This window comes from Prevotella marseillensis (genome assembly GCF_900625065.1).
GTDB lineage: Bacteria > Bacteroidota > Bacteroidia > Bacteroidales > Bacteroidaceae > Prevotella > Prevotella rara.
Genome location: NZ_UYXY01000002.1, coordinates 1 through 57,671, shown reverse-complemented (window position 1 = coordinate 57,671; position 57,671 = coordinate 1). Strand labels below are relative to the sequence as shown.

35 protein-coding genes and 1 pseudogene (1 of these 36 running past the window's edge) are annotated in these 57,671 nt (G+C 50.7%); 22 read left to right on the top strand and 14 right to left on the bottom strand.

From position 1 onward, the window contains the following. Positions 1-1,606 carry the 5' end (the start) of a pectinesterase family protein gene (locus EJL04_RS13630; RefSeq protein WP_125105402.1) on the bottom strand. The gene continues 2,075 nt to the left of window position 1, outside the view, so 1,606 of the gene's 3,681 nt are visible here — the first part of the coding sequence; it begins with the start codon at positions 1,604-1,606; its stop codon lies beyond the left edge, outside the window. 293 nt (positions 1,607-1,899) lie between these two features. Further along, a complete protein-coding gene (locus tag EJL04_RS13625; protein ID WP_125105401.1) occupies positions 1,900-2,847 on the bottom strand; it encodes a hypothetical protein in 948 nt (315 codons plus the stop codon). A gap of 223 nt (positions 2,848-3,070) precedes the next feature. Here EJL04_RS13625 and EJL04_RS13620 point away from each other — a divergent pair, with 223 nt between their 5' ends. The 3 genes from EJL04_RS13620 to phnW all read left to right on the top strand — a co-directional run bounded on the left by EJL04_RS13620 (position 3,071) and on the right by phnW (position 6,426). Beyond that, the gene (locus EJL04_RS13620; protein WP_241210017.1) at positions 3,071-4,417 is read left to right on the top strand and encodes a DUF5690 family protein; all 1,347 of its coding nucleotides are present in this window, start codon (positions 3,071-3,073) and stop codon (positions 4,415-4,417) included. Positions 4,418-4,465: 48 nt separating this feature from the next. Continuing rightward, positions 4,466-5,257 carry a phosphonoacetaldehyde hydrolase gene (gene phnX / locus EJL04_RS13615; protein ID WP_021855969.1) on the top strand — a complete coding sequence of 264 codons (792 nt, stop codon included), beginning with the start codon at positions 4,466-4,468 and terminating at the stop codon, positions 5,255-5,257. An 80-nt stretch (positions 5,258-5,337) separates the two neighbouring features. After that, positions 5,338-6,426 (top strand): 2-aminoethylphosphonate--pyruvate transaminase, encoded by a 1,089-nt coding sequence (gene phnW, locus EJL04_RS13610; protein ID WP_021855968.1) that lies wholly within the window; start codon positions 5,338-5,340, stop codon positions 6,424-6,426. Between the two features lie 321 nt (positions 6,427-6,747). Here the strand turns inward: phnW and EJL04_RS13605 are convergent, their stop codons facing one another. Together EJL04_RS13605 and EJL04_RS13600 are read right to left on the bottom strand one after the other, a co-directional pair. Continuing rightward, complete coding sequence (locus tag EJL04_RS13605) at positions 6,748-8,481, bottom strand: helix-turn-helix domain-containing protein (RefSeq protein WP_164511785.1); 1,734 nt, start codon at positions 8,479-8,481, stop codon at positions 6,748-6,750. A 634-nt stretch (positions 8,482-9,115) separates the two neighbouring features. After that, positions 9,116-10,063 (bottom strand): helix-turn-helix domain-containing protein, encoded by a 948-nt coding sequence (locus EJL04_RS13600; RefSeq protein WP_125105399.1) that lies wholly within the window; start codon positions 10,061-10,063, stop codon positions 9,116-9,118. Between the two features lie 172 nt (positions 10,064-10,235). Here EJL04_RS13600 and EJL04_RS13595 point away from each other — a divergent pair, with 172 nt between their 5' ends. Beyond that, on the top strand, positions 10,236-11,363 hold the full coding sequence (locus tag EJL04_RS13595) for an aldo/keto reductase (RefSeq protein WP_125105398.1): 1,128 nt from the start codon (positions 10,236-10,238) through the stop codon (positions 11,361-11,363). 221 nt (positions 11,364-11,584) lie between these two features. Here the strand turns inward: EJL04_RS13595 and EJL04_RS13590 are convergent, their stop codons facing one another. The 4 genes from EJL04_RS13590 to EJL04_RS13575 form a co-directional block, all read right to left on the bottom strand. Further along, on the bottom strand, positions 11,585-15,484 hold the full coding sequence (locus EJL04_RS13590) for a pectinesterase family protein (RefSeq protein WP_125105397.1): 3,900 nt from the start codon (positions 15,482-15,484) through the stop codon (positions 11,585-11,587). Between the two features lie 141 nt (positions 15,485-15,625). Then, positions 15,626-16,501: a hypothetical protein gene (locus EJL04_RS13585; RefSeq protein WP_125105396.1), complete on the bottom strand. Its 876-nt coding sequence runs from the start codon at positions 16,499-16,501 to the stop codon at positions 15,626-15,628. 77 nt (positions 16,502-16,578) lie between these two features. Next, complete coding sequence (locus EJL04_RS13580) at positions 16,579-18,444, bottom strand: RagB/SusD family nutrient uptake outer membrane protein (protein WP_125105395.1); 1,866 nt, start codon at positions 18,442-18,444, stop codon at positions 16,579-16,581. 12 nt (positions 18,445-18,456) lie between these two features. After that, positions 18,457-21,600: a SusC/RagA family TonB-linked outer membrane protein gene (locus EJL04_RS13575; RefSeq protein ID WP_125105394.1), complete on the bottom strand. Its 3,144-nt coding sequence runs from the start codon at positions 21,598-21,600 to the stop codon at positions 18,457-18,459. A 634-nt stretch (positions 21,601-22,234) separates the two neighbouring features. On the opposite strand from EJL04_RS13575, the gene EJL04_RS13570 reads away from it, so the two are divergent. The 8 genes from EJL04_RS13570 to EJL04_RS13535 all read left to right on the top strand — a co-directional run bounded on the left by EJL04_RS13570 (position 22,235) and on the right by EJL04_RS13535 (position 35,039). Then, positions 22,235-24,337, top strand: coding sequence for a pectate lyase family protein (locus EJL04_RS13570; RefSeq protein WP_125105393.1), 2,103 nt, complete (start codon positions 22,235-22,237; stop codon positions 24,335-24,337). Between the two features lie 878 nt (positions 24,338-25,215). After that, positions 25,216-25,683 carry a ribosome assembly cofactor RimP gene (gene rimP, locus EJL04_RS13565; RefSeq protein WP_021855958.1) on the top strand — a complete coding sequence of 156 codons (468 nt, stop codon included), beginning with the start codon at positions 25,216-25,218 and terminating at the stop codon, positions 25,681-25,683. A 98-nt stretch (positions 25,684-25,781) separates the two neighbouring features. Further along, positions 25,782-27,050: a transcription termination factor NusA gene (nusA, locus tag EJL04_RS13560; protein WP_021855957.1), complete on the top strand. Its 1,269-nt coding sequence runs from the start codon at positions 25,782-25,784 to the stop codon at positions 27,048-27,050. Positions 27,051-27,252: 202 nt separating this feature from the next. Continuing rightward, positions 27,253-30,132 (top strand): translation initiation factor IF-2, encoded by a 2,880-nt coding sequence (infB, locus tag EJL04_RS13555; protein ID WP_021855956.1) that lies wholly within the window; start codon positions 27,253-27,255, stop codon positions 30,130-30,132. Between the two features lie 183 nt (positions 30,133-30,315). Next, complete coding sequence (locus tag EJL04_RS13550; protein ID WP_021855955.1) at positions 30,316-31,341, top strand: porin; 1,026 nt, start codon at positions 30,316-30,318, stop codon at positions 31,339-31,341. Positions 31,342-31,451: 110 nt separating this feature from the next. Further along, positions 31,452-32,594 (top strand): CD0519/CD1768 family membrane protein, encoded by a 1,143-nt coding sequence (locus EJL04_RS13545; protein WP_206429392.1) that lies wholly within the window; start codon positions 31,452-31,454, stop codon positions 32,592-32,594. Between the two features lie 727 nt (positions 32,595-33,321). Continuing rightward, positions 33,322-33,792, top strand: a complete 471-nt coding sequence (locus EJL04_RS13540) for a hypothetical protein (protein ID WP_021855953.1) — start codon at positions 33,322-33,324, stop codon at positions 33,790-33,792. 5 nt (positions 33,793-33,797) lie between these two features. Beyond that, positions 33,798-35,039 carry a leucine-rich repeat domain-containing protein gene (locus tag EJL04_RS13535; protein WP_125105391.1) on the top strand — a complete coding sequence of 414 codons (1,242 nt, stop codon included), beginning with the start codon at positions 33,798-33,800 and terminating at the stop codon, positions 35,037-35,039. A gap of 155 nt (positions 35,040-35,194) precedes the next feature. On the opposite strand, the gene EJL04_RS13530 is transcribed toward EJL04_RS13535, so the two are convergent. From EJL04_RS13530 to EJL04_RS13520, 3 genes are all read right to left on the bottom strand, one after another. Further along, entirely contained in the window at positions 35,195-35,959 is a 765-nt protein-coding gene (locus EJL04_RS13530) for a LytR/AlgR family response regulator transcription factor (protein WP_021855951.1), read from the bottom strand. Positions 35,960-35,993: 34 nt separating this feature from the next. Continuing rightward, the gene (locus EJL04_RS13525) at positions 35,994-37,022 is read right to left on the bottom strand and encodes a sensor histidine kinase (RefSeq protein ID WP_125105390.1); all 1,029 of its coding nucleotides are present in this window, start codon (positions 37,020-37,022) and stop codon (positions 35,994-35,996) included. A gap of 175 nt (positions 37,023-37,197) precedes the next feature. After that, a complete protein-coding gene (locus EJL04_RS13520; protein WP_125105389.1) occupies positions 37,198-38,514 on the bottom strand; it encodes a hypothetical protein in 1,317 nt (438 codons plus the stop codon). Positions 38,515-38,881: 367 nt separating this feature from the next. On the opposite strand from EJL04_RS13520, the pseudogene EJL04_RS13515 reads away from it, so the two are divergent. The 10 genes and pseudogenes from EJL04_RS13515 to EJL04_RS13470 all read left to right on the top strand — a co-directional run. Next, positions 38,882-39,322: pseudogene (locus tag EJL04_RS13515) on the top strand (lipocalin family protein); the annotation flags it as partial. A gap of 329 nt (positions 39,323-39,651) precedes the next feature. Further along, the gene (locus tag EJL04_RS13510; RefSeq protein ID WP_053398513.1) at positions 39,652-40,101 is read left to right on the top strand and encodes a MarR family winged helix-turn-helix transcriptional regulator; all 450 of its coding nucleotides are present in this window, start codon (positions 39,652-39,654) and stop codon (positions 40,099-40,101) included. Next, positions 40,082-41,404: a TolC family protein gene (locus tag EJL04_RS13505; RefSeq protein WP_125105387.1), complete on the top strand. Its 1,323-nt coding sequence runs from the start codon at positions 40,082-40,084 to the stop codon at positions 41,402-41,404. Before EJL04_RS13510 ends, EJL04_RS13505 begins: the two co-directional genes overlap by 20 nt. 39 nt (positions 41,405-41,443) lie before the next feature. Continuing rightward, entirely contained in the window at positions 41,444-42,514 is a 1,071-nt protein-coding gene (locus EJL04_RS13500; protein ID WP_021855945.1) for an HlyD family secretion protein, read from the top strand. Continuing rightward, positions 42,511-44,115 carry an MFS transporter gene (locus tag EJL04_RS13495; RefSeq protein WP_125105386.1) on the top strand — a complete coding sequence of 535 codons (1,605 nt, stop codon included), beginning with the start codon at positions 42,511-42,513 and terminating at the stop codon, positions 44,113-44,115. The genes EJL04_RS13500 and EJL04_RS13495 overlap by 4 nt, the downstream gene beginning before the upstream one ends. A 683-nt stretch (positions 44,116-44,798) precedes the next feature. Continuing rightward, a complete protein-coding gene (gene sufB / locus EJL04_RS13490) occupies positions 44,799-46,262 on the top strand; it encodes a Fe-S cluster assembly protein SufB (RefSeq protein WP_125105385.1) in 1,464 nt (487 codons plus the stop codon). Between the two features lie 98 nt (positions 46,263-46,360). Beyond that, entirely contained in the window at positions 46,361-47,101 is a 741-nt protein-coding gene (locus EJL04_RS13485) for a hypothetical protein (RefSeq protein ID WP_125105384.1), read from the top strand. 53 nt (positions 47,102-47,154) lie between these two features. Beyond that, positions 47,155-47,904, top strand: a complete 750-nt coding sequence (sufC, locus tag EJL04_RS13480; protein WP_053398524.1) for a Fe-S cluster assembly ATPase SufC — start codon at positions 47,155-47,157, stop codon at positions 47,902-47,904. Between the two features lie 94 nt (positions 47,905-47,998). Continuing rightward, the gene (gene sufD / locus EJL04_RS13475) at positions 47,999-49,345 is read left to right on the top strand and encodes a Fe-S cluster assembly protein SufD (RefSeq protein ID WP_125105383.1); all 1,347 of its coding nucleotides are present in this window, start codon (positions 47,999-48,001) and stop codon (positions 49,343-49,345) included. A 316-nt stretch (positions 49,346-49,661) separates the two neighbouring features. Continuing rightward, a complete protein-coding gene (locus EJL04_RS13470) occupies positions 49,662-50,876 on the top strand; it encodes an aminotransferase class V-fold PLP-dependent enzyme (protein WP_125105382.1) in 1,215 nt (404 codons plus the stop codon). A gap of 224 nt (positions 50,877-51,100) precedes the next feature. Here the strand turns inward: EJL04_RS13470 and EJL04_RS13465 are convergent, their stop codons facing one another. From EJL04_RS13465 to EJL04_RS13455, 3 genes are all read right to left on the bottom strand, one after another. Next, complete coding sequence (locus EJL04_RS13465) at positions 51,101-52,966, bottom strand: hypothetical protein (RefSeq protein ID WP_125105381.1); 1,866 nt, start codon at positions 52,964-52,966, stop codon at positions 51,101-51,103. 24 nt (positions 52,967-52,990) lie between these two features. Further along, positions 52,991-54,601, bottom strand: a complete 1,611-nt coding sequence (locus EJL04_RS13460; protein ID WP_125105380.1) for a RagB/SusD family nutrient uptake outer membrane protein — start codon at positions 54,599-54,601, stop codon at positions 52,991-52,993. Positions 54,602-54,627: 26 nt separating this feature from the next. Then, a partial coding sequence (locus tag EJL04_RS13455) for a SusC/RagA family TonB-linked outer membrane protein (RefSeq protein ID WP_164511784.1) occupies positions 54,628-57,671 on the bottom strand: 3,044 nt, incomplete at its 5' end.

The following is a 57,671-nucleotide window of genomic DNA, read 5'->3' as shown; positions in this document are numbered from 1 at the left end:
CGGCAGCCGTGATGTATCCCTTGCCCCTGACGCAGCGTATCTCGCAGTTGTCAAACCACTCGAGGCCCGCGTCATAAATAAAGTCGGTGGCACCCTCTATGGTGCAGCGGCTGAAGTATCCGCGCGCTCCGCCGTTGGCCTTGTATGTGTCCTGATATCCGCTCAGTGTGCAGTTGCTGAACACGTGTGCGTCTCCGGCCGTAAACAGTGCCTCGGCCTGTCCCACGTTGCCGCTGGTGTTGCGTATGGTGATGTTCTCGGCATAGAAGCGGTCGGCGTAGACATTGAGCGCGGCGCAGTCGTAGTAGCGCTTGCCCTTGCTCTTCGGTCCGCGGTCAACAGATGATGTCAGTATCGTGGTGTTGCGGTCTTCGCCTATTATGCTTATAAACTTGTTCTTGTCGTTGCGTCTGCCGGCATACACGTTCTCGTCGTATACGCCCGGACGAACGTATATTATGCCGCGTGCCCCGTTGCTGACGGCGTCGATGGCCTGCTGTATGCTTGTGTACTGCGCGCTGCCGTCCTGCGCCACCAACTTCAGTTCTACGGGTGCCTTTGCGTCGGGCGCGCTTATGTGCGGCTCCTTATGTCCCCTTATGGCTGTCAGCTCGCCCACGCTGCCCACGGGGTTCTGCCTTGCATAGAGAGCCTGTTCGGCCGTAATCTTCTTTCCGTATATCATTATCTTGTGCACACGGGCCGGCTGCTGGCGTGCCAGCGGGTCGGTCTCAGCCTGAAATACGGCCTTGCCGTCGGCTGTAAGCTGCACGGGATTGTCCTGGTCTTCGCCGTCCCACACGCGCCAGCGCAGCGACACGTCGCTGGCGTTAATCACGTTCTCCATCATGTAGCCCTGGTCGCTGAAGGCCGAGTAGCCGTAGGCGGCCATGCCCGAGCCCATCCATACCAGCGGCTTCCACTGACCGTTGCCAATCTTTATGTCGCACTTTATGCCGCGGCCCCATGATGTAGACGACCACGACCACTGCACGCGCTCAACGTATGGTATGTGGTCTATCTCCACCCAGCCGTGCTGCGACTCGCCCTTTGTAGCGTTGTCATGTCCTGCCGTGGCCGGAGCGCTGCACATCTGCACGAATCCTGCCTCGCCGTAGACGATGTTTCCGTCCTTGTCGCGCTTTATGTTGTCCTCCAGATAGGCCGTGTGCCCCTTTGCCGTCCAGTCGTTGGCATAGCGGTTGCCCTTGCCTGTGGCGCTCTGTCCGAGGTAATACTGCCGGCTGAAGGCCGCCGTTGCACCCGCAAAGCCGTTGTAGCTCTTTTTGTTGGCAAAGGTGCAGTTGTGGAACATCACGGGATATGTAACCTCGCTGCCGCCGTTGGCAGGCACGTCTATTATCGTGTTGACATATCCGCCGTCGGCCAGTTCCGGACTGTCGGCTCCGGTCTTGCCGCCCCATGTCTGTCCGGGCCACATGGCATCGCTGAAGTTTATGTCGATAATCTTCTGATAATCCTTCGGCGTGCTCCATGCCGCAACCACGGCTGGCGGGTCTACGCCGTCGTTAATAGCCTTTCCGCCGGCACATACGGTCTGTGCGACGGCTACTGATACAATTGTAAGTTTCAGGGAAAAGTTCATAGTAACAATATTGCTTTTACGTTATTTCCGTTTTTATACCCCTTAAATCAGGGCGTTGATATAAAAACGCATTTGTGCCCTTTTTGTTACTATGGTTTAGTGTTAAAAGTTCATATACGTTGCCTCATGCCTTGTTTTCAGCGGTTTCTGCCGTGTTGCCGTAATCATTCCGCCCTGTAGCCGTGAGGCTCTATGCTGCTACATGTCGGGCAGTCTGTTGCCGTCTGTGCTGCCGCCGTAAGACGATGTCATGCGCAAAGTGCATTCATACCATGTTTTAAGCCATACGGCTGTCAGCCTTCATCATGCCTGCTGCCGTCATGCAGCTGCATGGGTTTTCTTTCTGTGGCGGTGTTCATTGCCAGAATGCGCTTCTCCGTTATCAGGTCGTCCTCGTGCATGGTGGGCGAGGGAATGTTGCACATACGCACCACATCCTCCTGTCCGCACGTATATTCATAATATTTGCGCTCCTGCTCGCTCAGTTCCTCGCGTGTTTTGAGACATCCCTTTAGCTTCGCGAAGTCTTCGCGCGAGGTGCTGTCTGACAGCTTCACGAAGAGAATGCGCCTTGCAATGGGATTGTAGTTGTAGTCGAAGCAAGTGTAGACGCCCCTCAGAAACGGCGGTCTGTCGTACATCGGAATCTTCAGGCAGATGTTGAACAGGGCAAGCTGAGGCTCCTTGTTCTCGTTGAACATCAGGTAGATGTGGTTTATGCCGTTCATCATCGCAATACCCCAGTGTGTAGTTCCGTAGGCGTTGTTGTGTCCAACGAGCACGTAGTTGCCGTTGGCCGCCGGCGTTATGATATAAGGTTCGAGCTTCATTGCGAGCGAGCCTGACGACACGCTGTAGCTCATGTATATGCCGCTGTAGTTGGCTATCTGTCCGGCAGTGCGCTTCATGTTGCGCTCAAGTTCGGATATGAAGGGATTGGCGGTCTCGCTTTCAGGCACAACAGGTATTATGTCGTCAGAGAAGAGTACCTTCTTCATGGCCGGAATAGAGCCCAGCAGCTTCTTCTTTGAAACATTGTTGACCCATATCAGGGCGTTGTCGAGCGCAGCCTCATGGCTCTCGCCCTTCTCTATGTTCTTGAAGAAGGCCGGCAGCACGGTGGTGTAAAGGGCCGAAAGCACGCTCGGCGCAAAGTCGATGCATCCTGCTATGTCCTTCATTTTCATGCCTTTCTGTCTCAGATAGGTTATGCGGTCGTATATCTCTCTAAGCTCTTTCATAATTTCACTGAATGGTAATTGCACTGCAAAGATAGGCCTTTTCGTATTAAAACATATTACATCCGTGTTACATTCGGGTTTCTTTCCGGCAACAGAAAAATTATTATCCGGTTACAATCATTTTACTGAATTGTTACGGCCTATTATTCATGATTTATTCATTTTTGCGCTGCCTGCACGATGCTAATTTTGCACCCGAAACCGAATGACTGCAAATATTGAAATGGAAAAGATTCTAAACATAATACAGCGCCTGAGAGGCAACGGCAAGGCAATGCCCGACTGGCTTTTCGTATTCTGGGCAGGAGGCACGGCCCTGCTTTCATATTCGCTCGTGTATGCCCTGCGCAAGCCGTTCACGGCAGCCGAGTTCGACGGCATGCAGATAGCCGGCATGGACTACAAGATTGTGGTCAGCATGATTCAGCTCATAGGCTATGTGTGCGCCAAGATGCTCGGCATAAAGTTTATATCAGAGCTTAAGCCGCAGAACCGCCTGAAGTTTATCGTCGGTTCGGCAGCCCTGTCGGAGGTGTCGCTGCTGACGTTTGCCCTCGTGCCTGCGCCGCTCAACATCTTCGCACTCTTCTTCAACGGCCTGTCGCTGGGCTGTATGTGGGGCGTGATATTCAGTTTTCTTGAAGGACGCCGCACCACCGACATACTGGCAAGCATCATGGGAGTGAGCATGGCCCTGAGCTCGGGCGTGGCAAAGTCGCTCGGACTCTATGCGCTCCACACGCTCCACGTCAGCGAGTTCTGGATGCCGGCCCTGATAGGGGCAGTGGCCTTCCCGCTGTTATGCCTCGCAGGATGGGTGATGACCAAGCTGCCGCACCCCACGGCTGCCGACATAGCGTCGCGTTCGGAGCGCGTGACTCTCAACGCCAGAGAGCGCATGCAGCTGTTCCGCAGGTTTATGCCCGTGCTGCTTATGCTCTTCATAGCCAACCTTCTGCTCACAGTGCAGCGCGACATAAAGGAAGACTTCATTGTCTGCATCATCGACGTTCACAGCGTTTCGTCGTGGGCCTTCGCCTATATCGACGGCATTGCCACGCTCGTCCTGCTGGGAGTGTTCGCCGTGATGTCAACAGTGAAGAGCCATCTGAAGACACTCTGCATCCTGCTGGGCGTGTCTGCCGCCGGAATGGCAGCCCTGGCGTTTGTCGGAGCAAGGCATGCTGCGCTGTCGATGCCCGCCACGGCATGGCTGTTCATGCAGACCTTCTGCATCGACATAGCATATCTGAGCTTCCAGACAATATTCTTCGAGCGCTTCATTGCATGCTTCAAGATTCGCGGCAACGTGGGATTCTTCATTATAACCATCGACTTCATCGGCTATGTGGGCACGCTCGCCCTGCTGATGTTCAAGGAGCTTGGAGCGTCGAATGTCGACTGGGCCGTGTTCTACAACCAGATGAGCATATTTATCGGAGTTGCGTGCTGCGTGATGTTTATCGGAGCATTGGTGTATATGTTGCAGGCAGAAAGGCCGAAGCGCAGCACCGACGAGGCCGGAGCCGGCGACGCACAACTCTACGGCACGGTGAGCATGGCTAAATAAGAGCAAACGGAATAATACAAACAAAGAACATTAAACAGTAATAAGAATATGAACAAGATTGAATGTGTGATTATGGACTGGGCCGGAACGGCCGTTGACTACGGATGCTTCGCTCCGGTGGCAGCCTTCGTTGAGTGTTTCAAGAACATGGGACTTACCGTTACGGCGGAAGAAACCCGCGCCCACATGGGTCTGACAAAGATAGAGGAGATACGCGCTCTGTTCGCCATAGACCATGTTAGGGAAGAGTTTGCCGAAAAATACGGACGCGACTACAACGAGGACGACGTGCAGGCATGCTACAAGGGCTTTCAGGACAAGCTGATGGCTACGCTCGCCGACTATTCGGAGCCTATCGACGGAGTGGTTGAAACGGTGGCTGCGCTAAAGGCACAGGGCATAAAGCTGGGATCGACCACGGGCTACACCAAGACCATGATGGACATTGTGATAAAGGCTGCGGCAGAGAAAGGCTATACCGTTGACAACTGTGTTACGTCTGACAACATGCCCGGCGGACGTCCGAAGCCATACATGATATACAAGAACATGTGCGACCTGGATGTGGCATCGCGCCATTCGGTTGTGAAATTCGGCGACACCATTGCCGACATCAAGGAGGGAGCTAACGCCGGAGTGTGGAGCGTGGGCGTGATACTGGGCAGCAACGAGCTGGCTCTGACGCGCGACGAGGTGGCTGCCATGCCTGCCGACGAACTGAAAAGACGCATGGCCTGCGTGCGCAACCGCATGTATGCAGCAGGCGCCGACTTTGTGGTGGACGACATAACTGAGCTGCCCGGACTGATAGACAGCATTAACGCACGAATGAACAGATAAGCAGACACAAGCATGACGGCCGCCGCACGGCGGCCGGAACTTGAAGAGCATAGATAATAACGATAAAAAACAGTAACGACATGAGACCATACTTATTACTTACACCCGGACCACTGACAACCACAGACACCGTTAAGGAAGCCATGATGAGCGACTGGTGCACATGGGACGAAGACTATAATATAGGCATTGTTGAGGTTATACGCAAAGAGCTTGTGGAGCTGGCGTCGAGCCGCCCCGAAGAATATACGGCAGTGCTGATGCAGGGCAGCGGCAGCTTCTGTGTTGAGGCTACGCTCGGCTCGGTGATAAAGGCCGACGACCATCTGCTCGTGGCTGCCAACGGAGCCTACGGAAAGCGTATGGGCGTGATAGCTGACTATTATCATCTGAACTGCCACGTGATGCGCTTTGAGGAGACTCAGCCCGTTGACCCGAAGCAGATAGACGAATATCTGACCTGTCATCCCGAGACGACACACGTGTCGGTGGTTCACTGCGAGACCACTACCGGAGTGCTCAATCCGCTGGCCGACATTGCAGCCGTTGTAAAGAAGCACGGCAAGACGCTGATAGTGGACGCGATGAGCAGCTTTGGCGGAGTGCCCGTAGACATGGCGGCGCTGGGCATCGACTTCATGATAAGCAGTGCCAACAAGTGCATACAGGGCGTGCCGGGCTTCGGCTTCATCATTGCGCGCCGCTCGCTGCTCGAAGGATGCAAGGGCGTTGCACGCTCGCTGTCGCTCGACCTGTATGACCAGTGGCAGACTATGGAGAGCGGACATGGCAAGTGGCGCTTCACATCTCCCACTCACGTGGTGCGCGCCTTCATGCAGGCACTGAAGGAACTGAAGGCCGAAGGCGGTGTGGAGGCACGCCATGCACGTTACGCCGAGAACCACCGCACGCTGGTGGAGGGCATGCGCAGCCTCGGCTACAAGACGCTGCTGCCCGACGAGGAGCAGTCGCCCGTGATAACGTCGTTCTATTATCCGTCGGCCGACTTCAACTTCAAGGACTTCTACACAAAGCTCAAGGCCAAGGGCTTCGTGATATATCCGGGCAAGATTTCGCAGGCCGACACGTTCCGCATAGGCAACATAGGCGACGTGCATCCTGCCGACTTCAAGCGCCTGATAGAGGCCATAAGAGAGATTAGTCTGTAAGATTAAGCATCAGTAAAGTAGAATATCGATAATTTTCAGCCCGGGCTGGTCGTGAGACTGGCTCGGGCTTGCTTGTTATGCCGCCTGCATAAGCTAAGACAGACCACTGGCATGCGCATGGCCTTACGCTGTAATAAGATTCTTGTTTTCAGCCGTCTGGTCGTTTCCCGGCATAGTCCTGCCGGCTGTATTTTATCGAACTGCATGCCATGCATGCTGAAAATACGACTGCAAAAAGCCCCATACGGCAACGGCGATGAGCCCAGATGCTTACGGCATACAGGGCGTTTATGCCCCTTGACGGCGCAGGCGTAAGGCTGGCTACTCTTTAGAATTGTTGTCGAGGGCTATCTTCTGATAAATAGAAGGCGTGATGCCCGTAATCTTCTTGAATGCATTGACAAATGCGGTGTACGACTTGAAGCCCACGCTTTCGGCTATAGCCTTCATCGTGAAGTTGCCGTAGTTGACCCTGTCGGTGAGCCGCTTGCAGGCAAGGTGTATTCTGTAAGGCGTCACGTAGTCGTTGAATGTCTTCTGGAACGAGTCGTTAATAACCTGCGACACATACGACCTGTTAGACCCCACAAGGTCGGCAAGCCTGCTGAGAGAGAAGTTGCAGTCGCAAAACTCCGTGGTGTTCTCCATCACGTTGCCTATGGCGTCGGCTATGGTCTGCATCTGTCCGTCGGTCAGGTTGCTCGTCTGATATTTCATTCCCTCCTCGGCAGTGCTCTCTTCCGTGTCCTTCGCGTTGCCGAGTTCCTGCCTCAGGCTGTCTATTATGTCGTTTTTCTCGCTTATTTCTGTACGGCATTTGCGCAGTCGGCTCGTCAGCAGCTCCTGCGTCTCTATGAAGTCGTGGTTGATTTTATACAGGTTGATATAGCCCTTGTGTATTCTCTTCTTCTGCTTCCATACGATGAAGAGAAACAATATTGTGGTGAGCGCCACAACAGCCACGGCACACATTATTACCCATTGCATCCTGATGGTCTGCATCCTCTCGTGCTGGCTTGTGCGCAGGTCTTCTATCTCCTTTGTCGTCTTGTATATCTCGTAGTTGAGCAGCGAGTTTTTTACCATGTCGAACTTTCTCATGTCATAAATCGAGTCCATGATGTCGAGATAGCGCGACTTGTAGAGATTAGACATGGCTATGTCGCCCTTCTCCTGAAAGAAGTCAGAAAGGCTCTTGGTCGTAGAGTTAAACGTATGTTGGAGGTTGTATTTCTGTGCCGTCCGGTCGCACAGATACATGTATTTAAGCGTAGAGTCTTTTACCCCCAGCTGTTGGTATGCGCTGTAAATCTCCTGATAGGCAAAGCAGCGGAACCTCGGCTCCAGCTTCTCCTTTGCGGCATATCCGGCGAGCCATTTCAGCCTTGATATGGCAGGCTTGATGTTGCCCTCGCTTATCTGTATCAGGCTTAGCGTGTAGAGACTCATGAACGTGTCGGTCTTGTTGTTCTTGTCTCTCGTGCTTTCAGACAGCTGATAATACTTCTTGGCCTTCGGGATGTCCTTGATGTAATAGCTGTACATGCCGGTCAGGTTAACGAGTACGCTGTGCTGCATCTTCCTGTCGGGATACTTCTTGCTCAGGTCATACGCCTTGAGATAGTAGCGTATGCCCTTCTCGTAGTCGAGAAAGATGCAGTAGATGTTGCCTATGTAGTTATACAGACTTGCCGCATACGTGGGTTTGGAGCACGCCTCGCTGATCTTTACGCCGTTGATAAACTCGTCGAGGGCGTTTATGTAGTTGCCTTTGTCATAGTATAGCGTGCCGGCCTTCTTCCTTGCCAGCGCGCACATGTCCTTTTCCTTGTCGGCAGCATTGGGGTCAAACCTGTTATATACTATGGCATACAGCACGAGGGCTTCGCCGTCTTTGCCCTTTGCCGCATATCTGTCAGCAATATTCATTATGTTAGCCGTCGGTTTGACCGAAACCTTCTTCACGAGCTTAGTATATTTCGTGTCACCGGAACCAAATGCCGCGCATGTGGTGAGCAGCGCGCAGATAATAATGAATATCTTGTATTTTTTCATAGTAGCGACTCTGTTTGCCGGTTTGTATCTAAACCAAATAACGCACAAAAGTAATAAATTTAATTTTAAATGTGGCATAATATTTTGAAAAAGACATATTGACGTTGCGTTTCCTCCATGAGTATTATATAGCCTTGCCGGCATATAATAAATCCAAACGGAGGTGCAAATCATGCATGAGACAAGGTAAAAAGTCAGGACAAAATATTTTTCCGTTACAGAAAATCAATGTATAACAGATGTTAATGTCCTGCCGTCCGAATATGCTTTTGTTTAACTTTTGTTAGCTGTAGAGCGTCAGAAACAGCCCGAAACTCATTGTTTTTCGGTCTGTAAGGCATCCTTTTGATGCATAAAACACAGCCTTTCGCCCTTCAAAAGGTGCCCTTTTAGAGTCTGAAAGGGCATCTTTCATAGCATGAGCCGTGTCCGTTTGATTCGCGTTTGTGCGTAAGTTGTTGTGCATCAGTATCTTATCTTTTCTGCCGTTTTTCGCCATATTTCCCGTCATTCCGCCCTTTCGCTCCCGCCGTTGCCGTTCTGAGGGCGTCAAACGGACGGAAAATGTCATTTTTGTTTACAAACGGCTGATGGATTCAGCAGCCGTGATGCCCGTTCAGATATGCTGAATATATCAGTCGGCCGTTGCACCGGTGTTGGCGTTGTCAGCGCGATGGTCAGGCCGCCTGTTTCTCGATGCTATATATTCAGACGGTGTGCATCCCTCCATCTTCTTGAACAGTCTGCTGAAGTGCTGCGGATATTCAAAGCCCAGGGCGTAGGCCACCTGGCACACCTGTTCGCCTGCCGTCAGCCTGCTCTTGGCCATGGACATCACAAAGCGGTGGATGTGTTCGCCGGCCGTGATGCCGGTCTGCTTCTTTATCAGGTCGGCAAAATAGTTGCTCGAGAGGCATAGCTCTGATGCGCATGCCTGTACGGTAGGCAGTCCGTCCGTAAGCTGTCTTTCTGAGTCGTAGTAGCTGTGCATCAATTGCTCAAAGCGTGTCAGTATGTCGCTGTTCTGCTGCCTGTGCGAGCTGAACTGTCTGTTGTAGAAGCGTGAGCAGTATTGTAGCACGATGTCTATCAGGCCCACGATGATGGAGTCGCGGCAGCCGTCGTCAGGCGCATGAAACTCCTGCTTGATGAGCTTCAGGCATGCCACGAGTATGTCGCGCTCGCCGGGGCGCATGTGCAGAGCCTCGTTCACGTTGTAGGCAAAGAACGAGTAGCGGTGCATCCTGCCTTCAAGAAACGTGCCTCTTATCAGGTCGGGATGAAACAGCAGGGCCCATCCCTTCAGAGCCACTCTCTCGCCGTTGTCCTCCTTGCCGCCCGTCTGTCCAGGCGCCACGCATATCAGCGTAGACTCGTCGTAGTCGTATCTGCCGCAGCCATAGGTCAGGTCTACGAGCGTGTCCTCGCGCAGAAACAGGCCGTATATGCCGTAGCTGTTGAGGCTGTGCCTTATCGGGGGCAGGTCGTCATAGTTTATCACGCTTGCCAGCCTGTGCTCGTCTGCCTGTCCTACGTATGCGTTATAGTCGTGCACCGTGTTTACCTTCTCAATCTTTGCCATGCCCTAAACTTTTTTGGTCGTTGCAGATGCAAATATATCGCTATTTATCCTTAACGGCGAAACATAAACCATGAAAATGGTACTTATGCATGAGAATTGTATACCGCGCCGGCCCTGTCGTGGCATATCTTTGCGACAGAAACAACAACTAACCTCCAAAAGACAGAAAGATATGGACAGAAGAAAATTCTTAAAGTCGGCATCGGGCCTGGCACTCATGGCTGCCGGAGCCTTGACGGGCACGTCGAGAGTGCTTGCCGCCACAGACGCCATGGCTGCCACAGGCAAGGATAAAGGGAGCACGGGGCGGCAGCCTAAGGCCGAGCGCCGCAATCTGGGCGGCATGAGCGTGTCGCCCATAGGCCTTGGCTGCCTGCCCATGGTGGGCTATTATGGCGGCCGTTATGACCGCCGCGACATGGTGGCGCTGATACGCCGCGCCTACGAAAGGGGCGTTACGCTGTTTGACACGGCCGAGGTTTACGGCCCTTATACAAGCGAAGAGTGGGTGGGAGAGGCCCTGCAGCCCATAAGAGACAATGTTAAGATAGCCACAAAGTTCGGATTTGGTGTTGAGGAGGGTCGCCCTACGGCTCTCAACAGCAGCGTGGCCCATATGCGCCGGGCCGTTGAGGGCTCGCTGAGGCGGCTGCGCACCGACCATATCGACCTGCTGTATCAGCACCGCGTAGACCCTGCCACGCCCATAGAGGAGGTGGCCGACGCCGTGGCACAGCTGATAAAGGAGGGCAAGGTGCTGCATTTCGGACTGTCGGAGGCAAGCGCCCGCACCATCAGGCGTGCCCACAGCGTGTGTCCTGTGTCGGCAGTTCAGAGCGAGTATGCCATCTGGTGGCGCGAGCCTGAGTTTAAGATTTTCCCCACGCTCGAAGAACTTGGCATAGGCTTCGTGCCTTATTGTCCGCTCGGCCGCGGCTATCTGACATGCACGATAGGCGAGGACAGCCGCTTCGGCAGTGATGACCGCCGCCACAATCTGCCGCGCTTCACTCCGCAGGCGCTGCGCTACAACAGGCCGCTGACAGAGCTGGTAGGGCGCTGGGCGCGGCGCAAGGGCATCACGCCGGCGCAGTTCTCGCTTGTGTGGATGCTGTCGCGCAAGCCGTGGATTGTGCCCATACCCGGCACTACGAGTGCCGCCCATCTCGACGACTTTATTGGTGCGGCAGGCGTAAGGCTTACGCCGGACGAGGCCGACGAGTTTGACATGGAATACTCGCGTATCGACCTGATGGGCCATCGTGCCGACCCCTTCACTGAGAGTCAGATAGACAAGTGAGGCATGGCGCGGTCTGTTAGAGTATGGAAGCCGGCAGGGCATGGTGGCGGCACGGGCGGGGCATAGGCGGTTGTTGCGCCTCATGCAGCTTCAGATAGGGGCATGACGGGCGTGTGATGGCGGCAGACAGATGGCATCATGCTGCCTTTATAGACATAAAAAAATCCCGACAGCCATGACGGCTGCCGGGATTTCTTATGATATAGGCTTATGCAAGATTCTTATTTGTTCACCTTTAATATTCTCGGGCATAGGTTGTTGCCGCTTACATACAGCAGTACGACGCCCTTAGGCAGGCTGTTGAGCTGTGTTGTTTCAGATGTTATGCGCATCTGTGCCAGCTGCTTGCCGTCGGTTGTAAACACTCTCAGCGTTGCGCCTATGGCGTTTTCGCTTACGGTCAGTGTGTTGTTGCTGCTGTTGTAGCTTATCTCAGGCTTCTCGGTAACGGCCTGTGTTATACCTGATGTGAAGTCGTCGTCGAGCAGCTCGCCCATGAGTCCGTTGAGGTAAACCTCGAGGGCGGTGTAGCCTTCGGCGTTGCGCAGGTTGCGGTCGGCAGCGTCGTTGGCGTTAAGTCCGTGCTCCTTCTCCCATTCGTCGGGCATTCCGTCGCCGTCGGTGTCGGCAGGAGCCTTCTCGTTGCCGTGGTCGAGACCGAAGCCCTCAGCGTCGTTCACAGAGTCGATGATACCCTTCTTGTTGGCCAGCGAGCCGGTGTACTTAGGTGTACCGGTCTTAACGTCGTTGATGACGCGCTGCTCTATCACGTCGCGGTTAACAGTTCCGGCTTTCTCGAGCACAGTGTTGTATGCTTCTTCAGCTGTCTGAATGTCAGTGAGCATGTAGAGTGCAGGGTCGTATTCGCCCTCGTTGCCCAGAACAGAGTTGTACTTGTAGTAAGGAGTCTCTGTCACGATGCGCTCGTCAACACGCAACTCGTCGAATGTGAAGTGGTCTGAAGCCATTGCCGACCAGTTGTCTGCTGTGGCTGTGGCGTTGCCTTCCATTACGTTTCCGTTGATATACCATTTAGAAGGTGCCCATGACGGACCGATGTCGCGCATGTAACCTACTGATACGAACACAGAGTTAGATGGTGACTGAGGTCCTGGCTTGTAGTAGTTGTTCATGAAGTTGCACTCGTGAACAGAGTTCTTGCCGTTGTAAGAAGTGATTTCGGCTGCGTTCTCTCCGCCATAGCAAGCCTTGGCGCTGCCCCAGTTGAAGTTTACGTTGTTTACGTATTCCATGAATACGACATAGTCTTCGCCGCGTGCGCCGTTGATACGCGGGCTGCGCGAGTTGTTGCCAGCGAGCAGGTTGTGGTGGTATGTCACGGGTGATCCGCCCCACTGTGCGCCATATCCACGGTTACCCTTGTCATGGCCTGCCTGATAGAGACCTTCGTGAACGATGCTGTACTGCACTGTAAGGAAGTGGCTATCGGCAGTGTTCATACATTCCTCAACTGACCATCCGAATGCGCAGTGGTCGAATATATAGTTAGAGCAGTTTTCTGTTCCACAGGCCTGATCCTGCTTGCCGTCACCTGAGCGGAAACGGATGTTACGTATGATAAAGTTCTGTGAACCTCCAAGGTTAACCTTGTCGCCCACGATGCTTATGCCGTCGCCTGGTGCTGTCTGTCCGGCCAGCGTCCAGTCAGAGCGGCTTACGCGCAGGTTTCCGTTGAGATGAATCTCGCCGTTAACGGCAAATACGATAGTTATAGGCTCGTTGGGATACTGCTCGAAAGCCCAGCGCAGAGTTCCTTCTGTGCCGTCGTCGGCAAGAGAAGTTACGGTAACTACCTGTCCGCCGCGGCCTCCTGATGTGTATTTACCGAAGCCTTCTGCTGTCGGGAATGCAAGCATCATTGCGCCTTCCTTGGCTTCAACGGCGTCTGATGTTACGCCGTGGCGCGAGATGCTCTTCACGGTGTATGTAGCGTTGTCGTCAGCGTCCTTTGTGTAAGAAGGCTCTGCCGTCATGTCTACGAATACACCGTCCTTGTAGATGAGGTAGCCGGCAGCCTTGTCGTCGCCGTCCCATGTAAAGCCGGTTTCAGACACGTTGAAGTTTGAAGGCTCTGCAGCGCCGTTCAGGATTGCGTTATAGTCGAAAGAGACGTCAGAGAATTTAGAGAAGATGAACTCTGGGTTCATGTATGCCTCTACCTCAGCGTCGGTTGCCTGGTGGCTGAAAGATGCGCGTGATGAGGTGTCAATCAGGTTTCCGCTCTTGTCAACGTTCTTGTATTCAAAGTAAGAGCAGTCGTTCTCGGCTCCGCTCCATTCTGTCCATCCCTTGGTGTTGATGTGCTTGTCGAGCGTACACTGTATGAACATTGTTCCGCACTTCTCCTTCCACGGACGTCCCAGATAGTAGTCGCCTGCAGATACGCGCGGAGCCGGCACCACCTGGCAGTTGCGGAAGAACAGTCCGGCATAGAACTTGTCGGTGCTGAGTTCCGGATACAGAGTCTTTGTGAGTGTCAGTCCGGCATCGCCTGCAGCCGTGATGTAGCCGCCGCCCTTGAGACATTTAATCTCGCAGTTCTCAAACCACTCCAGACCGCTGTCGTAGATAAAGTCGGTAGTACCCTCGATGGTACATCTTGTGAAGTATCCGCGTGCGCCGATGTTTGCCTTGTATGTATCCTGGTAGCCGCTTATCAGACAGTTTTTGAAGATGTGTGCGTCGCCTGCCGTAAACAGAGCCTCGGCCTGTCCCACGTTGCCGCTGGTGTTGCGTATGGTGAGGTTCTCGGCGTAGAAGCGTGATGTATACACGTTGAGCGCAGCGCAGTCGTTGTAAGTGTTCTGCGGGTTGTTTGAGCCGCGGTCTACAGATGAAGTCAGGATGGTAGTGGCCTTGTCTTCACCGATAAGACTGATAAACTTGTTTTTGTTAGTCTTGGTGCCCGAGTAGAGGTTTTCCTCATATACGCCCGGACGAATGTATATAATACCGCGTGAGCCGTCGCTTACGGCGTTGATGGCATCCTGGATTTTTGTATAGTCGCCCGTGCCGTCCTGAGCCACGGTGTAGAGCTCTATCGGAGCGTTTGCGTCGGGAGCGTTGTCGTCAGATGTATCGCCGCCGCCCTCGATGTCAGACAGTTCGCCCACGTCGCTCACAGGGTTGTCCTTTGCATACTGAGCCTGCTCGGCAGTTATCTCAGATCCGAAAATCTGTATCTTGTGTACGCGGGCAGCCTGCTGCTGGCTGTAGGGGTCTTCACGAACTCCGAATATAGGATAGCCCTCTTCGTTGGTCTGAGCCGGATCTTTCATGTTTTCTCCGTCCCATACGCGCCAGCGGATAGACACGTCGTGTGCGTCAATGATATTTTCCATGAAGTATCCCTGGTCGCTGAATGAGGTATAGCCGAACTTATGAAGTTCTGAACCCATCCATACCAGGTGCTTCCATTCACCGTCACCAATCTTTATGTCGCACTTTATTCCGCGTCCCCATGATGTAGAAGACCATGCCCACTGAATGCGTTCTACATAAGGAATGTGGTCGATTTCCATCCATCCGTGCATCGAGATTTTCTCCTGAGTTTCAGGGTCGCGTTCTGTTGAAGCATCGCGGCAGAACTGCACAAATCCGGCTTCGCCATATACAGGCTTTCCGTCTTCTCCGTATTTTATGTTGTCTTCGATATATTTAGTATGGTCCTTGACCGTCCAGTCGTTTACATATTCTGTGCCATATCCTGAAGGGTTCTGGCCAAGGTAGTATTGGCGGCAGAATGCAGCCGTAGCGCCAGCATAGCCGTTGTATGACTTTTTGTTAGCAAATGTGCAGTTGTGAAAGAGAACCGGATATTTTACTTCTGTTCCGCCGTTTGCAGGAACTTCGATAATGGTGTTTACATATGCTCCGTCAGCATATTCAGGGCAGTCCATGCCAGTCTCGCCGGTCCATGTCTGTCCGGGCCACATTTCGTCACTGAAGTTGATGTCGATTATTTTAGGATATGTGGACGAATTGCTCCACTCGGATACAACCGAAGATGGGTCAAGACTTCCGTCAATGGCAGCTCCTGTGTTTAGTGCCGCAGATAATAGCACTGTAGCGGAAAATGCCAGTTTTGATATGAATTTCATGCTTAAAGATTTAATAGTGTTTTTAATGTTTGTAATGACTTTTATAATAAAAAAACGGAACTACGTTTTTCTTTATCGCATAGATTTATAAAAGAAACCGTCTTTCACGCGAAAGGCGGTTTCTTTATCATGAAGAACTTATTATTTAACAATGAACTTCTTACCGTCCTTAATGACGATACCTTTGTAGTTCTTGTCTACTCTCTGACCTGCGAGGTTGTACATCTTGTTGCTGTTAGCATTTTCAGCTTCTATAGAAGATATGCCTGTTGTGCCTTCAGATATTGTCAGATAAACATTGGCATATGTCATGTTCTTCTGCCATTTGCCCCAGTAATATACTTTTACTGTGTATGTTCCTGTGAGATCCTTCAGCTCAGGCAGACATTCTGTTTCTGCAACATCATAGTTTGTAGCCAGGCCCCAGCTCTCAAGAAGTTTCTGTGACCATTCAGGTTCTGTAACTTCTGTTGTTGTTACGTGAACACCGTTGGTGTAGGCTGTCTTGTTGTAGTTGTTGTTCTTGATACCCTTGTCCTGAGTCTTGTAAACAACATTTCCCTGAGCATCTGTTATTTCAACCTGCCAGTAGTATGCGTTGCCCAAAAGCAGATATACATCCAAAGCTTCGATGTTTACAGATTTTCCTTCAGGAATATCCATTGTGAATCCAAAGTATTCTTCAGCCTGACGCTCAGTCTGCTCTGCAACTTTCGGATAAATAACATTGTCAGCAGCATAAACAGCTGAAGCTGCCATGCTTTGTGCTGGGTCGCCTGTTACGTTGTAGCCAATGTAGAGATCTGATGCATCAGGAGTTTCCTGGCCGGCTTCTTCACGGAATGTTGCATCCTTACCGCGAATCTCTGTAATTTTTACACCATAGGCTTCCTTAACTGCGGGATCGCCAACCTCCAGAATCTTGAGGTCCAATGGGCGATAAATACCTACTTCACTCTGTGCAAATGCACCTAAGCTCATAAGAACTGTAGCACATAAAGTAAAAATCTTTTTCATCTTCTTAAAATTTAAATGTTTGAATTTTTTTTTAAAGGAGCCGCTTACTTGTTCAGCGGCTCCGTCATTTGTCGCTTTTATTTTGTATAAGGGTTATATCCAGGATTCTGACCAAATTCCTCGGCATTCTGTAATTTATCAAGGAATGTATTTGGAATAGGTCTCAGTGCATGATATTCTTGCATGCAGTCGTCTCCAATCATACTTGGGTTACGTCCTACTATAGTAGAGGCGAAGTTGCCTTGTGGGCTATAAATTCGCTTCATGTCGAACCAACGCAGCCATTCTCCGCAGAGTTCGCGAGCACGTTCTGCCATAATCCACTCGATATTCATGTCTGAGGCTGTAACTTGAGCTTCGCTAAGGTCATGGTCTGGTTTAACCACACGTCTAGTACGTATTTCCTGGTTAATGATGTTAGCAGCTTCAGATGCTTGTCCTAATGCGATGTAGCATTCTGCTGCAATCAGAGGCATTTCTGCATAACGCATAACAGGCACGTCAGCATATCCAAACTGTCCGTTTGCTGCGGCAAGGAGGAATGTTCCGTTTTCATCGCGGTCCCATATGCGATATTTCATAAAGCGCGGGAATGAACTTGCGATGTACTGTGTTGAGGCTGTCGGGTCTGCCTGGTAGTTGCGTAGCGGTGCTCCTCCGTAGGCATTGACATTCTCTGTTTCAAAAACGTCATCAATGTCGATGGCTGCATATGTCCTGCTTTTTTTGAAATCGTCTGTGAGACTCTTCTTTGTGAAATACAAAGCTGTGTCGCCTACTTCAATCTGCTTGCCAATCAGGTCAGGACGGAGATATCTGTTTGCAAGAGCTTCGGTCCATGTGAATGTTTTGCTTGAATTTTCAGGGAATGCTTCCTGGAATATAACGTCATAGCGCAGGTCCCAGTCCTCCCAAAGGTTGAGGAAGTAATAGGTAGGCATAAGCAGTGTGCCTTCTGACGGATATTCCCATGTGGTTGCAGTATTTCTGATACCGGCGTTACCTACAAGTTTCGGTGCGAAATAACGGTACAGACGGTTTGGCTTGCTGTCAGGGTTCAGACTTGAGTTAGATGAGAATGTAGTAACCCACAGGAACTCAGTGTTGTTCTTGTTGTTCTTTGCCTGCCATATCTCATCGTAAGTATTGTAAATCTGAATGCCATAAGCAGCCTTGTTGTTTATAACGTCAAGTGCTGCCTTGAGCGCCTCTTCATAGAAGTATTTCTGCTCTGCGCTTCCGGCTGTCTCATACTGAGCACGAGTCAGCAGAACGCGTGCAAGGAGAGCCTTGGCTGCTTTCTTTGTAGAGCGGCCTATGTGTCCGTTATACGGTGTCACTGGCAGCTTCTCTGCTGCAATTCTTGCATCAGGTATGATAACGTCGTCATAAATTTTCTTACGGTCTGTTCTTACTGCGGTAAATTCTGCTGTTTGTGTTTCTTCCAGACGTAACTCAATGTCTCCGAAGAATTCAACAAGCCACCAATAGCAGTATGAGCGCATGAAGCGTGCCTCACCTTCGAAATCGAGCTGCTGAGCTTCTGTGAGACCAACAACGTCATCAAGGCGGTTGATTATGGCATTGGCATCATTGATGTTGTCATAAACACGGTTCCATACGTTTGCTATCTGACCGCGGTCGCCCTGCAGGTCGACGCAGCGTGTCAGCTGCTTTCCGTATTCATAGTTAGAACCGATGTTCTGCCAGATGTCAGCGTTGCCTTCCATATACAGACAGGGATCCTCGCGTCCGTAATATTTCCAGCGGAAGTTATAGTACATCTGGTTGACAAGATCCTCCATTCCTTCAGGTGTCTTGAACACCTGGTCTGCGCCTTCGCCTGACGGGTTATATTCGTCAAGGCTGCATGATGTTAACGAAAATGCAGTAGCACCGATAAATAATGCACCGGCAATATGTTTATTAATAATATTTTTCATGTTTACTTTTTATTAGAAGTTTACATTAAGACCTATTGTTACGCTACGCTGGTTTCCTTCCGGATCATAATGTTTCTGCCATTCATTCTTAACGAAATACAACGGGTCGTTGATAGTTGCGTATATGCGCAGGTTGCTTATTCTCATGGCCTTAAGTGCCGATTTAGGCAATGTATAGCCAAGTGTTATTCTCTTCAGCTTTATGAAAGAGTTGTCGCAGTAGGCAAGTGCCTGATAGCCGACATAGTCGTAAAGGTTACGTCCTTTGTACAGTGCAGGGAGTGAACCGCCTTCATTTGTTCCGGCTGCCCAATAGTCAAAGTTAGTTGTCATGCCGCCTGTAGAAGGATCATAGTTTGCAACTTTGCTTTCAGCCCACTGTCCCCAACGTGCGTAGAGATAGATGTTGAGGTCCCAGTTCTTGTATCTGAGGTCATTGTTGAATCCGGCAAACCAGTCTGGTGATGTTGAACCAACATAACCGATGTCGTCATTCTGGTCGATAACGTAGTCGCCGTTAAGGTCGGCAACCTTTATGTCGCCCGGCTTGAACGGATTGGTCTTTTCTGCATCTTTAAAGTATTTAGCAGCCTCGTCAGCTTCAGCTGTAGTCCATATTCCAAGATACTTGAATGTGTTGTATGACTTGATAGGATGGCCAATCATAAGAGTCTGTGTCTCTTTTGCTGTACCGATCATGATGTCTGTTCCGTCAACAAGGTCAGTAATCTTCTCTCTGTTAGCAGAGAATGTAAGTGTTGAAGACCAAGAGAAGTCTTTTGTTACAATGTTACGGCTGTTTACGGTGAATTCAAAACCTGTGTTCTTTGTAGAACCGATGTTTGTGTATGTAGCGTATTTACCGTCCATACCGGCTGATGTCGGAAGTGAGCGCAGCAGGATAAGGTCTGTAGTCTTGGTGTTATACCAGTCGAATGTTACGCTCAGACGGTTGTTCAGCAGCACTGCATCGAAACCTAAATCAAATGTTGTAGATTTCTCCCATTTTGTGTCTTTGTTTGCGATTACATAATATCCGCTGCCGTTTTGGTCTGCCACACCGAGAATATATCTGTTTGCAGAGATATCCTGGAAGCCGAAGCTCCAGTTTGCGAATGTTACTCCTGACTGTGTTCCGTAAACACCGATACCGGCATTACCTGTAACACCATATGTAGCACGTATCTTTAAATCGTCCAGCCATGACTTAGTCTTTTTCATGAAGGCTTCATCAGATATACGCCATGCCAAAGCTGCTGACGGGAACCAGTCCCACTTGTTGCCGTCGGCGAGTTTTGACGAACCGTCTCTACGTAAAGATGCGGTTACGAGGTAGCGGCTCTTCCAGTCGTAAGAGATACGTCCTGCGTAAGAGAAGTTCTGTGCCTGTGTATAGAGGCTTGAGTGTATAGAGCTTCCGTCTTCTCCGTCATTGCTTCCGAGGTTCCACCACAGGTTGCCGGGTATTGTCTGTCCTTTTGATGTAGCAGACATTTCGTCTTTTATAGTCTTGTTCCATGTCGTAAGAAGAGTTACGCCAAGGTGGTGATCGTTAGGCAGTTTTGTGAAGTTGTATGTCAGGATGTTGTTCCACTCTATGTATGTACCAGAGGCTTTTGTCATTTCGGCAGTGCTTTTCTGTCCTGTCTTGTCAAGGTTTGCAGCAGACTTGCCGTCAGTGTATGTTCCCTCTGAAGAGTTTGTAATGTGTGTGTTGAGCTGTGAGCGGAAGGTGAGTCCCTCTATAGGATGAATGTCAACGTATGCGTTGGCTACGATGTTTGTGAAGTATGACTCGTTCTTATATAAGTCATCTCCGGCACCGTCGATAAGCGGATTCACGTATCCGTCGCTTGCGAGCGGGCGCTCAACCAAAGTGTTGCCTATGTTATATGTGTCTGTTTCGGCATCATATACACCATAGGGTGAGCCGAGCTCCAGGCTGGTAGTTGTTGCCTTCTCATAAGGAGAAGATGCGTTGCGTGAGTGTGTGAGCTGGAAGTTTACACCAGCATTGATCCAGCTGTAGAGCTTATGGTCAATGTTTGCACGCAATGTATATTTGTCTGTTCCTGAGCTTCTCTTCCATTTGTTGCCGTCGTTGGCATATCCGAGAGAGAATCTGGCCTGTGTCTTTTCTGTACCTCCAGACAATGTCACGGTGTGCTTGTTGCTCCATGTCACGTCCTTCTGCAGCAGTTTCTCATAGTCAGTCCATACGCCTGCACGGAATGCTGCATAGCTCTCGAGGTCTGAGAATAGCGATGCGTCGTCGTTGGTGCTGTTCCATAATCCTGCGTTTTGTGCTGCAAGCTTGAGTGTTTCGTAATAGTTCTCCGGCGAGCGGTATTCTGCTCTGTCGGGGCGGAATGCTGCTGTTACATATCCGTCGTAAGACACCTGCATCTTGCCTGCTTCGGCCTTCTTTGTTGTAATGATGATAACACCGTTGGCACCCTGAGAACCATAGATTGCTGTAGATGATGCATCTTTCAATACGTCTATAGACTCAATATCGTTAGGGTTAAGGTCGCTCATAGAACCTCCCTGTACGCCGTCGATGATAACGAGCGGGTCGTTGCTACCGTTGATAGAGCGGTTACCGCGGATTCTCATGTCGTCGCCGTTGATGTCAAGACCTGAGATGCGTCCCTGAAGTGCAGTTGCTACGTCTGATGTAGGCGTCTGCACGATAGCGTCTGCCTTGATTGAGGCAACAGAACCGGTCAGGTCGCGCTTCTTTACTGTACCGAAACCGATTACGACAACCTCGTCAAGGTCGCTTGCCACCGGCTTCAACTGCAGGTTAAGGGTGTTTGATGTTACCTTCACTGTCGTTGTCTCATAGCCGACATAAGACACTTCGATAAAGTCTCCCTGGTTTGCTGATAATGAGAACTTACCGTCCAAGTCTGTTACGGCTGCTGCTCTGCTGCCTTTCACTCTGACAGTAACTCCGATCATAGGCTCGCCGGTTTCGTCAGTAATAGTACCTTTTACCGTGCGGCTCTGCTGAACTACCTGTACCGCCATTTCCTTAGCCTCTGCATTCTCTGCATAACCGCAGGCGGGTATGCACAGTAGGGCAGAAAGACTGAAAATGACAGAAGTTTTTGTCAAGGCTTTGCCTGAATAATGCTTCATGTTCTTTTTCATATTTTAATTCTGTTGTTAAACATTAGTGACAAAGATATACCTAAACGCCGGCATTAGACGACACGCATGATTAACGTGCCAGAACACGCCATTGTTTGTTTTTGGTGCTTTGCTTATAGTAGTTTTAATAGGCTTATGACTAAAAAGTTAATCTAAAATCACGTATGTAAAGTTTTCAAGAACTTGTCAAGGTAAAATGTTTTCTTACAGCAATCTGTTTTTAACCATTGATAAAGGTTTATGTTTTTCTTTATGGCAGGTTGTTTTCTTTTTTTGCAAATATAAATGTTTTTTATTCTTATCTACAGAATAACATGAAAAAGACTTGGCCGTATCAAAAAAGATAGTTTTTTACTCAAAATTTAGCGTATAGTGCTGCTGAAATCAAGAAAAGACTGACTTGTAATCATGATAAATTGGTTAAACATATCTATGTTTTGGCTTTATGTCCTTTAACGAGTGCAATCTGACATTTAGTTATATTGAACACCTTATTTCATTTGTAAAATGATTTTTGTGTATAGCATTTTGATATCTTGGCGGGGTGTTAGGCGATAAATGGTTATATTTGCTCTTGATTTTAATCAAGTCTTGCGAAACGCTTTACCTTAATAATTATAAAGAAAAACAAACGATGAGAAAACTTTTACTTTCACTTTTATTTGCTGTCGCGGGCGCTCCCGCATGCGTCATGGCTCAGCACGGGCTTGTGGGCTTTGCCAACTATGCCGACCTCGGGCTGCGCGGAACCACCGGAGGGGCCGGCGGAAAGATTGTGCATGTAACTAACCGCGCCGACTTTGAGAAGTATGCAGGTGCAGAGGAACCTTATATAATAATACTGGATGCCGACCTGAAGGGCTTTTACGACTACAGCACCGACCCTAAACAGAAGCACGACGTGGTGTCGGTGGCAAGCAACAAGACCATCATAGGTGGAGGCAGCGGCGCAAGGCTCGACAGTCTGGGACTTGACATCAAGGACCGGCAGAACATCATTATACGCAACCTGAAGATATCGAAGGCAGACCCTGATGCCATCGCCTTCAGAAACAGCCACCACGTGTGGATTGACCACTGCGACCTTTCGAGCCAGAAGGAGGAGAACGACGCCAACGACGGCCTGCTCGACTTTACCTACGGCTCGAGCTATCTGACGGTGTCGTGGTGTAAGTTTCACGACCACGACAAGTCGTCTATATGCAGTTCGGGCACGCGTAACATTGCCGACTACGGCCGACAGCGCGTGACGTATCATCACAACGCGTTCATCAACTGCACGCAGCGCAACCCGCGCATAGGCTACGGCCTGGGTCACATCTTCAACGACTACAACGAGCGCAACATGTCTTATGCCATAGGCATGTTTGCGCGTGCCGTGGTGAATGTGGAGAACTGCTACTTCAAGGACGTGAAGACGCCGTTCAGCCAGATGTACGCCACGAGCGAGGACGATGCCTACTGGGGATTTCTGAAGAGCGAGGGCAACGTATTTGAGGGCAGCAGGGGCGAGGGCAACAGCAGCGGATTCGACGTGAGCCGCTACTATCAGTATGACTTTGCTATGGACGATGCGCAGAGCGTTCCGGGCCTGGTGGCTCAGATGGGCTGCGTGGACGGCATAGAGAGCGACATCATTCCTTTTCCGGGCGACGGCGCAATAGGCGTTGTCAGAGGCACGCAGATAGCCTGCGGCGACATAGAGGGCGCCACGGGTTATATATATAAGGTGGGCACTTCGCCCGATGCGCTCCAGCAGTGCGACCCTGCGGCGCTCGAGCTGCAGCCCGCCACGACATACTATTGGCAGGTTACGGTAGACGGCGGAGAATATTCGGGCAAGACCTCGGGCGTGTTCCGCTTCACCACTGCACCGGCCGAGGCCACATATCCCACGCCCTTTGACGGCGAGCAGCACGCTTCGCTGCGCGAGGTTGACGGCTCCACGTCGCCCTGCGTGCCGCTGAGCCTGCGCTGGCGCGAAGGCTTCGATGCTGAGGGCTACACCGTGTATATGGGCACCGACAGCAGTCTTGACGACGCCGAGGCCAATTATGTCGAGACGGAGGAATGGCAGCCCGGCAGTCTGCGCTACGGTCAGACATATTATTGGCGCGTCGATGCCACCGCCGCCGACGGCTCTGTGGCTACGGGCGACGTGTGGAGCTTTACATCGGACATAAGCCATGCACATGAAGGGCGAAACGAGGTGGAGCATGCCGTAAGGGGAGCGCTGTGCTTCCCTGAGCTCGACAACCAGCCTTCATGGATACTTGCCTCTAACGACTCGTGCAACGTGGGCGATCAGGGCCCCGGCTACATGAGCTTTGTGTGGGTCGGCGAGGCTGCCGAATACGACATCACTACGGCCTACTTCGACGAGGCTTCGGGGCAGGGATGGTTTGGCCTGTACGTTGGCGAGGAACTGAAAGACCAGTGGACGGCAAAGGCCAACAACAACAAGATGGCCACACGCGTTACCAGAAACGTGCCTCTCGATGCCGGCGATGAGCTTAGACTCGAGTTCTACACCAACGGCAACATGCGCTGCCGCACCGACTATATCGACATAGTTCCGTCGTCAGGCTCGTCGGGCATCGAGAACATAGAAGGCCCGGCGCAGCAGCAAGTGCGCATCTACTCGCTCGACGGCCGCTATCTCGGCAGCGACATCGGCAGGCTCGGCAAGGGCATATACATCATTAACAACCGCAAGGTGGTTATATCAGGCAGATAACTGCATGCAGCGGCAGCAGTGCCGCGGCTCTCTGCTTCGCATCTCGGTCCCGCAGGGCAGGGTGCGGGGCAGTCGGAGCAACGGCTATGCCAAACATCATGACATGGATTGTGAAACCATGTTTTTAACATTCTAGCAAATTTTGTTAACACTTCGTCTCGGCTTAAAATAGAGACGGAGTGTTAATGTTTTTAACCTTTCGCCCCGTTTTTTTGCTCTTTCCGTCCGCTTTCATGCCTTCTTCATCGCCGTTTGCCGCCTTTCATGTTGCAAAAGGTATCGTTTCGTATCGCAAAACATGGCCTTTTATGCCCCGAAACATATCCTTTTGTAAGCCGAAAAGCCTTGTTTTGGCAGTCGTTTTGCAGTTACTGAATTGCCGGTTGAATGTAACAGCCTGACATACAGTATGATATAAAAATGCCGGTTTTTACGCTTTTCTCTGTCAAACGCTTGCCGCTCTTGCAATATTCTCGTTTTAACTATTCTTAATTAACATAATTAACGATATTTTACTTGCATCAGTCCCTGTTTCCGTCCCTGCCCCTACGGCTCTTCGCCGCATTGCTCCGCATGTTCATGAGGCAGCCTTTTCGCAGGTCGGCCGGCTGCGCCTTGTGGCTTGCTTAGGGCGTGTCGCATGGCCGTCTTTGCCGCCCCCGTTTCATGGTCGCCCGTGCTTATCCGCCGGCATGCTTATGCCGTAGGTAAGAGAGGCCGAAAGTTGCCATAAAGTCGCTTTCTCTATAAATATTGTATTACAAACTGCATAAAAACCGCAAAATATTTGCTAACCTGCGATTTTATTGTTAATTTTGCAGCGTTCAGTGGAATGAGGGGCTTTACGAAGTCCCTCATTTTATTTTAAATACCCGTTTATGATAGACAAAAACGTAGTAAAAAATTTAGTTGACGAGTGGCTTAAGGACAAGGAGTATTTCCTGGTAGACATCGAAATCAGCCAAGACGACAAGATTGTAGTTGAAATTGACCATGCCGACGGTGTGTGGATTGAAGACTGTGTGCAGCTCAGCCGCTTCATTGAGGACCATTTGAGCCGTGATGAAGAAGACTATGAGCTCGAGGTGGGCAGCGCCGGGCTGGGACAGCCCTTCAAGGTGCCGCAGCAGTATGTCAACTTTGTCGGAAAGGAAGTTGAGGTTCTCGACGCCGACGGCAAGAAGTTCCGCGGCGTGCTCAAGGCCGTTGACGGGCGCAACTTTACCGTAACGGTGAGAGAGAAGGTTAAGAAGGAAGGCTCAAAGCGCCCCGTGCTGACAGACGTAGACCACGATTTCAGCATGGACAGCGTTAAGTACACCAAGTATCTCATAAGCTTCAAGTAGGAGCAGCGCGCCCCGTGGCGCCGATATGTGCATGAGCCTAAGGCGGCACTGCCGCCCTGACAGATGATAATAATAAAATAAAAATATACAAGACAGCTATGGTAGCAAGAAAGAAAGAGGAAGAAACCGTGAGCATGGTTGACACCTTCAAAGAGTTTAAAGATACCAAGAATATCGACCGTACCACTCTGATGAGTGTGCTGGAAGAGAGTTTCCGCAACGTTATCGCGAAGATTTTTGGCAGCGATGAGAACTTTGACGTTATTGTCAACCCCGATAAAGGCGACTTCGAGATTTACCGCAACCGTATTGTTGTGGCCGACGGCGAGGTGAAAGACCAGAACAAGGAGATAGCCCTCAGCGACGCAATAAAGATTGAGCCCGACTATGAGGTGGGTGAGGAAGTGAGCGAGAAGGTTGACTTCAGCAAGTTTGGCCGCCGCGCCATCCTTAACCTCCGCCAGACACTGGCATCAAAGGTGCTCGAGCTTGAACACGACAGCCTCTACAACAAGTATAAAGACCGCGTGGGCCAGGTTATCGCCGGCGAGGTATATCAGGTGTGGAAGCGCGAGGTGCTGCTCGTTGACGACGAGAACAACGAGCTCATCCTGCCCAAGTCGGAGCAGATACCTCACGACGTTTACCGCAAGGGCGAGACCGTGCGCGCCGTGATCAAGGAGGTGAACAACGAGAACAACAACCCGAAGATCATACTTTCGCGCACAAGCAACATGTTCCTTGAGCGCCTGCTCGAGGCTGAGGTGCCCGAAATAGCCGACGGACTCATTACCATAAAGCGCATTGCCCGTATGCCGGGAGAGCGCGCCAAGATAGCCGTTGAAAGCTACGACGACCGTATAGACCCGGTTGGAGCCTGCGTAGGTGTTAAGGGTAGCCGCGTTCACGGCATCGTACGCGAGCTGTGCAACGAGAACATCGACGTTGTAAACTACACCGCAAACATCAAGCTCTTCATCCAGCGTGCGCTCAGTCCGGCAAAGATTTCGAGCATCAACGTTGACGAGGAGAACAAGAAGGCAGAGGTTTATCTCCGTCCCGAAGAGGTGTCTCTGGCCATCGGCCGCGGCGGTATGAACATCAAGCTTGCCAGCATGCTTACCGAATATACTATCGACGTATTCCGCGAGCTCGACGAGAGCGAGGTAGACGAGGACATCTATCTCGACGAGTTCTCTGACGAGATCGACCAGTGGATCATCGACTCTATCAAGGGCATTGGTCTCGACACCGCCAAGGCTGTGCTCAACGCTCCGCGCGACATGCTCGTAGAGAAAGCCGACCTCGAGGAAGAGACCGTTGACAACGTGCTGAAGATACTCAGAGCCGAGTTTGAAGGAAATTAAGTAATTCATAGTTCATAATGCATAATTCATAATCAGGCCTCCGGGCTTTTGGGTTGGCATTATGAGGCTTTGGCCGCCGGACGGGCGCCAGTGGCGTCCGCCGGGCACAGATGCCAATTATGAATTATACACACTGGTGATATTTTACGAATTATGAATTATTAAACAAATTTCGGCAACAGCCAATTACTTAATTAAGAAAATGAGCATAAGATTAAATAAAGCAATACGAGAATTGAATATAGGACTCCAGACCGCAGTTGAGTTCCTGAGAAAAAGAAGTGACCTTGGAGAGGTCAAAGAAGAACTGAGCTTCAAGCTCAGCGACAGTCAGTATAACGCACTTGTTGAGGCTTTCAAGTCGGACAAGGAGGTGAGAAGCCAGGCCGAGAAGCTGTTGCTCAAGCATCCGAAGGAGAAGAAACGCCAGTCGGACGGCAACAAGGAGCGCCGGGCGGACAACGCTGTGAGAAGCGTAAAGCCGCAGAAGTATACACCCCTTGGAAAGATTGACCTTGACAGCCTGGGCAAGAAGCCTGCCGCCAAACCGGCGGCGCCGGCCGAAAAGCCACAGGAGGCTGCCGTTGCAGAACAGCCTAAGCCCGAGGTGAAAGAGTCTGCTGCCGCTACGGTGCAGGCCAAGAGCCAGGAGCCTAAGCCCGAACAGCCGGTTGCGGCGGCTGAGAAGAAGCCGGCAGAGCCAGCACAGCCCGCAGGCAATACTACAGCTGTTGTCGAAGAGAAGAAGACTGAGCCTGAAAAGGTTCAGCCCGAAGCAAAACCCGAGGCCAAGGCCGCAGAGCCGCAGGCACAGCAGCCGGCAGCACCCGAAAAGCCGGCAGAGCCGGAACCCGTAAAGGAGGAGAGCAAAATCTTCACACTGAAGAGCGAGAAGAAGCTCGCACCGAAGGTGAACGTGCTCGGAAAGATTGACCTCGACTCGCTCAACCAGAGCACCCGTCCGAAGAAGAAGACCAAGGAGGAGCGCCGCAAGGAGCGCGAGGAGAAGGCCATGCAGGCTCATCCCGACGGAAAGAAGAAACGTTCGCGCATAACAAAGGAGCGCGTAAACATAGACCAGGCCGTTAAGCAGAACAACAACGGCGGTGGCGACAGCCACGCAGACAAGGGCAACGCCAAGAAGAAGAACCGCAAGCGCAACCACAAGCCGCTCGAGGTTAACGAGGAAGACGTTGCACGTCAGGTAAAGGAAACTCTGGCACGACTCACCAGCAAGGGCCAGAACAAGAAGGGAGCCAAGTACCGCAAGGAGAAGCGCGAGGCCGCTCAGGAGCATCTGAAGGAGCAGCGCGCTGAGGCAAAGGCAGAGAGCAAGACGCTGAAGCTTACGGAGTTTGTAACCGTGAGCGAGCTTGCGAGCATGATGAACGTATCTGTAAACCAGGTAATCGGTACATGTATGAGCGTAGGCATCATGGTTTCTATCAACCAGCGACTCGACGCCGAGACCATCAACCTTGTTGCCGACGAGTTCGGTTTCAAGACAGAGTATGTAAGTGCGGAAGTTTCTGAAGCCATAACCGAGGAGGAGGACGACGAGAACGATCTCGTGCCGCGCGCTCCTATCGTAACAGTGATGGGACACGTAGACCACGGTAAGACATCGCTCCTCGACCACATACGCAACACCAACGTGATTGCCGGTGAGGCAGGAGGCATCACGCAGCACATCGGAGCGTATAACGTTACGCTTGCCGACGGCCGCAAGATAACCTTCCTCGACACCCCGGGACACGAGGCCTTCACCGCCATGCGTGCCCGCGGAGCTCAGGTAACCGACATCGCCATCATCATCATATCTGCCGACGACAGCGTCATGCCTACCACACGCGAGGCCATCGCTCACGCTCAGGCAGCCAACGTTCCGATGGTGTTTGCCATAAACAAGATAGACAAGCCGGGAGCCAACCCGGACAAGATACGCGAAGACCTGGCCAACATGAACCTGCTCGTAGAGGAGTGGGGCGGTAAGTACCAGTGTCAGGAGATAAGTGCCAAGAAGGGCATCGGCGTTGACGACCTTCTGGAGAAGGTGCTTCTCGAGGCAGAGATGCTCGACCTCAAGGCCAATCCTAACCGTAAGGCTACGGGCAGCATCATCGAGTCGTCGCTCGACAAGGGCCGCGGATATGTGTCTACGGTGCTTGTAAGCAACGGAACACTGCGCGTAGGCGACAACGTGATAGCCGGAACAAGCTATGGCCGCATCAAGGCCATGTTCAACGAGCGTAACCAGCGCATCGAGAAGGCATCTCCCGCAGAGCCTGCCATCATTCTCGGTCTTAACGGAGCGCCTACAGCCGGCGACACCTTCCATGTGCTTGAGACCGAGCAGGAGGCACGCGAGATTGCCAACAAGCGTCTGCAGCTGCAGCGCGAGCAGGGCTTGCGCACACAGAAGCGACTCACCCTCAGCGACATCAGCCACCGCATTGCCCTCGGTTCGTTCAAGGAGCTTAACATCATCGTCAAGGGTGACACCGACGGTAGTATCGAGGCTCTTAGCGACTCGTTCATCAAGCTCTCTACAGAGAAGATCAAGGTGGACGTAATCTACAAGGCCGTAGGTCAGATTTCAGAGAGCGACGTTACGCTTGCCGATGCTTCTGACGCCCTCATCGTGGGCTTCCAGGTTCGTCCTTCGGCAGCAGCCCGCAAGCTTGCCGACCAGGAAGGCGTTGAAATCAATACCTATTCGGTTATCTATGATGCCATAGAAGACGTCAAGTCGGCTATGGAGGGTATGCTCGAGAAGGTCAAGAAGGAGGTTGTTACCGGTCAGGTTGAGGTTCGTGAGGTTTACCACATCTCTAAGGTCGGAACCGTTGCCGGAGCTTATGTTACCGAAGGCAAGGTTCACCGCACCGACAAGGCGCGCGTCGTGCGCGACGGTATCGTGGTTCATACCGGCGAAATCAATGCCCTGAAGCGCTTCAAGGACGACGTCAAGGAGGTTGGTGTCAACTTCGAGTGCGGTATCAGTCTGGTCAACTTCAACGACATTCAGGTGGGCGATATCCTCGAGACCTTCATGGAGATTGAGGTTAAGCAGAAACTATAACATAACGAGTGATTTTTCTTTCACAAATAGATTCTTCATTATGCGCCGTTCCTTTTAAGGGGCGGCGCTTTTTTGTGCCGTGAAATTTTATTCATATTTCATTCACTATTATTTTGCGCCATACACTATTTATACTATATTTGCACTCGTTTAATGCGATTAACCTAAATTCTGATATAATAAATGAAAAAGCTTATCGGTGCCGTTTTGTTCGGTGCGTGTGTCCTGACCGCCAATGCGCAGGACGAAATACTGAGGCTGAAGATGCTTACAAGGGTCGACTACCAGAGAGAATACATCAACGGTGAGGCCATACACGACAACTCCGGCTTTAAGGGAAAATATCTTATGTTTGCCATAGACGGAAAGATAGACGAGCATTTCTCTTATGCCTATCGCCAACGTCTTAACGTGGGGCATTCAGACATGAGTTTCTTTGATGCTACTGACTGGGCCCGCGTAGTATATACTCCCGACGGCCAGTGGGAGTTTTCGGCAGGTAAGGATGTCGTGGCAGTGGGCGGATATGAGTATGACAAGAACCCCGTGGACGTCTATGCAGCATCTGAATACTGGAACAACATATCGCCCTTCCAGCTCGCGGCCACTGTCAGCTACACCACGCCAGGCAGGCACAGCAAGTTTATAGCGCAGTGCAGCCAGAGCATCTACCGCTCCAATGCCCCCGACATGTATTCGTATAACCTTATGTGGATAGGCAACCACGGCTGCCTGGGCACGATGTATTCGGCCAACCTTGTTGAATATATGCCCGGCAAGTATATCAGCTATCTTGCTCTCGGCCATAAGCTCACGCTCGGCAAGCTGTGCATCGAGGCCGACTTCATGAACCGCGCTTCGTCGGGGCACACGTTCCTGTTTAAAGACTGCTCTATAATGGCAGAGCTTGCCTATCGCCCGATAGAGAAGCTTAATCTGCTCGGCAAGGTTACTTACGATGTAAACCATACGGGCAAGGATGCCGACTATTCGGTGTACGACGGCACGGAGCTTACATCAGTTGGCGGCGGCGTTGAGTTTTATCCGCGCGACAACATCCGCCTGCACGCCATGTATGCACATACGTTCGGCACCAACGGCAACCCCGAAGGCACCATGAAGCCCGGACGCGACTATATGAGCGTAGGTCTTACGTGGAACGTCAACCTGCTTAGCCTGAAGAATCCCTGGAAGAAAGACGACAACTAAAAACCGTTCTTTCTGACTGTTATACTGTCGTCCGGCTGTCCAGACACAGCGGCATGCAGCCGGACGCCTTGCAGAACAAAAGATATAACTTAACCTTAATAACTGCTATGATGAAGACAATGTTAAAGAGAGTCTGGCAGGCCATACCGAGCGGAATAGTCTGTCTGTGCGTAATTTTTGCGCTTTTCGGTTACATCGGTTCAATCATGGGCGTGCCCAATATGCTTAACACCATAATGAAGACCGCCCACGACCTTCTGCTCAACACCGTGTTTTATCTCATGGGCATCTGCGTCATCACGGGCGCCATCGGCCGCCTGTTTGTTGAGTTCGGCGTGGTGAGCCTGCTCGAGAAGCTGCTCCGCCCGCTCATGCGTCCGCTTTTCAATCTGCCCGGAGTGGCATCGCTCGGAGCCGTAATGACCTTCCTGTCGGACAATCCGGCCATCATCTCGCTGTCGCAGGACAAGCGCTTCAGCAGTTATTTCAAGAAATATCAGTTTATCTCGCTCACCAACTTCGGAACGGCCTTCGGTATGGGTCTGCTCGTCATGGTGTTCATGGTGGGGCAGGGCTTCTACATCGAGCCTGTCATAGGGCTCTTCGGAGCCTTTGTCGGCTGCATCGTGTCCACCCGCCTCATGCAGCGCAAGATTCTGAAGGCATATCCGCAGTATGCTGAAGAGCAGGTGTGCGACCCGCATGAGGTGGAGGAAGAGGAGCAGAAGGAAGAGCAGAAGAGCCTGTTCCTGCGCACGCTCAACTCGCTTCTCGACGGCGGACGCACCGGTGTAGACATCGGCATAGCCATCATTCCAGGTGTGCTTATTATATCTACGCTCGTCATGATGCTCACGTTCGGCGCCGGAGCCAACGGCTACGACGGCTCGCCGTATCAGGGCGTAGAGCTTCTGCCGTGGCTCGCCAACAAGATCGACTTCCTGTTTGCGTGGCTCTTCGGCTTCAACGACCCGCATCAGGTGGCATTCCCCATAACAGCTCTCGGCGCAGTTGGCGCGTCGCTCGGCCTTATACCCGGCTTTATGAGCGCCGGATGGGTAGACGGCAACGCCATAGCCGTGTTCACTGCCATCGGAATGTGCTGGAGCGGATACCTCAGCACCCATACAGCCATGCTCGATTCTCTCGGCTATCGCGAGCTGACGTCAAAGGCCATTGTGTCGCATACCATCGGCGGCATTGCAGCCGGCATGGTGGCGCATTGGACTTATGTGCTGGTGATGCTGATATAAAAAAGTTTTGATAAAAACTCGTCACTCGTCACTCGTCACATCTCCATGTATCATTCTGATTATCAGCAGTATAAGGTGTGATGAGTTGAAAGTCCCACTCATCACGCGTGACGAGTGGGATTTTTAACTCGTCACGCTCTATGGCGTTGACATACAGCCGGTTATGTCTGTTTGTGACGAGTGATGAGTTTTTAAGAAAAAATTTTGTGCGCGTTTAATAGTCTGTCCTTTCCTAAGTTTGGTTGACTTCAGACGGTCTTTTTCCTTATAAAAGTTGATTCCGGTTATACTTTATAACTGTTATTGGTTGACTCTACTTATTATAAACCACAAGCCTTTGTTTATACTTTCAGTCTGAATACACACCTTTCGCATTATAAAATGCCGTCTTTCACATCATAAAAGGCCACGTTTCGCATTGCGAAAGGTCACATATTGCAGCCTTATTTGCCGTCTTTTACCTGTCGTTATAGTTCATCCTCAATAGCTTTCGTCAGGCATGTTATTTTAGTTGCCGCAATTATGTTGCCCCTGTCCATGCGTTTTCTGCCGTTGCCTGCTTGATGACGACGGCAATCCGGCCGGGCCAAAATGCTCTTGGCTTAAACCATGTCATGCCTTTTTGTGCCTTATGCCCCATATTCCTAGTTCGGTGTCTTAAAATCCCAGTTCATCGTTTATTTGTTTTATTTATGCTTGTGTATGGCTAACTTTGTGAAAAAAAGCAATGAGAAGAATATTAACCTACACAATCACGCTTATGATGCTGTGCATCACGGCAGGTAAGCTCTCGGCGGCTCCGCGCGAGCTGCGCATCACTGACGGCAGCAACAGTATAACATTGGCTTTCGACAGCGAGCCCACGGTTACGTTCTCAGAGACGGCACTTGTGGTTACGGCAGGCGAAAGCACTCTGGAATATCCGCTGACATCTACAGTGACCTTCGATTTTGTCGATGCCTCAGGCGTCAAGTCAGTAACCGCACCCGACGTGCGCTTCTCGTTCAGCTCTTCGGCAATAAGCGTCGAAGGACTTGCAGCCGGCGAGGCTGTGGCCGTCTACACCTATGGCGGACAGATGGTTGCCCGTGCCGTTGCCGACAACGGCGGCAGCTGCACCATCGATGCCGGCACGCTGCCCAGACAGCCCCTTATAGTAAAGACAAGTAAAACCGCATATAAAATAATATTAAGATGAACACCATGAACAGAATAATGTCAGCATTCCTGTTGACGGCGGCTGTATGCATGCCTGCCATGTCACAGACAGTTACGGTATTCCAGAAGAACGGCGAAACCGTGAAATATAAAGTGAGCGATGTAGAGAAGATTGTCTTCGAGGGAGAGAAGCCCGTCGACGAGACCAACCTTCTGAGCGAGAAGTATGTTCCGTGTGAGGCCTTCCGCAACTGGATAGACCAGAACCTGGGCGACGGCAGCGGATATTATTCGCTCGACCAGGCTGCCGCTTACGACGGCACGATAGACATAACCGGACTGACCGACATAACCGACATAACGGGCATTGAACACTTCACGTCGCTTACGCGCCTTGTCAGCGAGAACGTAACCTTCCCCGACTTTGACGTTGCGGCGCTTAAGAACCTTACATATCTTAAGATTGTGAACAACTCAAAATGCACCACGCTCGACCTTTCGCAGCTTGTCAAGCTTGAGACAGTCAGTCTGTCGCACGACGCCCTGACAACTCTCAAACTGGGCAACAACAGCGTGCTGAAGACTCTTATCTGCGACACCAACATGCTTCAGGATATAGACCTCACGGGATGCACCTCGCTCGAGTCGTTCGTGGCTTCGTGCAACAACCTCTCAAACCTCGTGCTGCCCGACTCACCGCTCAAGACGCTCGCCATACACACCAACAGCAACATAAGGTCGATAGACGTAACCAAGGTGAAGCCTACGCTCGAGCTGCTTAACGTCAATGCCTGCGGACTGACAGAGTTCGACCCGACAAACTGTCCTAAACTCGACTGGCTTGAGTGCGGACAGAACAATCTGAAGACTCTCGACCTTTCAGGCTGTCCGCTGCTTACAAGCGTGCGCTTCGACAACACTTCCATAACCGAGGTAAATCTCTCTGAGTGTGTCAAGCTGCAGGGCGTATATTGCGAGTATGCCAAGCTGAGCAGGCTCGACCTTTCGAATAATCCCGACGTTAACGAGGTAAACGCCATGGGCAACGGCCTGACAGAGATAAACGTGAAGGGCTGCACCAACATGGGCTACATGAACCTGAGCGAGAATAAATTTAAGCAGGTAGACATAAGCGACTGCAAGAACATCTGGCTGTTCTACTGCAACCGCTGCACGACGAGTCCTGAAATCAAGGTGTGGAAAGAGTTCGACATTGCGAATGCCGCAACCAACGGATTCTACTGCGACAACGGCAAGTTTGTCTATGAGTTCAGCTCAGAGCAATAGGCCGACGGCACAGACGGCCATCAGATACGGCAATTGTGATTAAGTGACAGATATAACAGCACTTTAGAAATGTTTGGATTTTGATTAGTAAAGACGAATCATGGGCTTCGTGTCAGAAAGGTCCCGGGCGGCAACACTGTCCGGGGCTTTTGGCGTTATCGGCCCAGCCACGACAGAAAGTCGGCGCGGCGGGCGGCACTTACGCACACCTCGCGCTCGTTGCCCATACATTCAATCTTCACCTTCAGCTTGCCCTTGAACCATCTCGACACCTTCGTCACAGCTTCTATCGAGGTTATTACGTCTCTCGACACGCGGAAGAAGCGCTGCGGGTCGAGCTGGTCGTCAATCTCGTTGAGGCTTCTGAACGATGTTATGTGCTCCTTGCCGTTGGTGCATACGGCATATACATATTTGTCTTCGCTCAGGAAGAAGGCCACGGTGCCGATGTCTACCGACTCAAAGCGGTCGTTGATTGATATGAGCAGGCGGCTTATGTAGTTCTTACGCTGAAGCGAGGCTTCGAGCCTTGTGAGGGTTTCGGCGGCTAGCCGCTGCACGCGGCGCTCTATCTTCTCAAACTTTATGAAGGCTCTCTCGAGCGCGCCCGCCTCAAGCGGCTTCAGCAGATAGTCGATGCTGTTGAGCTTGAAGGCGTCGAGCGTATATTCGTCGAAAGCCGTGATGAATATCACGGGAAACTCCGCCGGTATCTTTCTGAATATGCTCAGCGACAGGCCGTCGTCGAGCTCTATGTCGCACAGGGCAAGTCCGATGTCCGGATTAAGCTCAAACAGCCTGCACGCCTCTTCCACGGTTGATGCCGTGAACGCCAGGTGCCATTCGGGCCGCAGCCTCTCGCACATGGCCTTTATGCGCCGCAGGCTCAGAGAGTCGTTTTCTATTATAACATAATTCATCAGCGTCTGTGTTTTAATTATATTCTTTAATGGGCTACAGTGCCGGTATCGTTACCGAGAACATGTTGCCGCATCTGCTTACGTCTGTCTTCTTGCCGCTGGCGGCATACATGCTGCTCAGATATTTCAGTCCCATCCCCGTGCTTCTGCCTGTTTCGGTGCTTTTGGGGTGGCAGGGGTTGCTCACGGTTATGGCATCCTCCTTGATGCTTATAGTTATTGTCATAGGCATCGTGGCCGATATCACGTTGTGCTTCAGCACGTTTTCTATGAGCAGCTGTATCGAGAACGGCACTATCATCATGTCAGTATCTCTGTCGCCCGTAACCTTTACTTCGAGGTTGTAGCCATAGTGTTGCGACACAATCTTAAGATAGCAGAACACCGTTTCAAGCTCGTCTTTCACCGTTACCTTCATCACGTTTTTGCGGCGGAGCATGCCGCGGTAGTAGGCCGTGAGGTTCTCTATGAACTCGAGCGACTGCTTCTTCTCGTCGACTTCTATCATAGAGCAGAGCATGTCGAGCGAGTTGAACAGAAAGTGAGGATTGACATACGACTGCAGCAGCTGCAGCTTGTGGGCGGCATTCTCCTTCAGCAGCAGGCTCTCGCGTATCAGCGCACGCTGTCTCTGCAGGCTCACAGCCCAGAACTCTATGCCCATCCATATCATTATTCCGTTGAACACCGTGCCGCCCCAGTTGATTTCAAGTCCGGTGGTGAGCAGGAACAGTATGTTTACGATGATCACAATGCACGAGGCCATCAGCAGGTCGAGCGTTATCTTCTTCCACAGAACAGCAATGTTGCGCGTAAGCCATACCGACCACAAGGCGGCTATGGCTATTATCAGGAACGGAACAAAGTTGAACGGCAGCGAATATATGAACGAACCCCAGTCGCCGTTGAATGTCGGCGAGCCGAAGCGCATCCAGCAGTATGTGGCCTGAAAGAAAACCGAATAGAAGAATATTATCAGTATCAGGCCCAGGGCGTTATAAATCAGTCTTTTATGCTTTTTGCCCATAGTTATTGCAAAGTTAATTATTTTCTTCGATTTCATTGGTGTAAACGTTAAATTTATTTTAACCAAAAACGGTCATTAGTATTGTTTTTCGTTGCTGTCATGCAGGCGCTTATGCTTTATGCGCCAGACATGACAAAAGGCTCTGCAATGCTTGTTGCAGAGCCTTCGCCGTGAGCAAGGTCAGCCTGCGGTTGTCCTTGCGCATAGGGTGTCAGCGTATCATCAGTTTCTTTCCGTTGCAGATATATACGCCCTTAGGCAGGCGGGCTATGTCTGCAGGCGTGGCGTTGCTTATTATCAGGGTGCCGCTTATTGTGTAGACATTGCCGCTGATTTCGTCCGTTGTCGTAACCTTGTCAACAGATGTTGTGCCTGCGGTGAATATGCCCACTTCGTCGCCCTCTTCAAGTCCGGTCAGACTGAAGTAGTTGGAGTATTCCACCGTGCGCGGCCGTCCGTTTACGGTTACGCCCTCAATGCTGCAGTCGTCGTTTACAGCCATTATTGCCATCGACGGCTCGTCGGCCGGAACGGTGACAGTGTTGGCTCCTGCTTCAAGCTCCAGCACGTCATAATAGCTTTCGCTCACGCGGTAGACGATTACGTTGTCAGGGTTGTCGATGTTTACGTTTACTGTTATTTCGGGCTTTCTGACGGCCTGTTCAACTATTATTTTTGTGTCGTGTTTCACCACGAAGCTGTAGCCCGGGCCGAACCACGCTGGGGTCTTGCCGTCTATCGTAACTGTTAGTGGCGTGCCGCTTTGTTCGTCCTCCCAGCATGCGGGATTGTAATATAGGCTTACGTTGTCGCCGCAGCGTACGGTCAGTTCGTTGCCGAAGTTGCCTGCCGACTGGCCGTTCACCTGTATGTCGGTGAAGAAGCGCCCTATGTCTTCAGCCTGTTCAAAGGTCAGCGTGCAGTCCTTTTCGGGAAACTCTGCTATTATCACAATCTTGTTTCCGTCCTTCGGCATGACGCTATAGCCGTAGTTGAAGGTCTGCTCAACGCCGTCGAGCGTAACGCTGTAAAGGTCTTGTCCGTAGTTCACCGATCCTATTATGAGCGGCAGCTCGCTCTGCGGCATGCTCATTTCGTTTACTCCTTCGTTGAGGCTGATGCTTTTGTAGTTGCAGTCGAGCACGCTTACCTCCGAAGGCTTGTCCACCTCGATGGTGAATGCCACTTCGCCTTCTTTCTCAGATGTGATGGTCAGGGTCTCTTCCGTCTTCTCGTCGGTTAGTAGTATGGTGGCAGTGTTAGAGCTGATGGCAATGTTCTCTCCGGCAGAGTTCACCACCGACTTTAGCGTGCAGCCTTTTGCCGCACTGATTTCGATGTTTGTCCACGGGTCAACCTCCAGTTCGTTGTCGCCCTCTTTCAGTCCTTCAAGCGGTTCGCCGAAGATGGCAACGCTGACACGTTCGGGGTTGTCAACGTTCAGCGTCAGTTTTATTTTACCCTCGTCCTGGCCGTATGCTGTTATGCCTGCAATAAAAGTGACGAGCAATAGTAGGAGTTTTTTCATAATACTAATATTTTGATGATTACGTTACGAAGTTACATAATATAATATGCTGCGGCAATGGATTTGCGGCAAACTGGGCAAAGCGTTTACCGAACTGGTATTTCCTTGGATTAAAGTTGGTATTCTAATTGGGAGTGATAGTATTATGATGCAGATGTTTTTTATTATGCGGCCATAAGTTTTCGTGCATTTTTATCTAAATCCGTTTAAATCTTGTCATTTTGACGTTTATTTGTTATATTTGCTGTCAAATTAATCGTCAGACTTAGATTAGCTGACCATAAAACCTTTGCCTATGAAAAAGATAATGCTATTTTTGCTTTCGCTTATGTGTCTGGGCGGATGTGCCGACGAGCCGGTTACTGTTGACAACACCACCGTTAGGCAGCTCGACCTCAAGCGGTTTATGGGCCGCTGGTATGAGATAGCGCGCTACGACCATAAGTTTGAGCGCGGAATGACAAACGTGACGGCTACATACACCCTGCTCGACAACGGCAGGATAGAGGTGGTGAACGAAGGCCTGAAGGACGGCAAGCGCAAGACGGCCAACGGCAAGGGCAAACTGCCCGACGCGTCTGAGCCGGGCAAGCTGAAGGTGGCTTTCTTCTTGTGGTTCTATGCCGACTATTACGTGCTCGACATTGCGCCCGACTACAGTTATGCGCTCGTGGGCAGCAGTTCAGACAAATATCTTTGGATAATGAGCCGCACAAAGGCCCTGCCGCAGTCGGTGCTGACCGGTCTTCTCGACAACTTGCAGCGCCGCGGCTACGACACCACTAAGCTTATCTGGGTAAGACAGTGAGCATGGGCTTAATCATAATCACCGCTTTTTGAGTTATAAGCCGTCAGAAGCAAAAGAAGAAATATTTGGGATAACGCCGCGGCAAGATAAAATCCGTTTTGTAGTTTTGTCCGTTGAGGCTTTGGGGCGTGTCCTGCTGTTTCTTCTTTTGCTTTCTTTTTGTTTATTTTACTTGCCTTTCCATGGCTATTAGTTCCTTTAGTATTTCCTTTTAGGCATGGTTGCACATAATATGCCGTGCTTGCATGAAAGCAATCAAATTAGTTAAATATTTGACTATCTCGATAAAAAGATGTACTTTTGCAGCCGAAAAGAAAAAGAAGAATTTTATGGAGGATAACAACGGACATTTTTCATCGCGCGACTGCATCATCCAACTTATAAGTACGCGTATGGCATCACGCCAGGCCATGCAGCGCCTTTTGCGTGATTCGGGCGCAGGCATCACTTTCGAGATGCTTCAGATAATGAGCTGTCTGTGGACAGAACAGGGCATATCGCAGCAGACGCTGGCGGTGAGGACGTCGAAGGATAAGGCCTGTCTTACTAATCTTATGCTGAATCTTGAGAAGAAAGGCTATGTCTGCAGGCGTGAAGACCCTAAGGACAAGCGCAACAAGCTGGTTTATCTTACTGATGAGGGCGAGGCCTTCAGACGGTGGATATCTCCCAAGCTGTCGGCATATTATACGCGGCTTGACGAGATACTGGGCAAAGATGTTATCAAGCAGACGGAGAAACTATTAAAAGACCTGCAGCATGCAATCGAGACATATTAGAACTTTTATTGTTGCGCTCCTGACATCGTCGGCTGCACTGCCGGCATGTGCGCAGACAGCGTGCGACACGTTGTATCTCAGTGTTGAGGAGCTTTTGTCAAAGGTGTCGCGCAGTCATCTTCAGGTGGCTGCCGACCGCCTGAAGGAGCAGATGGCTGCCGAGCGCGCCAAGACGGCACGCATGTCGAGGCTGCCTTCGGTCAGCGTGGGGCTGCGTGCCGGATATTTGGGCCAGCCGATAGTGTGGGAGAACGGACTGAGCCATGCTACCAGACCCGACTCGCCCGACTGGCAGCAGAACTATACGGTAGACGTAAGTCAGCCAGTATATCAGGGCGGCCGGATAAAATATTCCATACGCAAAGCCGACCTTGAGCAGGAACTTGCGCGGCTGCAGACTGCTGCCGACGAGGGCGACATAAGGCTTGCCATGCTCAGCCGCTACCTTGAACTCTTCAGCATGTATAAGCAGCACATGGTGCTTGACAGAAAGATTGCTGAGTCGGAGCGTAGGCTGAAGGACATACGCCGCCTGAAGGCCGAGGGCGTAATAACCAACAACGACGTGCTGCGCAGCGAACTGCAGCTCACCGACGACCGGCTGGCACTGCAGGAGACAGACAACGACATACGCATAGCCTCGCAGCAGATAGACATCCTTCTCGGGCTCGACGAGCGCCTGCTGCTCATGCCCGACACGGCTTTGCTGGCAGACGAGCGTCATGTGGACAGCTATGAATACTATGTTGAGCGCGCATCGCTTGCCGACCCTTCGGTGCTTGCGCTGCACAAACAGACCGAGATAGCCGAAAACAACGTGTGCATAAAGCAGTCGGCATTGCGCCCCTCTGTATCTCTCACGGCGTCTAACACGCTGGCGCGTCCCGTTTCGCGCACTATGGCCGACATGTATAACAACGCATGGAACGTGGGCGTGTCGGTGTCTTATCCGCTGTCGGCAATCTATACCGACCGCCATCAGCTGCGCGAGGCACGGCAGAACGTTCAGCTCATGCATAACGCCGAGGAGCAGAAACAGCAGCAGATACGCATGGCCGTGCAGTCGTCCCTGCTGCGCCACCGTGAGGCCATCAGCCGTGTAGAGGCCCTGAAGCTTTCGGTGAGGCAGGCATCTGAGAACTACCGCATAATGTATAACAGGTATATGAACCAGCTTGCAATACTGACAGACCTGCTCGACGCCGACAACCTAAGGCTTAACGCCGAGCTGCAGCTTACCACGGCACGCACGCAGGTGGCATACACCTACTATGAACTGCAGCGCGCTGTCGGCGAACTGTAGTAAGGACAACATTTTATTAAAGTAACCTACATAAACGACATGTCTATAATCCATCTGAAATATAAGCGCCTGAAGCAACGGCGCCGCCGTAATATCATTCTTAACATAGTGTGTGTCATCATAGCCGGCTCTGGACTGGCTTGGACCGCAAACTATTTCTGGCGATACATAAGCTACGAAATAACCAACGACGCGTTTGTCGACCAGTATATAGCCCCGATAAACGTCCGTGTGGGCGGATATATCCAGGAAGTGCGCTTCCGCGAGCATCAGTTTGTGCATCAGGGCGACACCCTTGTTGTGCTCGACAACCGCGAATATCTGATAAAGCAGAAGGAGGCACAGGCCGCCCTGCTCAACGCCCGCGGCTCTCGCGGGGTGCTGGCTTCGGGCATACAGACGTCGCACACGCGCATAGCCGAGCAGGATGCCAACCTTGCCGAGGCAAAGGCAAAGCTGTGGCAGGCGCAGCAGGACTACAAGAGATACGAGCGCCTGCTGCATGAAGAGTCGGTGCCCGAGCAGCAGTTTGAGCAGGCAAAGGCCAACTATGAGGCTGCCAAGGCACGCTATGACGCTCTGCTGCGGCAGAAGGAGGCCGCCAGCTCGCAGTATGACGAGACAAGCAAGAAGCAGGTGGGCGTTGAGGCTGGCATACTCAGTGCTGAGGCGGCTCTCGACATGGCCAACCTCAACCTGTCGTACACCGTGGTAACGGCGCCATACAGCGGCTACATGGGCCGCCGCACGCTCGAGCCGGGCCAGTATGTCAGCGCCGGACAGACGCTCTCGTACATCGTCAGGCAGTCGGGCAAGTGGATAACGGCCAACTATCGCGAGACGCAGATAGCCAACATCTATATAGGCCAGCCTGTGCGCATAAAGGTCGACGGCGTGCCCGGCCGCGTGTTCCACGGCCATGTTACGGCCATATCAGAAGCCACGGGCTCTAAATATTCGCTTGTGCCTACCGACAATTCGGCAGGAAACTTCGTGAAGGTGCAGCAGCGCATACCCGTGCGCATCGACATCGACGATGCCGGCGAGGAGAGCATGAGGCTGCTGCGTGCAGGCATGATGGTTGAAACAGAAGCACTCAGACGCAAATGAAAACAGCCAAGGAGCTCGACATACCCGTCAGGTCGTGGGTGCCCGACCGTCTGGCCGTGGCAGCCGTGTTTATTATCATGCTGCCCATAGCCATGCTCAACGGCACCTATACCGGAAGCATGGTGGAGGTGTCTAATACGCTGGGCGTATACACCGAGGACATCACCATAGGCTATTATGCCGCGTCGGCCGGCATGGCTGTGGCCTATCCCATAGTGCCCAAGATTCTTAACGCGCTGCCGGCAAAGACGCTTCTGCTTGTCGACCTCGTGCTGCAGTTCTTCTTGAGCTGGTTTTGCGCCCGTCAGGCCAACATCGACCTCCTGATAACCGCAAGTTTCATCATCGGCTTTCTCAAGGGCTTCCTTATGCTGTGGATAATACGCCGCATAAAGTTCATATTCAGTCCGAAAGACGTGCGCAGCGAGTTTTATGCCTATTTCTATCCGCTCGTGTTCGGCGGCGGCCAGCTCTCGATGGTCATCACGGCCCTGCTGGCCTATCATTACGACTGGAAGTATATGTACTACTTCATGATGCTCCTTCTGGCCGTGGCCATATTGTCGGTCATCATGTTCTTCCGCATCGACCGTCAGGCGCGCCCCATACCCTGGAAAGAGCTTCATCCGCGCGAGATGCTCATAATATCCACCGGCCTGCTCATGCTCATCTATGTGATAACCTACGGCAAGACGCTCGACTGGATGGCCTCTCCGCGCATACGCATCTACATCGTCATAGCCCCTCTGCTCGTGGCACTGTTCCTTTGGGAGCAGTTTCATTCGCCCCGTCCGTTCGTAAGCCTTAAGCCCCTGTTCCAGTGGAAAGCCATTCTCGGCTATTTCTATATGATGCTCGTGATGTTCTTCAGCACGTCCACGAGCCTGCTGACAAGTTATATGACCACAATACTGCATGTCGACAACACCCGCACCTACACCATATACATCTGGCTTCTGCCGGGCTATGTCCTCGGCGCGTTCATCTGCTTCTGGTGGTTCCGCTGGCAGCGGTGGCGTTTCCGTTTCTTCATTGCCGGCGGCATGTCGTGTTTTGCCCTGTTCTTCGGCATGCTCTATTTCGGCATATCGCCCGACAGCACCTACGAGATGCTCTATCTGCCGATGTTCCTGCGAGGTCTGGGCATGCTTGCGCTGATAATAGCCTTCGCGCTTTTTGCCGTAGAAGACCTTCAGCCCAAGTATCTGCTATCCAACGCCTTCTTCCTCATAACGTTCCGCTCGGTGCTTACGCCGGTCATAGCCTCGGCATTCTACAGCAACACGCTCTATCGCCTGCAGCAGCGCTATATGGTTGAGCTGTCGGAGACCATGTCGGCCGCCGACCCTCTTGCCGCGTCGCGCTGGCAGTCGGCCTTCAACAGTGCGCTGGCGCAGGGACACGGAGCCGACGAGGCAGTGCAGATGGCCACTAACACGCTCAACACCATTCTGCAGCAGCAGGGCACTCTGCTCGCGCTGAAGCATATTCTGGGATGGCTCTTTGCCGTGACGCTGGCAATAGCCATAATATCACGCTTCATTCCGTTCCACAAGACCGTGCGCGTACCGGTGGTAAGGACTGGCGAGGATATGGTCTGATGCTGTGTATGTTATGCCCGTATAGCTTGTCAAGTCCTCATGGCGATAGACATATTTGTAAATAAAAGCGAAAAATTCCGGACGTTTGACGCTCTCAGAATGGCGGTGCCCGTTGCAGATGCGTGGTTTGGCTCGAAAATGGCCGAAAATCACACACTTTTGATAAACTGCTGATTAGCAGCGGCTTATGCTGTTTGTGAAGTGAAACAACAACAGTTAAAAAATATTACCGGGCCACTTTTGTATCAAAAGTGGCCCGTTTACGATATAATACTTATGCTTTTGCAGCCTGAAAGTGCAGCTTTTGGATATAAAAATCAGCCATTTCAGGCTCTTAAAATATCTTAGATGTGAACACGTGTTAATAAACTTGCGCTGTTGATACGGACAAATTAACATCCGTTATATATTGTTTCCCTAGATTGAAAAAATATTTTGTCATGACTTTTTACTGCATATTTCACGATTCACAATCAATAAATAGCTAAGCGCTGAACAGCCTATTCATAATAGGCCTGCGCTAAACTTAATTTCACAAATCATAATTGGCTTGCGCCGAACTTTGTTTTTCCGTTCTTAATTCTCAATTCTCCATTAATAATGTGCTTGCCGTATTATATTTTTTCGTAACTTTGCAGACCACAGCAGATTTTTATTTTTCTGCAAAATTACGACAAATAGAGATGGATAATAAAGAAATAAATAAAAACAACGAGTTCGTAAGACAGGTGGCTGAGCAGAAATATGAGTTCGGCTTCACCACCGACGTGCATACGGACATAATCGATGTGGGCCTTAACGAGGACGTGGTGCGCTTGATTTCGCAGAAGAAGGGCGAGCCCGACTGGATGCTCGACTTCCGCCTGAAGGCCTACAACTACTGGAAGACGCTGGAGCAGCCTACCTGGGGACACGTGAACGTGCCCGAGATAGACTATCAGGCTATATCATATTATGCCGACCCGCTGGCAAAGAAGAAGGACGAGGGCAAGAAGGAGATTGACCCCGAGCTGATGAAGACTTTCGACAAGCTGGGCATTCCGCTCGAAGAGCGCCTTATCCTTAGCGGCCAGACGGCCGTGGACGCCATTATGGACTCGGTGTCGGTGAAGACTACTTATAAGGAGAAGCTGGCCGAGAAGGGCATCATATTCTGCTCTATCGGTGAGGCCATAAAGGAACATCCTGACTTGGTAAGAGAGTATCTCGGCACGGTTGTGCCTTACCGCGACAACTTCTTCGCAGCCTTAAACAGCGCCGTGTTCAGCGACGGCTCGTTCGTCTACATACCAAAAGGCGTGCGCAGCCCGATGGAGCTTAGTTCTTATTTCCGCATCAACGCAAGAAACACGGGCCAGTTTGAGCGCACGCTGATCATTGCCGAGGACGACAGCTATGTGTCTTATCTCGAAGGCTGCACCGCCCCGATGCGCGACGAAAACCAGCTTCATGCCGCCATCGTTGAGATTATCGTAAAGGACAACGCCGAGGTGAAATATTCTACGGTGCAGAACTGGTATCCGGGCGACGAACACGGCAAGGGCGGAGTGTTCAACCTCGTTACAAAGCGTGGCGACCTGCGCGGAGTTAACTCAAAGCTGTCGTGGACACAGGTTGAGACGGGTTCGGCCATCACGTGGAAATATCCGTCGTGCATCCTGCGCGGCGACAACTCTGTGGCTGAGTTCTACAGCGTAGCCGTTACCAACAATTATCAGGAGGCCGACACGGGTACGAAGATGATTCATTTGGGAAAGAACACCAAGAGCACTATAATAAGCAAGGGCATCAGCGCCGGACACAGCCAGAACTCTTACCGCGGACTGGTGCGCGTGTCGCCTAATGCCGACAATGCCCGCAACTATTCGTCGTGCGACTCGCTGCTGCTGGGCAGCGACTGCGGTGCCCACACGTTCCCGTATATGGACATACACAACGACTCGGCGATAGTGGAGCACGAGGCAACGACGAGCAAGATAAGCGAAGACCAGCTGTTCTACTGCAATCAGCGAGGCATACCTACGGAGCAGGCCGTCGGCCTTATCGTCAACGGATATGCCAAGGAGGTTTTGAACAAGCTGCCTATGGAGTTTGCCGTTGAGGCTCAGAAGCTGCTCAGCGTGTCGTTGGAAGGCACTGTGGGATAGTAATTCAAATTAAAAATTAAGAATTAAAAATTAAAAATTGGCGGGGTAGTGCCGTAGGGGTTTATCGGTTCATTAACGATATATATAAAAAAGTTGTTATGATGAATACAAGACCATTGATTGTTTTAGTCTTGCTGCTTTGTCTGTCAAGACTTGTGGCAAACGCTCAGGACGATGACTCGCGGCGATGGGCAATAGACTTCAGGCTAAGTCCTGTAAAGCCGGTTGTGTCGCTAAACGAAACTCCCGACAAGTATTACGACCCTTTGAAGGCAGGCGGCGGTCCTAACTTCTCTGCTCACCTAGAGTATTTCATTCCGCAGACAGGCTTCTCTGTTGTCGGCGGCTATGACCACGAAGTGATGGATTTCTACTCAGGCGACGTGTCGGCCGATCTGTCGCAGATTATGCTTGGCGGACGCTGGTATTTCCTGTCAAAGTCATGCGCGCTGCAGCCTTATCTCGGCGTAAGCACCTTCTGGAACGTTGCCGGACGCAAGGATGCAGGCACGGTGAGCACATCGGGAATGTATGGCAGCTATGAGCGCAAGTACAGCGTGAGCAGCCCCGTGCTTAGTGTGGCGCCGGTGGTTGGCCTCGACATATATATGTTTTCGTGTGTGGCTCTTGAGGTCGATTATGGCTTCCGCATGGCTGTTGACGGACATACATCGTCGCAGACGACATTCGGAAAGGACACAACACCCTATGCAATGCGCTCGCCGATGCACCGCCACGCGCTGTCGGTTGGACTGAAAGTTACGTTCCCGTTCAAGTTTACAAACAGTGATGTCACCGGACTGCTGGACTCTCTGCTGACATATCTATATCTGAAATAAACAATCACGGCAGGCGCAAGCCGTAAGGCCGGAATAAATTATAAACAAGAATTATGTTAGAAATAAAAGACTTACACGCCAAGATTGGCGACAAGGAAATATTGAAGGGCATCAACCTCACCATAAAGGACGGTGAGACACATGCCATAATGGGACCTAACGGTTCGGGCAAGAGTACATTGAGCGCTGTGCTGGTCGGTAATCCGCTTTATGAGGTTACGTCAGGCTCTATAACCTTCAACGGCAAGGACCTGCTCGAGATGAAGCCTGAGGACAGGGCACACGAAGGACTCTTCCTTTCGTTCCAGTATCCCGTGGAGATTCCGGGCGTGTCGATGACCAACTTCATGCGTGCCGCCATAAACGAGAAGCGCAAGTATGAGGGCAAGGAGCCGCTCAACGCAGCCGACTTCCTGAAGCTGATGCGCGAGAAGAGAAAGATTGTTGAGCTTGACAGCAAGCTGTCTAACCGCTCTGTGAACGAAGGTTTCAGCGGCGGCGAGAAGAAGCGTAACGAGATTTTCCAGATGGCAATGCTCGAGCCGAAGCTCAGTATCCTGGACGAGACTGACTCTGGCCTCGACGTTGACGCGCTGCGCATTGTTGCCGAAGGCGTCAACAAGTTGCGCACACCGGAGTCGAGCTGTATCGTCATCACTCACTATGAGCGCCTGCTCGACATCATCAAGCCCGACATCGTTCACGTGCTCTACAAGGGACGCATCGTAAAGACCGCCGGTCCGGAACTGTCGAAGGAGATAGAGACACGCGGATACGACTGGATTAAAGAAGAGGTGGACTGAATTTAATTCATAATTCATAATTCACAATTGCATTGCGCTGAACTTCGTTTCATAATTCACAATTCTTAATTCGTAATTTATAATTAATATACGGATGGATAGCGAAAAACAATATATAGACCTTTACAACCAGTGCCGCGACATGATATGCGCGCACAGCTCAGCGCCGCTCAACGCCGTGCGCGATGCTGCGTTCGACGACTTCAAGCGGATGGGATTCCCGACAAAGAAGGTCGAGAGATATAAATACACAGACATTCCGTCGCTATTTGAGCCCGACTACGGCCTTAACCTCAACCGCCTTAACATTCCGGTTGACCCGTATGAGGCATTCAGATGCGACGTGCCTAACCTCAGTACATCGCTCTATTTCATAGTGAACGATGGCTTCTATGGCAAGTCTACGCCTAAGGGCCAGCCGCTTCCCGAAGGAGTGATTGTCGACTCGCTGGGTAAGGTGGCTGTCGAAAGGCCAGAACTGATAGAGAAATATTATGCCAAGCTGGCAAAGACTTCTGAAGACGGCATAACGGCTCTCAACACAATGCTGGCACAGGACGGACTGCTGGTTTATGTGCCCAATGGTGTTGTGGTAAGCAAGGCCGTGCAGGTGATCAACATCCTGCGCTCTGACGTCGACCTGATGGTTAATCGCCGTGTGCTGATAATAGTGGAGGAGGGGGCTGAAATCAAGCTGCTCTTCTGCGACCATGCCGCCGACGACCGCCGTTTCCTCACCACACAGGTTATCGAGGCTTATGTGGGCGACAATGCCGGACTTGACCTCTACTGCCTTGAGGAGACTCACGCAAAGAACGTTCGCGTGAGCAACCTGTTCATTGAGCAGCAGCGCAGCAGCAGAGTTAACCATAACATAATAACGCTGCACAACGGCATAACACGCAACCGCACCGACCTTGTGTTTGCAGGTGAGGGTGCCGAGTGTAACCTCAGCGGATGTGTTATAGCCGACAAGAAACAGCATGTTGACAACAATACGCTGATAGATCATCGCGTGGCTCACTGCACGAGCAACGAACTGTATAAATACGTTCTCGACGAGAGCGCCACGGGAGCCTTTGCAGGCCGAGTGCTGGTGCGTCATGGCGCACAGAAGACCGACTCGGTGATGCGTAACCAGAACCTCTGCTCTACCAAGGAGGCGCGTATGTACACGCAGCCGATGCTGGAGATATATGCCGACGACGTTAAGTGTGCTCACGGAAGCACCGTGGGTCAGCTCAACGATGCGGCCCTGTTCTACATGCGCCAGCGCGGCATCAGCCTTAAGGAGGCCAAGCTCCTGCTTGAGTTTGCCTTCGTCAACGAGGTCGTAGACGGCATAAAGCTAGAGCCGCTCCGCGACCGCCTGCATTATCTCGTAGAGAAACGCTTCCGCGGTGAACTCAACAAGTGCGAGGGATGCAAGCTGTGCAGATAAAATTCGGTAGTTAGAAGTAGTTAAAGGAGTTAGAGTAGTTAAAGTCATTACCTTTGTTAATGTCGTCATTCTTTATGTAACAATGTTGACTGGAATTTGGCTTTGGCTGCTCTAATTCTGAAAATAAGCTCGGATACTTGCATGTTTTCATCTCTTGCAATATAAAGTTTCAAGGCTTGTTCGCTTTAACTGCTCTGACTTCTGTAGTTTACTGAATATTCTCGTTAGTCTTTGGCCACGTTACTTTGTATAAAATTATTTAGGCTATTGACTTTAACTACTCTAACTCCTTTAACTACTTTAACTCCTAAAAAGTATGTTCGACGTAACCAAAATAAGAGAAGACTTCCCGATACTCAGCCGTAAGGTTTACGACCGTCCGCTGGTATATCTTGACAACGGCGCAACAACGCAGAAGCCGCTGTGTGTGCTCGATGCCATGCGCGAAGAGTATCTCAATGTCAATGCAAACGTACACCGCGGCGTGCATTATCTTTCGCAGCAGGCAACCGACCTGCACGAACAGGCACGCGAGAAGGTGCGCAAGTTTATCAATGCAGGTTCGGTTAACGAAATAATCTTCACGCGCGGAACCACCGAGAGCCTTAACCTTGTGGTTTCGTCGTTCTGCGACGGGTTTATGAGCGAGGGCGACGAGGTTATCGTGTCCGTCATGGAGCATCATTCCAACATCGTGCCGTGGCAGCTTCAGGCAGCGCGCAAAGGCATATCGCTGCGCGTGATACCGATGAACGACAAAGGCGAACTGCTGCTCGACGAATACGAAAAGCTGTTTACTGAGCGCACTAAGATAGTCAGCGTTACGCATGTAAGCAATGTCCTCGGAACGGTAAACCCTGTTAAGGAGATTGTGCGCATAGCCCATGAGCACGGCGTTCCAGTTATGGTCGACGGTGCACAGAGCACTCCTCACTTTGCCGTTGACGTACAGGACATCGACTGCGACTTCTTTGCCTTCAGCGGGCATAAGATGTATGGTCCTACAGGCGTAGGCGTGCTATACGGAAAGGAAGACTGGCTCGACCGCATGCCGCCGTATCAGGGCGGAGGCGAGATGATAGAGAGCGTAAGCTTTGAGAAGACCGTGTTTGAGCATCTCCCGTTTAAGTTTGAGGCCGGCACGCCCGACTATGTTGCCACTCACGGCCTTGCCACCGCCATCGACTATATCAGTTCGATAGGCATCGACAACATCTCGCGTCATGAGCAGGAACTCACAAGATATTGCATGGAGCGGATGCAGGAGATAGACGGCATCAGACTCTTCGGCACGGCCAATGATAAAGACGCCGTGGTTTCGTTCCTCGTAGGCGACATCCACCATCTCGACATGGGCACGCTGCTCGACCGTCTCGGCATAGCCGTTCGCACCGGTCACCACTGCGCCCAGCCCCTCATGATACGTCTCGGCATACAGGGCACGGTGAGAGCCTCGTTTGCCATGTATAACACAAAGGAGGAGATAGACGTTCTTGTTGAAGGCATAAAGCGCGTAAGCAAGATGTTCTGACACTCAATAGAAATTTGCATGTCATAAATGCAGAATATCGAAAATATGTTTGGTAGGCATAAATGACATGACTTTTCCTGTATAATATTACAATAAGCTATATACAAAAGCCCCGCCATGACCTGAAGTGCAAGTCTTGGCGGGGCCTTTTCTATTTATTTCAGCTTGTCACTTATATAAAAGCTTTATAGCTAAATATTAAGCAACGTCAGTTGTGTTATCATTTATTTCAGCTTCAATGTATTTGCGTCAACTGGAGCAGCGATGAAGTTCTTGGCATGGCCTGCTGTAACCGACTTAACAGGATTGTTGATCTTGTTAATATTTTTGAGACTTGTTGTGCCATGTCTCATAATCATTGAAGCTCCATTGCTTGACGGAGTGAATGTCTCAAGTGCACCGCCTAACCAGCCATAGCTGTTGTTGTAGTTGACATAATACATCAATCCAAATACAAATGTATTATTCTCGTCGATGAAGCTATATGTTGTACCATTATCGATTATTTCTGTGGCATTGGTAACAAGTACATTGCCATAGCCAGTCTGAGAATCAACGCCGGTGTTTACATCGCTGAAGGTTATGATGCCGTTGCTGTCAACATTAAATTCAAATGAAAGGTTCTCCATAAGCCACGGTTCTAGTTTATAGTGGTTAGGATCGTTCTGGTCAACATATAGAGTTGTTGAGTAAGAACCGTCACCAAATGGATTACCTACCGGATTATTGTTTTCGTCAATAACGAAGTTAGGATAATAGTTCTGGTTGTATGTTCCGGTGCTATATGCAGTCCAGTTGGCAGAGCCAGAACCACCTGTGTCGAATGTGAAAGCTGTAGAAGAATGAGCTTTCATCTCGCCCTCAGAATCGTAAGCAATAACAATCATGTTATATTTTCCGCTTTCTGAGATAGCAACTTTGACCTCTGAAGTAGCCTTTATCTCGTTAGCTTCGATTGTGCCTTCATTAACAGCGTTTATGATTTCGTTTACGTCGTCACCGTCAGCTGCAACCAAATATTTTGCTGATGCTACATCAGCACCTAGAGTGATAGTGCCCTGTGCATAGTTGTTTCCTGCAACATCAGTGAAGCGGCCTGAATAAGTAAATGATGTAGAATAGTCAGTAATCTCATATCCAGGAAGAGCTACAGCCAGATCAGAGCTGTTCGCATAATACATAGGATTCATCGAACCGTCAAAGTTGGCAAGCAAGCAGTTCTCTGGGAATGTTATTATGCCATCCTCCAGTTTACCGAACAGTTCAGGAACGTTAGCCTTGACAGCGTCGAGACTGTTACCGTTAAGCAGATAGTAATAAACATAGCTGAACACATGGAGTGCTCCCTGGCCGTCAGCGCTCATGCCATCGTCAAGTCCGGTATAGAAGTCGCCGTCAATGTAAACATAGTTAGGGTCAGTTGCATCTATGACAATGCTTGTGCTTGTCTCGCCGGTCCATTTGAATACAGGGCTGTCTACATCTACGTATGTATTGTAGAATTCTGTTCCAGCTCCATAAGGAGCTATTACACGGTATTTGCCAGGTGTAAGAACATTCTCCTGAACCTCAACCTGATATGTCATGACATCAAGTCCATATAAGCTGGCAACAATACCATCGCGGAAGTAACCCTTGTTGGTCATTGTCTTCCATTCAGACAGACCAGCTGCGAAAGTGTAAGTTGAAGCACCATAAGGAGTTGTGTACTGGGCATCCTTGATAGCTACGGTTATGGTGTCATATTTGCCATATTCGATAGCTGAAGGATCATAGTTTACATTGATATAAGCAACAGAGTCGCCGTCGTTGAAAGTAACCTCAGAAGAAACCTGATATTTGCTGTTCTCAGGAACTGTAACCTCGATAGGCACAGTAAGCGCACCGCTGCGCTGTATACGGTTTACAGGTATCTGAATGCTGCTCTGATTTGAATTCAGCTCAACAGTAGAAGAAAGAGCATTGCTGAAATAAATCTGCTCACCCTCTGCTACGGCTGGGGTATATTCATACTCGTCTGTACAAGATCCCAGCGAGAAAGCCAGAACAGAGACGAGAAGCATTGTGCAATAATTGAATATTCTTTTCATAATGATAATTCGTTTTTATGGTTTTTATTGACCAGTCCAAGGTGTATAAGTTGAACTTGGGTTAGGATTGTTGTAACCGCTGAGTCCGGCATTGCCGTTCTCCTCAGAAAGTACAAATGCCCAGTTCATCCAGCAAGGACGTGTAGTAGTGTTATAACGCTCGTCGTCAGAGTGGTTAGTGCCAGCATATCCGCGTACTACAGGATAGTTCAGACGTTTGATATCAAAGAATGTCTGACCCTCGCCCCAAAGCTCGATACGCTTCTGGAATACTATTTCTTCAACAACATCGTCGGTAGAGCTTGCCTTGCAAGAATACTTAGAGTCACGATAAGTCTTCATGAACGACTCGAGGAGCTGCTTTCCACGTGCTGCATCCTGATGAGCTGCTGCCTCAGCCTCTATGAAGTACATTTCTTCAACACGCATCAGAGGATAGTCTGTAACACATGCGGTAGAATATGTATCAGTGTTGCCTTCGCCCGGACGGAACTTGAGCGATGCATAGTTTGGAAGCGCTTCACCGAGAGCATTGTCTACGTAAGTGTTCTTTCCGTACAGAGGAGAGCCAGAAGGAGCTTTCCACATAAGCTTACGCCAGTCGCTGTCGCTCAGACGCTGATACATGCTTGCGTCAATCATGATAGGAGATGCAGCAGTAGAACCATAACCGAAGTATGTCTCGCAGCTCAGGAATGAAGTCCAGTTGGCAAGGTTGCTGTAAAGAGACTCCTTGGTCTGCTGTGAAGCCCACATCCATTTTGTACCGTCGTTGAATCCGGTAGTTGTGTTCAGGGCGTCAGTCTCAGTCATAGGTGAGGTTGTAGCATTATCAATAGCCAAACGTGCATACTTCTCAGCCATAGGATAATTCTCTGTCCACATGTACAGACGTGCATAAAGTCCATAAACAGCGTCGAGGTGAGGCAGAGTCTTGTCAGACAGATTCAGGTATCCTATCCATTTCTCAGCTCTCTGCAGGTCGTTGAGAATGAAGGCAACCATATCAGCCTTCTTAGCACGAGGATTGTTACGTGCCTGAGCCTCTGTAGTGTTCTCGTCAACGATAGGCAGTGTAAGATCCTTTACGCTGTTGCCTTCAGGACTTACAGGCTGTGTCTTGTCGTTGTCAAGGAACTCATACTCACGTGCCATGTCCAGATAAATCATTGCACGGTAAGCGTAGCCGGCAGCGAGATATCCGAGCTGCTCGTTAGTTGCGTTTGTTGAGTCAACGGCAGCAATAAGATTGTTAGATGTTGAAGCCAGTTTCATCTGGTAGTTCCACAGATACTGTGTGTTCCTATACAGGCGGTCGATGTAAAGCAGTGTAGCCCAAGCAGAGAACTGGTTATAGTCACTGTAAACATGAGCAACATCCTGTGTCATACAGTCGCGGATGTGCATCATTGCACCATAACCGAAGGCCCAGTCAACACGGGTTGTTCCGAAATAGTTGGCATTGAGATAAGCCGGAATAGCCATCAGAAGTCCCTTTGTGGCAACAGCAGACTGCTGAACCTGGTCCTCGGTGGCACCGCTCGTAGGCTGAGTCTCATCTATACAGCTGGTCAGTGATGTTGACGAAACGGCCATCAGGACCAGACTTAATCCGTATATTAATATCTTTTTCATGTTTTTATTCCGTTTTTATTTTTAGCTTAGAATGTAACTGTCAAACCTCCAGAGATTGTGCGGATAGGTGAGTAATATGCATTAGATGTACTACCTGACAAGCTCTGACGAGGATCAAGTCCCTGACGTTTAGACCAGAGCCAGAGGTTTGCACCTGTAACATATACGCGCAGCTTGCTTATACCAATCTTAGATGTGAGGTTGCTGGGCAGAGTGTAACCAATGTTAACGTTCTGCAGGCAGAGATATGACGCACTTGTCAAGAATCTGTCAGACTGATAGTTTGTATACTGGTCGTTGTACTGCAGACGAGGAATATTGGTGTTAGTGTTCTCAGGAGTCCATGCGTTCAGGATGTCAGAGTGGAACTGGTATCCCTTGCTTGTACCCATTGCGCTTGCGTAAGAAGAATCGTAAACCTGACCGCCGAGCTGATATGTGAAGTCGGCAGAGAAGTCGAAACCTTTGTAAGAGAAACGTGTTCCGAAACCACCGTAGGCATCAGGAAGAGCTGTTCCGCAGAGGTGCATATCTGCAGAGCTCGGGTCGGTAACTTTCTTTTGGCCTGTTATGTTTCCATTCTCATCTGTGACGTTTTTCCAATACAGAGCCTCACCTGTCTCAGGATCTACACCGGCGTATTTAGGCAGATAGAATGTATAGATAGGCTCGCCTTCGCCATAGAAGTAGCTGCCGTTGCTATAACCTTCAACACCGTCGATGGTGTATGTCTTATTCTCTGTAGGCATAGAAGTAATTTCGTTCTTGTAAGCTGTAAAGTTTACGTTGATACCCCATTCAATATCCTTTGTACGGATGATAGTTCCGTCGAGTTCAATCTCGATACCCTGGTTAGTCATATCACCGATGTTGTCATAGTAGCCGTTGTATCCGAACGAAGGAGGCAGTGTAAACCATGCAAGCATGTCGCTGGTTTTGCGATAGAAGTACTCGATACCACCGGCAAGACGTCCGCGGAAGAGTGAGAATTCGAAACCTGTATTGAAGTTGCCGCTCTTCTCCCAAGAGATAGTCTCGTTACCCTTTGTTGTAGAAGGAACGAAAGAGATGCTGCCGTTAGAATCCTGAATTGTGTAGGTGTCGGTGTAGAGGTAGTTGCCGATGTTGTCGTTACCTTGCTCACCGTAAGAAGCCTTGAACTTCAACTCGTCAACCCAAGGAGCGTTGAACCATTTTTCCTTGCTGATGATCCATGCGCCACCAAATGACCAGAAGTTACCCCAACGGTGATCCGGATGGAAGCGTGAAGAAGCATCACGACGATAAGAAACAGAACCGAAGTACTTGTTGTCGTAGTTATACTGTGCTCGGCCGAAGAAACCTTCAGTGTTGTAGTCAGTTGTATAAGAATCCATTGTACCGTCAGTGATAGCACCAGAAAGTTCTGTATTTGTCAAAGAGAAGATGTTTGTTCTTGAAGCTACGAGCACATAGCCACGTGTGCGGTAATACTCATGACCGAGCATAACCTCTACATCGTGCTTGCCGAACAGGCGATGCCAGTTGAGCAACTGCTGGTAGTTGTAAGCCCATGTACGTGTGTGATATTTTGCAATGCTGCCACCCATAGACGCTGTCTGTCCGAACAGGTTTTGAGATGTGTTTGTCTGGCGAGCCTCATCAAGCATTACACTGTTTGTTGATGTGAACTTGAAGTCTTTCAAGAAACGGATTTCAGCAGCTCCGACAGCGTTGAGGGCATTACCTTCGATATTGTCGGTGTTAAGCTGTATGTCGCTGAACGGGTTGGCCTGTGTATAGACAGGACGTGAAATGCCGATGACGTCACCGTCTCCATAGTCGTAAGTAGGAAGACCTGTAGACTGGTTAATTATGATGTTTCCATTGCCGTCGCGTACATAGATAGGATAGATAGGAGCGACGTTGTTGACGGCGAAGAGGTTTCCTGAGTCAGAGCTTGAACCGTCGTTGCCGAGGTAGTTAGAGTTAGAGTGGGTGTAGCTCATGTTACCAGAGAGCTTGAACCAGTCTCTAAGCTGATAGTCTGCCTTCAGACGGCCGGTGAAGCGCTCATAGTCAGAGTTCATCGTGATACCCTCGTTGCTCAGATAGTTGGCAGAACCATAGAAAGAGCCCTTGGCATTGCTGCCTGTACCAGTAATAGTGTACTCTTGGCGCAGGCCATTCTGATAAGAGGCGTCACGCCAGTCGTCAGGCAGCAATGTATACTGATTGCCGTTGTAGCTGATTACGCGGCCGAGTGTTGCGTTAGGGTTGAGTCTGCCGTTCATGCCTATCAGTGTCTGTCCTTCGGGCACAGTGTAAACGTTATATCCAAGACCGTACGCATTGTTGGCTGTAAGATTTTCGTTTGCCCACTGATATGCCTGATTTGCGCTATATCCGAGTTTGTCCTGTGCATAGTTGTTCAGTGCTGTGTACCACAGCTCGTAGTATTTTGCTGGATTGTTTACGTAATTGTATTCAGGAAGCGCCTTTGAGTTAGAGCCCCACTTAGCGTCGACAGTGATTGAGGAAGTACCCTCGCGGCCGCTTTTTGTTGTGATGATGACAACACCATTGGCACCACGCGCACCGTAAAGAGCTGCAGAGGCAGCATCCTTCAGAACGGTCATCGAGGCGATGTCCTGATTGCTTATTGAGTTCATGTCGCCGTCGTAAGGAGCACCGTCGAGAATAATCAACGGGTCGTTGCCGGCATTAATGGAGCTGACACCGCGGATGCGGATGCTGAAGCTCTCCTGACCAGGCTGTCCTGTAGATGAATTAATCTGCACACCCGAAACCTTACCGGTAAGAGCGTCAACCGGGTTTGCAACAGAACTCTTGGCAATGTCCTCTGACTTTACAACCGCTGCAGAACCGGTGAAGGCTGATTTCTTAGCCGTACCGTAAGCAACGACCATCACCTCGTCGAGGTTGGTCTCGTCAGGAGCGAGTACAACGCGTACGCTGTTGCCCTTTACCGTTACGTCTTGATCAACCATGCCGACATAGGTTACTTTCAGCTTGTTGTGCCCTGCGGGCATGCTGATAGAGAACTTACCGTCAGCGTCTGTCACGGCAC

Excerpts from the sequence above, each read along its gene's own strand:
- sufD (WP_125105383.1), top strand. The coding sequence starts at position 47,999 with ATGGATAGCGAAAAACAATATATAGACCTTTACAACCAGTGCCGCGAC.
- EJL04_RS13590 (WP_125105397.1), bottom strand. The coding sequence starts at position 15,484 with ATGAAATTCATATCAAAACTGGCATTTTCCGCTACAGTGCTATTATCT.
- EJL04_RS13500 (WP_021855945.1), top strand. The coding sequence starts at position 41,444 with ATGTCTATAATCCATCTGAAATATAAGCGCCTGAAGCAACGGCGCCGC.
- infB (WP_021855956.1), top strand. The coding sequence starts at position 27,253 with ATGAGCATAAGATTAAATAAAGCAATACGAGAATTGAATATAGGACTC.
- EJL04_RS13535 (WP_125105391.1), top strand. The coding sequence starts at position 33,798 with ATGAACAGAATAATGTCAGCATTCCTGTTGACGGCGGCTGTATGCATG.
- phnW (WP_021855968.1), top strand. The coding sequence starts at position 5,338 with ATGAGACCATACTTATTACTTACACCCGGACCACTGACAACCACAGAC.
- sufB (WP_125105385.1), top strand. The coding sequence starts at position 44,799 with ATGGATAATAAAGAAATAAATAAAAACAACGAGTTCGTAAGACAGGTG.
- sufC (WP_053398524.1), top strand. The coding sequence starts at position 47,155 with ATGTTAGAAATAAAAGACTTACACGCCAAGATTGGCGACAAGGAAATA.
- EJL04_RS13595 (WP_125105398.1), top strand. The coding sequence starts at position 10,236 with ATGGACAGAAGAAAATTCTTAAAGTCGGCATCGGGCCTGGCACTCATG.
- EJL04_RS13600 (WP_125105399.1), bottom strand. The coding sequence starts at position 10,063 with ATGGCAAAGATTGAGAAGGTAAACACGGTGCACGACTATAACGCATAC.
- EJL04_RS13605 (WP_164511785.1), bottom strand. The coding sequence starts at position 8,481 with ATGAAAAAATACAAGATATTCATTATTATCTGCGCGCTGCTCACCACA.
- EJL04_RS13510 (WP_053398513.1), top strand. The coding sequence starts at position 39,652 with ATGGAGGATAACAACGGACATTTTTCATCGCGCGACTGCATCATCCAA.
- EJL04_RS13530 (WP_021855951.1), bottom strand. The coding sequence starts at position 35,959 with ATGAATTATGTTATAATAGAAAACGACTCTCTGAGCCTGCGGCGCATA.
- EJL04_RS13625 (WP_125105401.1), bottom strand. The coding sequence starts at position 2,847 with ATGAAAGAGCTTAGAGAGATATACGACCGCATAACCTATCTGAGACAG.
- EJL04_RS13485 (WP_125105384.1), top strand. The coding sequence starts at position 46,361 with ATGATGAATACAAGACCATTGATTGTTTTAGTCTTGCTGCTTTGTCTG.
- EJL04_RS13525 (WP_125105390.1), bottom strand. The coding sequence starts at position 37,022 with ATGAAATCGAAGAAAATAATTAACTTTGCAATAACTATGGGCAAAAAG.
- EJL04_RS13575 (WP_125105394.1), bottom strand. The coding sequence starts at position 21,600 with ATGAAAAAGAACATGAAGCATTATTCAGGCAAAGCCTTGACAAAAACT.
- EJL04_RS13465 (WP_125105381.1), bottom strand. The coding sequence starts at position 52,966 with ATGAAAAGAATATTCAATTATTGCACAATGCTTCTCGTCTCTGTTCTG.
- EJL04_RS13540 (WP_021855953.1), top strand. The coding sequence starts at position 33,322 with ATGAGAAGAATATTAACCTACACAATCACGCTTATGATGCTGTGCATC.
- EJL04_RS13520 (WP_125105389.1), bottom strand. The coding sequence starts at position 38,514 with ATGAAAAAACTCCTACTATTGCTCGTCACTTTTATTGCAGGCATAACA.
- EJL04_RS13495 (WP_125105386.1), top strand. The coding sequence starts at position 42,511 with ATGAAAACAGCCAAGGAGCTCGACATACCCGTCAGGTCGTGGGTGCCC.
- rimP (WP_021855958.1), top strand. The coding sequence starts at position 25,216 with ATGATAGACAAAAACGTAGTAAAAAATTTAGTTGACGAGTGGCTTAAG.
- EJL04_RS13570 (WP_125105393.1), top strand. The coding sequence starts at position 22,235 with ATGAGAAAACTTTTACTTTCACTTTTATTTGCTGTCGCGGGCGCTCCC.
- phnX (WP_021855969.1), top strand. The coding sequence starts at position 4,466 with ATGAACAAGATTGAATGTGTGATTATGGACTGGGCCGGAACGGCCGTT.
- EJL04_RS13585 (WP_125105396.1), bottom strand. The coding sequence starts at position 16,501 with ATGAAAAAGATTTTTACTTTATGTGCTACAGTTCTTATGAGCTTAGGT.
- EJL04_RS13460 (WP_125105380.1), bottom strand. The coding sequence starts at position 54,601 with ATGAAAAAGATATTAATATACGGATTAAGTCTGGTCCTGATGGCCGTT.
- nusA (WP_021855957.1), top strand. The coding sequence starts at position 25,782 with ATGGTAGCAAGAAAGAAAGAGGAAGAAACCGTGAGCATGGTTGACACC.
- EJL04_RS13550 (WP_021855955.1), top strand. The coding sequence starts at position 30,316 with ATGAAAAAGCTTATCGGTGCCGTTTTGTTCGGTGCGTGTGTCCTGACC.
- EJL04_RS13620 (WP_241210017.1), top strand. The coding sequence starts at position 3,071 with ATGGAAAAGATTCTAAACATAATACAGCGCCTGAGAGGCAACGGCAAG.
- EJL04_RS13580 (WP_125105395.1), bottom strand. The coding sequence starts at position 18,444 with ATGAAAAATATTATTAATAAACATATTGCCGGTGCATTATTTATCGGT.
- EJL04_RS13545 (WP_206429392.1), top strand. The coding sequence starts at position 31,452 with ATGAAGACAATGTTAAAGAGAGTCTGGCAGGCCATACCGAGCGGAATA.
- EJL04_RS13470 (WP_125105382.1), top strand. The coding sequence starts at position 49,662 with ATGTTCGACGTAACCAAAATAAGAGAAGACTTCCCGATACTCAGCCGT.
- EJL04_RS13505 (WP_125105387.1), top strand. The coding sequence starts at position 40,082 with ATGCAATCGAGACATATTAGAACTTTTATTGTTGCGCTCCTGACATCG.